We start from the raw sequence: 48,462 nt of genomic DNA, 5'->3' as shown, positions 1-48,462 counted from the left end.
CCCAGGAACGATCATCGCGGACCCGACCTCACCCCCGCAGCGAATTGCGCAGCAGAGTCGAAGATGTCTGGTTCTTTGGCAGCTTCTACGGCCACTCTCCTCTCGAGTGGCCCATACGCGTCCCTGGAGGCGCCGGACCCTGGCAGAGCCATGTCCAGGGGAACCTGCGCGACGAGCCTGGTCCGACGCACCAGCCGAAACGCGAAGCGGGACACCTCAACTGATCCAGGGAGCCGGACGCTCGTATGACACCGCCCGCCCGGCCGACACCGTGCCACCGAGTGTCAGGACGCGTCAGACCGCACCGTCATGACCTCCCTCGTCGCATGCGGTTCTGTATCAGGAGAGCCGTCCCGGCCACCGGGCAAACCTTCGCTGGTGACGAAGTAGAAGACAGGGAGCATTACGAACACCGCGATCGCCAGCAACGGTGCGACGAACACCCCAAGGAGGCCGGCGACGGTGTAGGCGACGGCTCCAGCCCAGGAACGAAGCTGTCCGTGCCGCACGTACGTGTCCTCCACGTCAGGGTCGAGCAACTCGGGTCGGCGGGCGATCTGTTGGTAGAAGACCACCCAGCTCAGGCACATCGCTGCGGCGAGGCCGGCGTAGAGAGCGACGGCCACCCGCGCGTCGGAGCCCGTGGGGTCGGCCTGCAGTGCGTCCGCGACCACCGCGGTGGGGAAGGAAAGCGCCGCCGTGGTGAGCAGTAGAAACAGGTTGGCGGCATGTAGTCCGCGGTCCATGGCCCTGATACGCGCGAAGGCCTGGTGGTGGTTGAGCCAGATCACGGAAACATAGCCGAAGGACGCCAGGTAGCCGAGGTAGGCAGGCCACTGAGCCAGCAAAGCCTGGCCAAGGCCGCCCGGCTTGTGCGGCGGACCAGCGAGATTGAGGGCCAAAAGCGTGACGGCAATGGCGAACACACCATCACTGAAGGCCTCAGCCCGTGTGGTCTCAGAACGAGAGAACTTGTGAGAGTGGCTCCGGGACAAGCTGGCTCCTTAAGTACTTGGCTCATGTCGGATTCGGGCGGTTTTCATCGTCGGCGGCCCCGAGGGCTCGAACCGTCCGGCAGAGCTTGAGCCAACCACATCCGAGCGAGGCCCTCTGGCGGGCATTGCACCGAAGAGGCCCCCCACCCTCGGAGCGGCGCGCGGTTCACCGCCCGCCAGGTTACAGATTTCAAGGCCCGGCAACTGAGATCGCTGCCCGCGACCCGTGCGGTCCGGGAGGCACGACGACCGGGCCGCACGGACGCGGTGCGGGGAGTGTTCCGCGTAGCTGTCCCTACCGCCTGTCAGCTCGTCGCGCGTACCGCTTCGCGGATCAGATCCGCGACCTCCTTGGGACGGGAGACGGCGACGGCGTGCGACGCGCCCTCGATCTCGACGACGGTCGCCCCTGCGCGCTTCGCGGTGAAGCGCTCCACCTCGGGGTTGATGGCCTGGTCCGTGCCGGCCACCAGTGCCCAGGACGGCTTGGCCTTCCATGCGGCGGCGGTGGCTGTCTCTCCGAAGGCCGCGGCGGCGAGCGGCCGCTGAGCCGCCGCGAGGACCTTCGTGACCTCCGCCGGCACATCGGCGGCGAAGACCGACGGAAAGACCTCCTCGGCGATGGTGACCTTGACAGCAGGGGCACCGTCCGCGACCGGATAGGTCCACTGCTTGAGGTTGCTCACCAGCGGCGAGGCGGGGAAGCGGCCCTGAAGTTCACCGAGACTCTCGCCCTCCTCGAGGACATAGGTGGCCACGTAGACCAGCCCGACGACGTTGTCGGCGGTGCCGGCCACGGTGATGAGCGCACCGCCGTAGGAGTGGCCGACCAGTACGACGGGACCATCGATCTGGGAGGCAACGGAGGCAACGTAAGCGGCGTCGGCCGCAAGGCCACGCAACGGGTTCGGCGGGGCCATCACGGCAATGCCGTGATGGCCCCGCAATTCCACGATGACCCCGGACCAGCTGGCCGCGTCGGCGAACGCGCCGTGGACCAGGACGACCGTGGGCACGGAGGTGGTCATGTGCGCGTTGTCTCCTCGGACTCAGACGGCGTACAGGGCGGTGTGCAGGGTGCGGACGGTCAGGGCGATGGCGGCCTCGGCCGCGTGGGTCCCGCGCAGAGCGTTGAGCATGACAAAGTCGTGGATGATGCCCTGGAACCGCACGGCCGTGACCGGCACGCCTGCCTCACGCAGCTTGTTGGCGTACGCCTCGCCCTCGTCGCGCAGCACGTCGGCCTCGCCGGTGATGACCAGCGCCGGGGGCAGGTCCTTCAGCTGCTCCACAGTGGCCCGCAGCGGGGACGCGGTGATCTGGGCGCGCTCGTTCTCATCGGTCGTGTACTGGTCCCAGAACCACTGCATGCCGTCCCGGCGCAGGAAGTAGCCGGTGGCGAACTGGTGGTACGAGCCGGTGTCGAAGTTCGCGTCGGTCACCGGGTAGAACAGCACCTGTTGCACCAGCGCGATGCCGCCGCGCTCCTTGGCCATCAAGGTCAGCGCCGCGGTCATGTTGCCGCCGACGGAGTCCCCGGCCACCGCCAGCCGCGCACCGTCGAGTCCCTTGGACGCGCCCCGCTCCACGACCCACCGCGCGACCGTGAAGCTCTGCTCGATGGCGACGGGGTAGCGGACCTCGGGCGAGAGGTCGTACTCGGGGAAGACCACGGCGGCGTTCGCGCCGACGGCGAGTTCGCGCACCAGACGGTCGTGGGTGTGGGCGTTGCCGAACACCCACCCGGCACCGTGGATGTAGAGGATCACCGGAAGGGTGCCCTCGGCGCCGGCGGGCTTGACGATACGAGTCCGGACACTGCCCGTAGGACCGCCCTCGACGGTGATCCACTCCTCGTCGATCGCCGGCTTCTCGACGTCGCCCGACTGCACCTCGTCGACGGCCTTGCGCCCTTCCGACGGGGCCAGATCGAACAGGTACGGCGGGTTGGCGGTCGCCTCCGCGAACGCGGCTGCCGCGGGCTCCAGCACGGGCTGAACCGGCGCAACGGCATCGGACATGCGAATCTCCTGGAATTGTGTTGGGGACGCCGGTTCTTCCGGCCCGCGGGCCGGGAAGCATGTGCCGAATGCTCCGGTGCCGCCGACTGCCACGCTAAAGCCGGCTGACAGGCACTCGTTGCCCGCGAGCGCACCACCGATGTCCCCACAGTGCACGGAAGTCGTCCGGCCCCGGTCCCTGATCGACGGCACGGGAATCCTGTGCACTGTGCGGAACCATCCAGTGCGCTGAGGGAACAAGCAACGGCGTCCGCCGCGCCTAGCGTGATGGGCGAACACACATGCGTTCCCGCATCCTCCGTCCGCCGACATCCCATACAGCGGACATCTGGAAGCCGTTCCTCGCCGAAGGGGTTGTACTCACGTGTCAACGATGCCGGTCGGCGGACTGGTTCCCCAACCCACCGACGAAGCTGCGGACCTCGTCGTCCGCAACGCGAAGGTCCATACGGGAGACCCGAACCGCCCGCACGCCGAGGCACTCGCCATCAGGAGCGGTGTCATCACCGTCGTCGGCGACGACATGGACGTGGCCCCGCACGTCGGTGCCGTCACCAAGGTGGTGGACGCCCTCGGCCGGCGGGTGGTCCCGGGCCTCAACGACTCCCATTTGCATGTCATTCGCGGCGGCCTCAACTACGTGCTGGAACTGCGCTGGGACGGGGTGCCCACGCTGCGTCAGGGCCTGACGATGCTGCGTGAGCAGGCCGCGCGCACGCCCAAGGGACAGTGGGTGCGGGTGGTGGGAGGCTGGTCGGCCGAGCAGTTCGCCGAGCGGCGGCTGCCGACCGTGGCGGAGCTGAACGCCGCGGCCCCGGACACCCCCGTATTCGTGCTGCACCTGTACCAGTCGGCCGTCCTCAACCGAGCGGCGCTCAAGGCCGCCGGATTCGACAGGAACACCCCCGACCCCAGGGGCGGTCAGATCGTACGCGGCCGGGACGGGGAGCCGACGGGCATGCTGCTGGCCGCACCCAGCGCCCTCATCCTCTACTCGACCCTGGCCAAGGCGCCGGTGCTCCAGGGCGAGGACCAGAAGACCTCGACCCGTCATTTCCTGCGTGAACTGAACAGGTTCGGACTGACTTCTGCCATCGACGCCGCCGGCGGATTCCAGAACTTCCCCGACAACTACAGCACCGTCACCGAACTGGCGAAGACCGGCCAGTTGTCGCTGCGGATCGCCTACCACCTCTTCCCGCAGACGGCCGGCCAGGAGATAGCCGACCTCACCCGCTGGATCGAAATGGCCCGGCCCGAGGACGGGGATGCATGGCTGCGCCTCAATGGCGCGGGAGAGAATCTCACCTGGGCGGCGGCGGATTTCGAGAACTTTGCCCAGCCACGTCCAGAACTCGCCCCCGATTACGAAGCGGAGTTCGAGAAGGCGGTACGTCTCCTCATGGAGAACGGCTGGGGATTCCGGCTGCACGCCACGTATGACGGGACCATCCGCCGGGATCTCGCGGTCTTCGAGAAGCTGGCCGCGGAGGGGCTCTTCCCGGCCGGGAATCGCTGGCTGTTCGATCACGCGGAGACCGTTTCCCCGGACAGCCTCGACCGCGTCGCCGCCCTCGGCGGAGCCATGTCCGTGCAGAACCGCCTGTCCTTCCAGAGCGACGCGTTCCTGAGCCGCTACGGTCCCGGAGCCGCCGCGGACGCTCCGCCGATCCGGGCCATGCTGGACCGCGGGCTGACCGTGGCCGCCGGCACTGACGCCACCCGGGTCTCCACGTATAACCCCTGGGTCGCCCTGCACTGGCTGGTCAGCGGCCGCAGCGTCGGTGACCTGGTGCTCCGCCCGCGGACCAACCGTGTCGACCGGCAGACCGCGCTGACGATGTTCACCCGTGCCGGCGCCGCGCTGACCGGCGAGGAGGACGTCAAGGGCGTTCTGCGCCCGGGGTACTACGGCGACCTGGCTGTCCTGTCCGAGGACTACTTCACGGTGCCTGAGCCGGAAATCCCCCACATCGAGTCGCTGCTCACCGTCACAGGCGGCCGGATCGTCTACGCGGCCGCCGAGTACGAGGGCCTCGACGAGGAACTGCCGCCCATCAGCCCCGCCTGGAGCCCGGTGGCGCACTTCGGCGGCTACCAGGCGTCCCGGCAGGGCCTTTCGGGCGTCCGCCAGGCGGAGTCGCTCGGCGAGGCCGTCGCCGAGTCCGAGCAGCACCGCGCGTGGCGCGTCGCCCGCGGTCTCGTCCCGGCCACCGCAACGCCCTTCGATCCCTGCTTCGCCCTCTAGAACTCCTGGGCGGGGCCGGGCTATGAGCCGGCCCCGCCCGGGCCCCTTCCAGTCCCGTCACAAGACGGTTTCACTCCGGCGCCGACGCCCCATCCGCGCTGCTTCCCATGGAAAGGCACCCTCATGGTCGACATCACCCAGGTCACCGCAGCTCCCAGCCCCGACCTGATCACACCCGACAACTGCGCTGTGCTGTTCGTGGACCACCAGCCGCAGATGTTCTTCGGCACCGGCAGCGGCGACCGGACCGCGATCATCAACGCCACGGTGGGCCTGGCCAAGGCAGCCAAGGTGTTCGATGTCCCCGTCGTCCTGAGCACCGTGGCCGCCGAGTCCTTCTCCGGCCCGATCATGCCGCAGCTGCCGGCCGTCTTCCCCGACTACAAGATCATCGACCGCACCTCGATGAATGCCTGGGAGGACCCCGCGTTCGTCGAGGCGGTCAAGGCGACGGGCCGCAAGAAGCTCGTCATCGCCGGTCTGTGGACCGAGGTCTGCGTCGTGCTGCCCACGCTCTCCGCCCTCGCGCAGGGTTACGAGATATACGTGGTCATCGACGCCTCCGGCGGCGTCAGCCCGCACGCCCACGACCACGCAGTGCAGCGCATGGTCCAGGCCGGCGCGGTCCCGGTCACCTGGATGCAGGTGCTTCTGGAGCTCCAGCGCGACTGGGCCCGCACGGAGACATACGCGGCCGTGACGGACGTGGTGAAGGAGCACGGCGGCGCGTACGGCCTCGGCATCCTCTACGCGCAGGCCGTCATCGGCGCGCACGCGGCGGGCTGATGACGCGCCGGTCGAACAGCGCCAAGGACGGATGTCAGGAATAGGCGGGAAACGATGAACGCTGGATTGCTGGTGCTCCGGGTGGCGGTGGGGCTCCTCATCGCCGGCCATGGAGTGCAGAAGGTGAGCTTCCGGCTGGGAGGCAACGGATTGGCAGGCGGAACCGAGGAGTTCCGCCACGACGGCTTCCGCGGCGGCCGGCTGACCGCGATCGTCGCGGGAGGCAGTCAGATCGGCGCCGGCCTGTTCCTGGCCGCCGGTCTGCTCACGCCGCTGGCGGCGATGGCCGCGATGGGGGTGATGACAGTCGCGGGCACCGTCAAGTGGCCCAAAGGACTGTGGGTAAAGAACGACGGCTACGAGTACCCGTTGGTCCTGGTCATCGTCTCCGCCGCGCTGGCTCTGACCGGACCCGGCCAGTGGTCCGTCGACCACGCCCTCGGCGCCAGCCCCTGGCCGCTGTGGCTGGTCGTCGCGGCGATCCTGGCCGGCCCGGTGAGCGGACTGCTCGCCCGCGTCGTGCTGCGCCGCTCGCCCGCCGCGCCGGAAGCGGCCATACCGAAGGGAACGCCCCATGCGCCAGTTGCTGAGTGACGCCGGCCGCACGCTCGTGCCGCCCCGAGGGGAACGCCACGGCCCGCTGCCTCCCCTGCTGCTGACGCTGACGGTGGTCACGGGCCTGATCGACGCCGTGAGCTTTCTCGGCCTCGGGCACGTCCTCGTCGCCAACATGACCGGCAATGTGATCTTCCTGGCGTTCGCACTGGCGGGCGCCGCGGGCCTCTCCGCGTCCGCCTCCGTCGTCGCGCTGGCCGCGTTCCTCCTGGGCGCCCTCGCCGGGGGCAGGCTCGGCAGCCGGTTCGCGGCGCACCGGGGACGCCTGCTGACGGCGGCCACCGGCGTGCAGGCGGTCCTGGTCGCCGTCACCGTGGCGGTCGCCGCGGCCGGCGGCGGCCGGGTCACCACTGGTGTCCAGTACACGCTGATCGTGCTGCTGGGGCTCGGTATGGGCCTGCAGAACGCGGTCGCCCGGCGCCTCGGTGTGCCAGACCTCACCACGACCGTGCTGACGCTGACTCTGACGGGGCTGGCCGCGGACTCCGCCCCGGCCGGCGGTGCGGCGCCGCGACCCGGCCGCCGGATCCTGTCCGTGCTGGCCATGGTCCTCGGAGCCTTCGTCGGAGCTGTCCTCCTCCTGCACGGTCATCTCGTGCTCATCCTGGGCCTGGCCCTGCTGCTGACCGTGCTCACCTCCGTGATCACGCACCGCCTGTCGGCCGCCGACGCCGCCTGGATCCGGCCGCCGTCCTGAGGGAACGGGACCGACCGGCCGCGGGATGCCGCATGAAGTGCCGGAGGCCTCCTCGTCCAGGGGGCCTCCGGCACGACGACGATGTCACGCGAGGAGTGGCAAGAAGATCCGATGAGCGCCGCACCACCACCGTCACCACCAGTACCCGCAGAATCAGAGTCCCCATGGGCGCCGCTCGCGGCGCGCGTTTTCCGGGCGCTGTGGATCGCCCAGCTGGTCTCCAACATCGGCAGCTGGATGCAGACGGTCGGCGCCCAGTGGCTTCTGGTCGGAGACAGTGCCGCCCTGGTGACGCTCGTTCAGGCCGCCTCCAGTCTTCCCGTCGTGCTGCTGGCCCTGCCCTCCGGGGTCGTCGCCGACCGCTTCGACAGGCGTTCGGTGCTGCTGGCCGCGCAGTTCGTGATGCTCGCGGTGTCCGGTGCGCTGGCCGTGCTGGCGTTCACGGACGCGCTCACGCCGGAAGTGCTGCTCGTCCTCACCTTCCTTCTGGGGTGCGGCACTGCGCTGATGGGCCCGGCCTGGCAGGCAATCCAGCCGGAGTTGGTGGAGCGCCGCCTACTCGGTCAGGCGGCGGCGCTGGGCGCGGTGAACATGAACTCGGCTCGAGCCGTCGGCCCGGCACTCGGCGGGGCGGTGGTCGCGGCGGCGGGCGCAGGATGGGTCTTCGCCTTCAACGCGGCCTCCTACCTGGGCATCGCGGCTGTCCTCATGATGTGGCGGCGCCCGGAGACGGCCTCCCCCGCCGCGGAGCGCGAACCGCTGCTGGCCGCCCTGTCCGCCGGCCGCCGCTATGTGTGGAACGCCCCCGGTGTGCGCCGTGTCCTTCTGCGTACGCTCCTGTTCATCCCCGGCGGCGCCGCCCTGTGGGCACTGCTGCCACTGAGCGCGAGCCGCTCCCTCGGCCTAGGCTCGGGTGGATACGGACTCCTGCTGGCGGCAGTCGGCACGGGGGCGGTGACGGGAGCCTTCGCACGGCCCCGCATCCACCGCGTGCTGGGGGCCAACGGCACCCTCGTCGCCGGCGCGCTGGGGTTCGCCGGTGTACTGGCAGTGCTGGGCACGGTCCGAACACCGTGGCTGGTGACGGTCGCCCTGCTACCCGCGGGTCTCGCCTGGATCGGTGTACTGTCCACGCTCAACGCAGCCGTGCAGACGCGGCTTCCGGGCTGGGTCAGGGCTCGGCGGACTCGACGGCCGTTATCGCGGTCGTCGCCGCCCGTTGTGCCTGGGGCACGGCGTTCAGGCATCGCAGTTCGTCGAAGGCGGCCCGGCTGCCGAGCAGTACGGTACGGAGCGCGGCCCTGGCCTCGGCGGCGGTGGCCAGATGGGCTCGCGCCCGGTGGTGGGCGCGCCGGGCGTAGACCAGGTCGGCCACCCACACGACCAGCTCGGCCGCCCCCAGGAGGGACACCGCCCACAGCAGCAGGATCTCGACCAGGCACGCGGTGATGACGGCCGCCACCAGGGGCGCGCAGATGCCCGCGGGCAGACCCGCGACGGTCTCCACGTCGGTCGTGAGCCGGGCGAGCAACGTCCCGTCGCGTTGTCCGCGCAGCTCACGGGGGGGTGTGAGGCGGGCAGCGCCACGGGCCAGCTGGGCGCGCAGCCTCACGGAGGCGGTCAGCACCGTCCGGTGGCTGACCAGGCGTTCGAGGTAGCGCAGTCCGGTGCGGGCCAGGGCCAGGGTCCGTACGGCGCTGGAGGGGTACATCCAGGACCAGACGGTGTTGGCCTGGAGGGTGACCACGGCGCAGGTTGTCAGGAACCACCCGGACACGCCGAGGAGTGCAGCACCGCCGAGTTCGCCCGCGGTGGCCAGCAGCATGCCATGCAGCAGGGCGCGGCGCCCAGCTGCCGCGCGAAGCAGGCGCCAGGCGCCGGTACGGTTCATCGGGCTCTCCCGTGGTCCAGCGTGATGACCTGGTCCGCCAGCGGCAGCAGTGCAGGACTGTGGGTGGCGAGCAGGACCGTACGGTCGTGGGCGAGCATCCGTAGCGCTGACAAGACCCGCTGCTCCGCTTCCGGGTCGAGGTGGGCGGTGGGTTCGTCCAGACACAGCAGGGGTGCATCCCGCAGCAACGCCCGGACGAGAGCCAGTTGCTGGGACTGGCCGGAGGACAGACCGATGCCGCGTTCGCCGAGTGGGGTGTCCAGTCTCTGAGGCAGCGCGGTCAGGAGGTCTTCGAAGCCGAGGGCGGCGACGACACCGAGCAGGTCGTGGTCGCTCGCGGTGGGCCAGGCCAGGAGAAGGTTCTCGCGCAGGGTGCCGGGCAGCAGATGGTCCGGCTGGCCCACCCAGCAGACCCGGCTGGGATCCGCGCCGCGGGAACGGCCCGTCCGTCCAGCACATGGAGCGCGTGTCCGTCGTGCGGGACGGACAGACCCGCCGCGACGGCCAGCAGGCTGGACTTGCCCGCCCCGCTCGGCCCGGTGACGACGAGGCACCCGGCCGGTGCGAGCTGCACACTGACGCCGTCCAGGGCAGGTGCCTCCCGTCCCGGTGCCGGACCGTGACGGCTTCCAGGCGCGCCCCGGCAGGCGCCGCGCCACGCCGCCCCGACCGGTTCGGCGGGGGGTAGCGCGTTCTCGCCGGATGTGTCCAAGACCACGGCCAGCAGTTCAGCGGCGGCGGCCTGGGCGCGGGCGTGGTAGCTGGCGGCCGGGTCCCGGGCTGGGGCAAAGTAGGCGGGCACCAGGACGAGGACGAACAGCGCGGCGGACAGGCTCATGCGGTCCGGGACGACGGGCAGGTGCAGGTAGTCGAGCAGGACCAGGCCGCAGTAGTTCGCCACCACGGCGAGGGTGCCGGTGATGAGCAGTTCGACCCACGCGGTCGACAGGAACGCGATGCGCAGCACCTTCTCGGTCCGTCGGGCGACTTCCCCGTCGTCCCGCTCCAGGGCGCGGGCCGCCTCGTCATGCGCGCCGAGCCCGGCCAGGGTGGGCAGTCCGCGCAGATGGTCCAGCAGCCTGGCCTGATGGCCGCGGATCGCGGACAGCTGGGCGCGGACGGCGGTCTGTGTGCCCAGGCCGATGACCTTCAGGTTGGCCGGTAGCAGCGGGGTAGCGGCCAACACGAGCAGGGCGACGAACCAGCTGCGGCAGGTGATGGCGGCCAGCACGAGACCACTGCCGAGCAGCATGGTGGGCCGGGCGGGCAGGTAGCCGGTGAGCCAGTCGGTCAGCTGGTCGACCTCGCCGTCGACGGCCCGGGCGGCGCCGCGTCGCCCAGGGTGGTGGGGGCCGGGCCGCGGGCGGGCAGCGCCGTCTCGATGATCCGGCGGCGCAGGGCCTCGCGTACGGCACGGGCGCCGCGCGCGGCCGCCGCGTCGCCTGCGGCCAGCAGTCCGGCTCGCAGGGCCACTCCGGCCGCTGTCAGGAGGGCGGGAGGCACCACGGCCGCCGCGGGCAGGTCGCCGTGCAGTGCCGATAGGCCTCTTTGCGCGGCCTAGTGTGCTGCGCCGCAAATCACGCGGGTAAGTTGCTACCCTTTTCGCGTGTTGCATCCGGGGCCTCCTGCAGTGTCGATCACGTTGTCCGAGGACGAGCGTGCCGAGTTGGTGCGTCGCGCCGGGGCGCGGGACCGGAGAGCTGCCGAGCGGGCCCGGATCATTCTGGCGTGCGCCGACGGGATGTCGAATGCTGCCGTGGGGCGGCTCGTTGACGTTCAGGCCAAGACGGTGGGCAAGTGGCGCCGGAAGTTCGCGGCCGAGGGGTTGGCCGGGCTGCAGGACGCGGGCCGGATCGGCAGGCCGAAGGCGGAGCTGGTCCTGAGCGAGGACGAGCGGAACCAACTGGTGCGCTGGGCGAGGCGGGCGAAGACCGCGCAGTACCTCGCACTGCGAGCGAAGATCGTGCTGCGGTGCGCGGAGGGCGGGACGAACCGGCAGGCCGCCGCCGATCTCGGGGTCGACGAGTCGACCGTGGAGCGTTGGCGGGCCCGGTTCATCGCCAAGCGCCTGGACGGACTGCACGACGAGCCCAGGCCCGGCCGGCCCCCGTCGATCCTGCTCGACCAGGTCGAAGACGTCATCGTCGCGACGCTGGAGTTCAGCCCGGGCCAGGACACCCACTGGTCGCGGGCCTCGATGGCCGCGCGCACGGGACTGTCGAAATCGACCATCGGGCGGATCTGGAAGAGGTTCGACCTCAAGCCGCACCTGCAGGACTCCTTCAAGCTCTCCACCGACCCGCAGTTCGTCGACAAGGTCGTGGACGTGGTCGGGCTCTACCACAACCCGCCCGAACGGGCGGTGGTCCTCTGTGTCGATGAGAAGAGCCAGATCCAGGCGCTGGACCGCTCGCAGCCGGTGCTGCCGATGATGCCGGGCATGCCCGAACGCCGCACCCACGACTACCTGCGGCACGGCATCACCAGCCTGTTCGCCGCGTTCAACATCGCCGACGGCACCGTCATCGGCCAGCTCCACCGCCGCCACCGCGCCATCGAGTTCAAGAAGTTCCTGGTCACGATAGACAAGGCCGTACCGCGTGAACTCGATGTGCACCTGGTGTGCGACAACTACGCCACCCACAACACCGCCGAGATCAGAACCTGGTTGAGCCGGCATCCGCGCTTCCACGTCCACTTCACCCCGACCGGCTCCTCCTGGATCAACCAGGTCGAGCGCTGGTTCGGTCTGCTGACCGACAAGCTCATCCGCCGCGGCGTGCACACCTCCGTCAAAGCCCTCGAGGACGACATCAAGGCGTGGATCGACACCTGGAACGAGAACCCGCGACCCTTCACCTGGGTCAAAACCGCCGACGAGATCCTGAAATCTCTCGCCGACTACCTCACCAAAATCACCCCGCCAAACAGGTAGCAACTTACCCGCGTGATTTGCGGCGCAGCACACTAGCTAGACGTGGAAACGGGGGACGCGTTGTCCAGGAGCGCACGCGGAGGTGCCCATGAGCGCACCGTAGGCGTCGTCGGGCTTTGGTGTTCGCTCTCGGACCGACAGCCGTGCGCTCAGGGACACGGGGCAGCCGCTGCACAGCCCTAATCTCGGTGCTCGGCACGTCGTTGGAGGCCGTACGGAGGGAGAGGTGTGCGCGTGCACGAGCAGGTGGACGTGGTCGTCGTCGGCCTGGGACCCGGAGGTGAGTACGCCGCGGGCACGCTGGCCGAGGCCGGCTTGGACGTGGTCGGTGTCGAGGCGGAACTCGTAGGGGGTGAGTGCCCGTACTGGGGATGCGTGCCCAGCAAGATGATGATCCGGGCAGGGAACCTGCTCGCCGAAGTCCGCCGTGTCCCGGCTCTCGCCGGAGACACGGACGTCACCCCGGACTGGGGGCGTGTAGCCGGTCGCATCCGCGAAGAAGCCACTGACGATTGGAACGATCAGGTGGCGGCCGACCGCCTCGGGGCCAAGGGGGGCCGACTGGTCCGTGGAAGGGGGCGCCTCGCTGGGCCGCGGCGGGTCACCGTCGAAGGGCGCACGTGGGAGGCCCGTCGCGGTGTCGTGCTGGCCACGGGCAGCCGGCCCCGAATCCCGCCCGTACCCGGCCTGGCCGCGACGCCGTACTGGACCAATCGGGACGCCATGGCGACCAAGGACCTGCCGACGTCGATGCTCGTACTGGGCGGGGGTGCCATCGGCGTGGAGGTCGCGCAGGTCTTCGCCCGCTTCACCTGCCGAGTCACCCTGATCGAGGGGCAGGACCGGCTGCTCGCCCAGGAGGAACCGGAAGCCGGGGAACTTGCCGCGCAGGCCCTGCGGGCGGACGGCGTGACCGTACTCACCGGCGTTCGCGCCCGGCAGGTCAGCTATGACGGCGCCGAGTTCAGTGTCCTTGTGGAAGGGCGGGCGGACCCCTTGCGCGCCGAGCGGCTACTCGTCGCCACTGGGCGCCACGCCGAGTTCGCCGACCTGGGCGTCGAGACGGTGGGGCTCGATCCCGCGGCGGGGATTGTGCCCACGGACGGCCGGATGCGGGCGGCGGAGGGACTGTGGGCGGTCGGTGACATCACCGGCCACGGCGCCTTCACCCATGTGTCGATGTACCAGGCCCATATTGCCGTCCGTGACATCCTCGACCGGCCCGGCCTCGACGCCGACTACCGTGCGCTGCCCCGCGTCACCTTCACCGATCCTGAGGTTGCGGCCGTGGGACTCACCGAGCGACAGGCCCGCAACCGGGGCTTGCGGGTACGGACAGCGGTGGTGCCCAACGCCTCCTCGACCCGCGGCTGGATCCACGGGCCGGGCGGGGAGGGGTTCATCAAGCTGGTCGAGGACGCAGACCGGGGCGTCCTGGTCGGCGCGACCTCCGCAGGGCCGGCCGGGGGCGAGCTCCTGTACGGGCTGATCGTCGCCGTCCACGCGGAGGTGCCGGTCGAGCAGCTCCGGAACATGATCTACACCTATCCGACGTTCCACCGGGCCGTGGAGCAGGCCCTGGCGGCACTGCGCTGATCCGTTCGGCCCGGTCCTGACACGTGCTGCGTCGAAAGACAGGCAGGCCGGCGTGTCGCTCGCCGTGGATCCCGGCTTCGAGCACGGCCTCATGGCCGGCCAGGGGGAGATACGCCTGGCCGACAGCCTGTTGGATCCCGTGTAGTTGGGGTACGCCCAACCGGGTACCGACGCGCTGACACTGACGAACGAGTCGGACGACATCGCACGGACGGTCCTGCTCGGCGGAACCTCGTTCGAGGACGAAATCGCCCCCTGGTGGAATTTCATCGGGCGCAGCCACGAAGATATTGCCAAGGCCCGGGACGATTGGCAAAACTCCTCCGATCGCTTCGGCGCCGATGTAGCCCTCGAGACCGTCTTCCCACACCTGCCCTGCCCAATGGGAGTATCAAGCCGCGCGGGAATCCACCGGGTCACTGAGAGACTCTGTCGAGGATCTTGAGAATCCCCGGCGGATGGGCGTGATCAACCGGCATGCTCGACTCGGTTTCGAAGGTAAACGACCGACGTCGAGGTGTCTGGTGTCCGTCCGCCCCCGCTCCGGTGTGCAGATTCCCGCTCTGACCGCGCAGGTCGCCCGTGCGAGCAACCTCCGCGGAACGACAGCGATGTGGGTGCGCGACCGGCTGGACGGATCATGGCGGGACGAGGACTTCGAAGCCTGGTACCCGCGCGACGGACGCCCCGGGTTATCGCCCGCCCAGCTCGCCACCGTCTGTGTGCTGCAGTTCCTGCTGAACCTGTCAGGCCGTCAGGCGGCGGAAGCGGTGCGCTGCCGCATCGACTTCACATACGCCCTCGCGCTGGAGCTGGACGATCCCGGCTTTCACCACAGCGTGCTGGGCGACTTCCGCGACCGACTCGCGAAGGACGACCGCGCCGATCAGCTCCTCGACCTCGCCCTGGAGCGACTCAAGGCCGCCGGCCTGGTCAAAGCGAGGGGACGGCAGCGCACCGACTCCACCCACATCCTCGCCGCCGCACGCGAGCTGACTCGCCTGGAGCTGGTCCTCGATGCGGTCCGTGCCGCCGTGGAGGAACTCGCCCGCACCGCTCCAGAGCTCCTGGACGGGCTGGTCACCGCCGAGTGGGGCGAACGCTACGGTCGCCCGGTCCGTATGCGCAGCCAGCCCAGCCAGCCCAGCCAGCCCAGCCAGCCCAGCCACCCGGTCACCCGCCTCACCCAGGCCGGCACCGACGCGGCCGACCTGCTCACCCGGGTCCAGCAGCACCGGCCCGGCCGCGCTCTGGGGCCGCAGTTGGAGGCTCTGCGCCAGATCATGGTGCAGCAGTTCGTCGTCGATGCCCGCGGCCGACTGCGGCCATGCCGCGAGAAGGACGGACAGCCACCGGCCGGACTGCAGGTCTGCAGCCCCTACGACCTCCAGGCACGCTTCGTGCTGCGCGGTAACACCCGCTGGACCGGCTACCTCGCACAGGCGCCTACAACGTAAAAGGTAACTTCGAGTTCCAGATCGTCGTGGGCGTGACCGCCGAGCTGCGCACCCGCTCACGGCGGGTCGCAGACGGCCGACCTGCCCGGCGCTATGGTCGCAGGGCGGGTGGTGGCCTCGACGGTGTCCCACCGGCATCGGGCCGGGTGCGGTGAGTCCGCCACCGGCTGGGGGCACCGATGGACCGCCCACAGGTCACGGTCGAGTTCGCCTTCGACCGGCTGGGCGCGGTGGAGCTCGCCGCCGCCTACCAGATCCTGGTCCCCGTGCGGGGACGCGCTATTCGTCCAGGCCAACGAGGTGATGGCCATGATTCCTGCAGCGCTGTACGCCCGCGTGTCCTCGGCCCGGCAGAAACAGCACGAGACGATCGACAGCCAGGTCACCTGCCTGCGCGAGCACGCGCGCAAACAGGGGTGGGAGGTGCCCGAGGAGTGGGTGTTCACCGACGACGGATGGTCGGGCTCGACCCTGGTGCGTCCGGCCCTGGAGCGGCTGCGGGACCTGAGCGCCCAGCGGCTGGTTGACCGGGTGCTGTGCTACGCCCCGGACCGGCTGGCCCGCTCCTACGTTCACCAGGCGCTCCTGGTCGAGGAGTTCACCGCGAACGGCACCGAGGTGGTCTTCATCCGCAACCCCGAGGCCACCACCCCGGAGCAGGCCCTGCTGGTGCAGGTCCAGGGAGTGATCGCCGAGTACGAACGGGCCCAGATCGCCGAGCGCACCCGCCGCGGCAAGCTGCACCGGGCCCGCTCCGGGCAGGCCAGCGTGCTGGGCCGGGCCCCGTACGGCTACCGGTACCTGTCCAAGGCGGAGCACGGAGCGGCCGCCTACGCGGTCGACCAGGCCGAGGCCGGCGTGGTGGCGCGGATCTTCCACCGGTACGCGGCCGGGGGGATCTCCATGCGGGCCCTGGCCCGGGAGCTGTCGGCCGCGGGGATCCCCTCGCCGCAGGGCAGGCCCGAATGGGACGCGGGCACGCTGGGCCGGATGCTGCGCAACCCCGCCTACGCGGGCCGGGCCTGCTTCGGCAAGACGCAGACCGCCCCCGCTCCGCCGCGCCCCAACCGCACCTCGCGGCGGGCCGGACGCGCCGTGCCGGCGCAGGCCGGGGTGACCGCCCGGCCACGGCAGGAGTGGATCGAGATCCCGGTCCCCGCGCTGGTCAGCGAGGAGGTCTTCGCCCTGGTGGAGCGGCGGCTGGCGGAGAACGCGAAGTTCTCCCCACGCCACACCAAGGAGCCCGCGCTCCTGCAGGGACTGCTGGTGTGCGACCTGTGCGGGTACGCCTACACCCGGACCTCGCAGGGACCCGGCCCGAAGAAGTACCACTACTACCGCTGCTCGGGCACCAACGGCTGGGAACTGCCCCAAGGCCGACGCGTCTGCCCCAGCCGCCCGCTGCGCGCCGACGAGCTGGACCAACTGGTCTGGGAGCACGTGGTCGCCCTGCTCGCCGACCCGGCGCTGGTGCGCACGGAGCTGGAGCGCCGGCTGGAGCGGATGCGCGACGCCGACCCGGTCCGAGCCCACCAGGAGCGACTGCACCGACAGGTCGCCACCGTCGACGCGGCCATCAACCGCCTGATCGGTGCCTACCAGGAGGACCTGATCACACGGGACGAGCTGCGCGAGCGGATGCCCGCGCTGCGCGCGCAGCGACAGAACCTGCACGGCCAACTGGAGTCCCTGGCCGCCCAGCTCGTCGACCAGCAGGCCTACCTCAGGCTCGCCGACAACCTGGAGGGGTTCCTGGCCCGGCTGCGCGAGAACGCCCGGACCGCGTCGGTCCTCGAACGTCAGCGCGTCCTGCGCGCGGTGGTCAAGGAAGTCCGCATCGGCGCCGACAGGATCACCATCCGGCACTCGATCCCGTCCACCAGTTCCGACCCCACCCCGGGTTACCTATTGCGATGCGGTCGTCCACGTCACCGAAACCTGCGACGACCACAGCGCGAACGTGATCACCGGTGTGGCCACCCTGGTCTCCAGCGGCGACAGCCGGGCCCCGCCCGGCTCAAGCGGCGCCGACTGCTGCCCGCCGAGCACCTGGTCGACGGCGGCTACACCTCCGCCACCGGGTTCGACGCGGCCGCCCGCTCCCACAAGATCACTCTCATCGGGCCGTTGCCCGCCAACAACTCCCGGCAACGTGAGACGGGCGACGGCTTCGCCCGCGGGAACTTCATCATCGACTTCGACCGTCACGAGGTCACCTGCCCCAACGGCAAGGTCAGCGGCAACTGGAACGAGCTTCCGGCCATGGCCCCTTATACGGTGGTCCGGTTCGACAAGCGGCAGTGCGGTCCGTGTCCCGAGCGGTCCTCGTGCACCCGCGGTGCGGCCCGGACGGTGAACTTCCTGCCCCGGCACCTGCACGAGCTCCAGGCCCGCAACCGCACCGACCAGCAGGACCTGCGGTGGAAGCGGACGTATGCCTCCCGTTCCGGTGTCGAGGGCACGGTGAACGAACTCGTCAGCGGCCACCGAGCCCGCCGCTGCCGCTATCACGGCACGGCCAAGACGCATGTGCAGCACGTCTTGACCGCGATCGCCATCAACATCGAACGTCTCAGCGAACAAGAACCCGAGGACTCCACCTACCGCCCGCGACAGCCCACAGCCTTCCAGCAGTACCTCGACGCCTGCGGGCTACCCCGCCCCCTGTGGTGGCGCCAAGGCAAATGACCTTGGAACCTCAAGATCCCCGACAGAGTCTCTCAGTATCCCGGGTCTTTCCTTCTCTCGGTGCTCACCGCGCCACTGCACCGGCGACATCCCGTATGTTTCTCGGAATGTCCGGCTGAAGTGGGAGGGGTTGGTGAAGCCCCAGCGTGCGGCCACCGCCCCGATCGATCTGTGGGTCGCGCCGTCCTGGGAGAGTTCCTCGCGTGCCGCCTCGAGCCGCCGCGCCCGTACCCAGGTGTTGACGGTGGTGCCCTGCATCTGGAAGAGCCGGTGCAGGTAGCGCAGGGAGATGCCGTGCTGGTCGGCGATGCCCTGGGGGGTGAGTCCGGGGTCTTGCAGCCGGGCTTGGACGGATGCCGTGATCCGCTCCCACAGCGCCGGCGCGGGCCGCCTGCTGACCGCTTCCATGGCCAGGGTGGCCAGGATATCCACGGCGATTCGGGCGAGTTCGTCGCGTCGGGTCGCATGGGCACTGATGACCTCGTCGACAAGTCCGCACAGCAGCGGCAGCAACAGGGCCGCCGCGCCCTCACCGGCTTCGTCCACCACGGTGGCCGTCAGTGCGGACAGCTGCCCTTCCTCCAGCCGGAGCAGGGCCCGGGGCATCATGAGGATCCGGGCCCGCTGCCGCTGCGGCAGCACGATCCGGTACGGGCGCCTCGCGTCATGGAACGCCAAGCGGCCGGGCCGGAGTTCGACGGTGCGGCCGTCCTGGAACAGCAATGCGCTGCCGTCCAGTTGCAGACGCACGAGGATGTGGGTGCTGTGGTCGGCGGCCACCAACCGGGCGCTACGCAGAATCGTCCCCGGGCCGAACTCCTCGGTGGCGATCTGAAGAGCGCCCAGGCGCTCGGCGGTCAGCTCGCCCGTCCACGGGCGGCCGCGCTCCACGGCGACCTCAAGGCCCACGAAGACCTGTGACAGCGTACGCTCCCAGGCCGCGACGCGATCGTCGGGAGCCAGGCCCCGGGTGGAAAAGGACACCCCCTGGCCGGGAGTAGTCAGCAAACCGGTCAGCACGGCATTTCTCCCGCCGCGCGGACCGCACGCTCTCGGTCGAGCCAATCCGTGGGAGACAGGCCGTAGGACCTGCGGAAGGCCCTGCTGAACCGGGCGGGACTGGTGAAACCCCAGCGTCGCGCAACCTGGCCCAGGCTGACAGATTTCGGTGGCCGTACCGCGAGTTCCCTGCGGCACTCGTGCAGGCGCAGCTCGCGGACCCATTGGCCCACGCTGGTGCCCTCGGCCTTGAAGAGCCGGTGCAGATAACGGACGGAGATGCTGTGGGCATCGGCGATGGCCTGGGGGGTCAGGCCGGAGTCCGACAGGTGCCAGCGGATGAAGGTCTTGATCCGCAGCAGCAGGACCCGGTCGGCACCCGGCAGTACAGCAGGATCTTTTCCCAACTGGTCCGCCGCCGTGGCCGCCATCAGGTCGATGACGCCCTCGGCGAGTCGCTCCGCCACCGGCGTCGCGTATGCCTCTGAGGTCTCCGCCAGCCGTTCCAGCAACGGGGTGAGCAGGGCGGGCAGACCGCCGCTCGGGCGCACGGCCCGCGCGGTGAGCTGCCGCAGATCGGCCTCCGACCGCCCGAGCAGGGCCCGCGGCACCGCGAAGATCTTCAACTGGAAGCGCTCGGGAAAGGTGGTGCGGAAGGGCCGGATGGTCTCGAAGAACCCGATATCACCGGCTCGCAGCACCGTGGTCCGACCGTCCTGTTCGACTCTGGCCCGGCCGGTGCTCTGGAGCGCCACGAAGACGTCCCGACCGTCGCCGCGGGCTATGAAGCGCGGCGACCGGTGGGCCCGGCCCGGGTCGCATTCCACCGTGGTGATCTGCAGGCCCCCCAGGTGGTCGGTGCGCATGGCGGCGTCATAGGTGCGGCCGTCGGTGGCGATTTCCATCCCCACGAGGGTCGCGAGCACGGCGTCGTGCCAGAAATCCAGGCTCTCGCACGGTGGAACCGAGCGGGTGCTCAGCACCTGGGTTCGTAGCTTCGTTTCCTTGCTCATGGGGTCCCTCTCCTGGTGTTTTTATCCGCATGCTCAGAGCGCTCAGACGGACGCCGTCGACATCGATGCCGGAATACGGCCGTACGCGTCCGCGCGGGCGCCCCTGAGGCCGAATCGGCCAACCACCACGCTGAATCGGCTGATACCGCGTCACGAGCGGGCTCGGCCTCCGTATCGGGACGGTCGCGGCCTCGGGAACAGCCCGCCCAATCAAATAGATGACGTGTCACCCACATTACATCGACACTTGATGTGTCAACTAGACGCATCACGCCCCACGCTCCCCAATCCCACTGATGCAGAAGGCGGTTGACCGCCCGCACCACGTCAAGGGACCCGACCATTCGAGCCGCAACCACGCCGAGCGACTCAGGCGTCGGGGTGTACTTCGTTCTGGCCCTGGGGCTGTTCGAACATCTGGGAGCCGGGCCGGTCTGGCAGAAGCTGGTGGCAGGGCGCTGTCACGTTGTTGAGTGTGTGAGTGCCTGATGGTGTGTCGGGTGTGCTGGGGCCGGGTTCCGGCTTCGTGCTCAGGCCGTGGCAGGCAGGCCGGCGACGCCGGTGACCTGGTCCCAGATGGTGAAGCGGACGGTCATCTCGGCGCGGTAGTGGGTGGCGGTCATCAGGTGGCGGCGGGGCCGGAAGTGCGGTGGGATGCCGCTGAACGCGGCCAGGAACCGCTGGGCCCCGCCGACGGAGCGGAAGCCCTTCATCGCACGTTCGCGCTGCCGGGTGGGCTGGTGGCTGTTCTCGGCCCGGTTGTTCAGGCCTTGGTGGGAGCGGTGCTCGACGGAGGGCATGACCTCGCGGTGGGCCGCGCCGCAGGAGTGGAGCCTGTCGGTGACGATCACTCGTGGCACCGAACACGTCGTTTTCAGCAGCCTGCGGAAGAAGCGCCGGGCCGCAACGGTGTCCCGGCGGGACTGTACGAGGATGTCCAGCACCATCCCGTCCTGGTCGACGGCCCGCCACAGGTACTTCAACTCGCCATTGATTTTGATGAAGACCTCGTCCAGGTGCCATGTGTCGCCGGGCCGGGGCTGCCGGCGGTGCAGCGCGCCGGCATAGGCCTGCCCGAACTTGGCGCACCAGCGGCGGACCGTCTCATACGAGACGACGACACCGCGCTCGAGCATGAGCTCCCCGGCTTCGCGGAACGACAGCGGGAAGCGGTGGTACAGCCACACGCAGTGGGCGATGATCTCGACCGGGTACCGGTGCCCCTTGTACGACGGCGGCGCGCTGTCCACGAACGACCCCTCCCGACATGACCAACCAGAAGTTCATTCCACCCGGTTGGTCAACATGACAGTGCCATCTGGTGTCCTTTCGGGCTCAGGAGAACGGGTCGCCTGAGGACTGTCCCGCTTCACGCTTGCGGCGGAAGTAGTCGTTGATGCCGGTGCGGTACCGGTCAGCATCCGAGCGTGCCCAGTTGCGCATGAGCTCACAGCCGAATACCAGCGAGGTGATCGGCTGCGCCCAGGCCTGAAGCATGCGGTCGATGGCTGTCTGGTGGGTGACCCTTCCGACCGAGCAACGTGAGCTCGGTCAGCACGGCGGCGCCAAGCGTGTAGTACAGGGTGCCCGGCGCCTGGGGGGGGCGCCGTCGTCGTTCATCAGGAGCAGCATCAGGTCCTCGACGATCAGCAGATCGCCCCGGACCGACATCAGCTTCTCGTCCATGAGCTCTTCTTCCTCGCTGTGCCCCCATCGGTCAGCCGAGGAAGGACCGCAGCGCGGCGTTGACGTCGTCGGCGTGCGTCCAGAGCAGCCCGTGCGGCGCGCCCTCGATCTCGAGGTAGTCGGCGTCCGGGAGAAGCTTGCGGAAGCGGCGGGCCGTGACCTCGATCGGCGGGATGTTGTCCGCCGTACCGTGCAGGATCAAGGCCGGCTTGCCGCTGGCCCGGACCGCCTCGACGTCGGCGCGGAAGTCCTCGATCCACGAGGAGACGACGGCGTAGGCCGCCACCGGAGCGCTGGAGATGGCGACGTTCCAACTGCCGGCGACCGCCTCCTGGCTGATCCGGCTGACGAGGTTCTCCTCGAGGTTGTAGAAGTCGGAGAAGAACTGTGTGAACCAGGCGTAGCGGTCCTCCCTCGCCGCTGCCTCGATCCCGTCGAAGACCACTTGCGGCATCCCCTCGGGGTTGTCGTCCCCGGCGAGGAGGAACGGTTCCAGCGAGGCGAGAAACGCGAGCTTCGCGACCCGCTGGTGGCCGTACCGCGAGACGTAGCGGGCGAGCTCCCCGGTGCCCATCGAGAAACCGACCAGGACGACCTCACGGAGGTCGAGGGTTTCGAGCACGGTGTTGAGGTCGGCGGCGAACGTGTCGTAGTCGTAGCCGGACCCGATCTTGGACGACTGGCCGAAGCCGCGACGGTCGTAGGTGATGACGCGGTACCCGGCGGCGAGCAGACTGCGCGCCTGGCGCTCCCAGCTGTGACCGTTCAGGGGATACCCGTGGATGAGGACCACGGGCTGTCCCGCGCCCTGATCCTCGTAGTAGAGCTCGATGGGGGTGCTGTTCTCGTTGCCGACGGTGATGAATCCCATAACGTGGTTCCTTTCCTCGTTGTTCGGTTCTGCTGTGCCGGTCAACAGCCGATGTCGGCCATACCGATGCGGCTGCCCAGGGCGGCTGCCAAGGGCCCGTCGGTGTCGAAGGTGCTCACAAGAGCGCCGTGATGGACGTGCCTGGTGTCTTTCGCCGCGGACAAGAGCGCCTCCTCGAACGAGCGCGCGTCCTGGAAACGGTCCTCCCGCTCCTTGGCGAGAGCCTTCGCGAGTACGGCATCAAGTGCCGGAAGGGCGGTGCCGGCCTGCGCGGGCTGCTCGTGGACGTGTCGGTAGGCAACGGAGAGGGAGTTGTCTCCGACGAACGGTGGCCGCCCGGTTAGGAGTTCGTAGAGCACGCAGCCTGCGGAGTAGAGGTCGCTGCGGGCGTCCACGGTTTCACCGCACGCCTGCTCGGGAGAGAGGTACGAAGGAGTTCCGAGGACCACCTGGGCCTGGGTCAGGGCCGGATCGCCAGTGGCACGCGAAATTCCGAAGTCCACGACCTTGACTGCGCCCTCGGGCGTGATCATCACGTTGGCCGGCTTGATGTCGCGATGGACGATGCCTGCTCGATGGCTGAAATCGAGCGCCGAGAGGATCCCGACCTGATACTGAATCGTTTCGTTGAGCGTGAGCCCGCGCATCCTGAGGAGATCCCGCAAGGACCGTCCCTCGACGTACTCCATGACGATGAAGGGAACCCGGACCTTGCCCGCCGAGCCACCTCCGACTTCCTCGTGCCCAATGTCGTAGATGGAGACGATGGCGGGATGGCTGAGACCAGCCACCGTCACCGCTTCGCGCTGGAAGCGGGACCGGACCACGGGATCTCGCACGAGGTCCTTGCGGAGCATCTTGATGGCGACCGAACGGCCCGAGGGGATGTCGCGACCGCGGTGGACGTGGGCCGTAGCACCCCGACCGATGACGTCACCCACTTCGTACCGACCGTTAATGACTCGATCCGCATTCATCAGCCCTTCTCCGCCGTCCGGGAGAGATCGTGATGGTGATCGTGTCGCCGAGACCGGCTGAGCCCCTTCGGTGCATGTCAGGCTCATCGACGCGGCTCCCAGCGGAAGAACCGGACAGCCAGTGCGACGGCGACGAGAACCCAGGCCATGGTGATCGGCAGGAGGGACAGGGAATCGGCGAGGGGGACGCCGCCGTTCCAGGCGTTGACGATCAGTTCGGTGGCCGCGCCTCCGGGAAGCAGCCGCTTGAACAGGGCGAGGTCCTCGGTGCCGGTGATTCCCACCCAGCTGGCCACCGCGATCACAGACAGGCTCACCGGCAGGGTGGTCACCTGGGCATGCTCTGGGGAGTTCGTGAGTCCTGCCGTGGCCAGAGCCAGGGCGACCAGCATGGCCGTCGTTGCCAGGATCGCGACCGCGAGGAGCGGGATCTGAGCCGGTCCGGTGGCGACCACACCCAGCACGATCAGGATCGCGACCGCTTGGATGAGCGCGATAACGGTGACCGGCAGGACCAGCCCGGCGAGGATGTCCGCGTCGCCCGCGGCGGTGGCGCGCAGCCGCTTGAGGAAGAGGTTCTGGCGGCGCGAGGCCAGCGTGGTCACCGCCGTGGTGTACAGCCCTAAGGCCAGCACGCTGAACATCACGATCGCCGCGATGTAGCCGAGGCCGCCGAGATCGGAGAACACCTCGTGCTGGTAGACGAAGTAGCCGCTGACGACGACCGGGATGACAAGACCGGTGACCAGGACCAGCCGGTTCCGGAAGATCTGGATCATCTCACTGCGAGCGATCTCCAACATGCTGGTGGTTCCTTTCGTGGCAAAGTGCCGTGTGGTTTCAGTCGCGGCTGATGGCGCGGAAGACGTCGTCGAGGCGGGTCGGGCCGGCCTGCAGGTCTCGCAGCTCCACCCCGGTGTCATGCGCCCAACCCAGCAACCGGTAGAGGTCGTCCTGCAGGTTGAAGGTCTCGATGTGGAAGGCCCCATTGAGCGCACCCACGATCGGCGGCTCGGGAGCGCCGGGGGGAAGCGCGAAACTGATCACCGACGGCAGGGCCTGCGTCAGCTCCGCGACCGTGCCTTCCCGACGGAGCGTGCCCTCGTGCATGAGGCCGATGCGGTCGGCGCGCTGCTGGGCCTCCTCCAAGTAGTGGGTGGTGAGCACGATCGTGGCCCCCTCTTCGCGCAGCCTGTCGACAGCGGCCCAGAGGGCGTCGCGGGACTGGATGTCCAGCCCGGTGGTGGGCTCGTCAAGGATGACCAGCTCGGGCCCGCCGTACACGGCGGTGGCGAAGTCCAGTCGGCGCTTCTCGCCACCGGACAGCTGGGAGACCCTGGTGCTCGCCTTGCGGGTGAGGCCGGCGATGCCGAGCACCCGGTCCACGTCGTCGTGTCTCCCGCTCAGCGCGCCGATCAGGCCGACCGACTCCCGCACCGTCAGATCCGGGGAGAAGCCACTCTCCTGCAGCATGATGCCCATCCGCGGCCGCACCGCGCGCCGATCCTGCGGGCTCTCACCGAAGATCCGCACCGTGCCGGAGGCGACCCGGCGGTGACCCTCGACCACCTCCAGGGTGGACGTCTTACCGGCTCCGTTCGTGCCCAGCAACGCGTAGAACTCGCCGCGCTTCACGTGGAAGGACAGGTCACGGACGGCGGTGAAGTCACCGTAGGTCACGTTCAGACGTTCGACGTCGATGACGGGAGTGGCGGGCATGGTGTTTCCTTTCGTGTCCACGAGCCGGTGGCGTCACGGGTCAGGCCCGTTCCCGGGCCGAGGAGGTCCGGCTGACCCGGTCAATGCCGGTTCGTGCCGTGTCATCAGACTCGCGCCGGGCGCGGTGCCTTCGCCTCGGTGGAAGCCCCGATGTCTTTCGCCGGTCATCACGCCCACATTCCGAGCCCCGGCTGTCGGGCTGTGGTTCGCATAGGTAAGAATTACCTAGTCCGGTGCGAACTCGAGGGGAGCCGAAACTGATGGACCTCTTGGGCCGGCGTGCGGAGCGCGAGGCGGTCGAACAACTGCTCACGCAGGCACGGGCCGGGCGCAGCGGGACGCTTGTGGTGCGCGGGGAAGCCGGCATCGGGAAGACCGCCTTGCTCGAGTACGCCCGCGAGACCGCGGCCCCCTCGGGCTTCCGGGTGGAGAGCTCGGTCGGAGCGGAGTCCGAGACGCAGTTCGTGTTCGCTGGCCTGCACCAGCTGTGCGCGCCGCTGCTGGGCCGCGCGGACGCGCTGCCCGACCCACAGCAGGCCGCCCTGGGCGTGGCGTTCGGACTGCGAGCCGGTCTCGCGCCGGACCTCTTCCTGGTCGGGCTGGCCGTCCTCAACCTGCTGGCCGAGGCCGCCGAGGAGGCACCGCTGCTGTGTCTCGTCGACGATGCGCAGTGGCTGGACGAGGCGTCCGCTCAGGTCTTGGCGTTCGTGGCACGGCGGATGTCGGCCGAGCGGGTGGCGCTGGTGTTCGCGCTGCGCGACTCCGGCGCAGGCGACGATCATCCGTTCCCCGGGTTGCCCGCCCTGCGCCTGGAGGGGCTCGGTGAGACCGACGCGCAGGCGCTGCTGGCCGCCGCGGTCCGCACACCGCTCGATGACGGGGTGCGCGACCGGATCGTCGCCGAGGCGCGCGGTAACCCGTTGGCGCTGCTGGAGCTGCCCCGAGGCGCACCCCCGGCACAGTTCGCCGGAGGGTTCGAGCGGCCAGACGTGCTGAGTGTTCCTCGCCGCATCGAGGACGGCTTCCAACGCCGTTCGGCCAGGCTGCCGGCCGAGACCCAACTGCTGCTGTTGGTCGCGGCGGCCGACCCGACCGGCGATACGGCGCTGCTGTGGCGCGCGGCCACCCACCTGGGCATCTCCCCCCAGGCGGCCCTACCTGCGGAGGCCGGCGGGTTGCTGGAGATAGGCGCTCGGGTGCGGTTCCGTCATCCTCTGGTCCGCTCTGCGGTCTACCAGGCGGCCACAGCGCCGGATCAGCGTCGAGCCCACCGCGCGCTGGCCGACGCTACCGACCCACAGGTCGACCCTGACCGGCGCGCTTGGCACCGCGGGCAGGGCGTGCTGGGCATCGACGAGGAGGCCGCCGCCGAGTTGGAGCGCTCGGCCGACCGGGCGCGCTCCCGCGGTGGGCTCGCTGCCGCAGCCGCGTTCCTGCAGCAAGCCGCAGAGCTGACCCCCGAGCCCGCCGCCCGTACGAGACGGGCGCTGGAAGCTGCGCACGCCAAGCACGAGGCCGGCGCGCCCGAGAGCGCCCTGAGGCTACTGACGGTCGCGGCCGCCGGGCCGCTGGACGCGTTGCAAGCAGCACGCCTGAAGTTGCTGCGCGCCCAGGTCGCCTTCCACACCACGCGCGGAAGCGGGGTGCCGGAAATGCTGCTGGACGCCGCCAGGACCCTCACCCCGCTCGATGCGGCCCTGGCCCGTGAGACCTACCTGCACGCGCTCGACGCGGCGCTCGTGACCGGTGACTCCGACCGCGGCGTCCTGGACGTCGCCGAGGCCGCTCGGGCCGCACCTGCACCGCCCAGGTCGCCGCAGCCGCAGGACCAGTTGCTTGATGGCCTCACGAAGACCTTGACGAGTGGATATGCGGCGGGAGCGCTCGTGCTGCGGCACGCCCTGGAGGCGTTTCGCGACAATCTACTCACGGACGCCGAGCCAGACCGCCAGAGCGACCGCTGGCTGCGGCTGGCCTGTCGCAACGCGCTGGCAATCCTCGATGACGAGCTGCTCTACTTGCTGGCCTGCCGTAACGTCCAGCTGGCTCGTGAGGCCGGTGCGCTGGCGACGCTCCCCGACTCGCTGCGCTTCCTGTCCATCACTTCGGTCCTGATGGGCGAACTCGCCCGAGCCGGCGAGCTCGCCACCGAGGCGACGGCCATCACGCAGGCCACCGGCGGCGTACAGCTACGGCACGCTCACATCATCCTGAGTGCCTGGCGTGGCGACCAGACGGAGACCACGGCGCTCAACGCCATCACCGCCCAAGACGTCGCCTTCTCCGACGAGAGTACGGAGGCCTCCATGGCTCAGTACGCGATGGCGGTGCTCCACAACGGGCTGGGCAACTATCCGGCGGCGCAGGACGCTGCGGCACGGGCGTTCGAGTCCCCCGAGCTGTCGCTCAGCAACCTGGTCCACTTCGAGCTCATCGAGTCAGCTGCCCGCGCCGGTCAACTGGAACGCGCGGTCGAGACGATGAAGCAGTTCTGCTCCCGGGCCCGTGCCAGCGGGACGCCGTGGGCGCTGGGAATGGCGGCGCGTTCACAGGCGCTCACGAGCACCGGATCGGCAGCCGAGGATCAGTACCGCGAGGCGATCGCGCAGCTCAAGCACACCCGGATGGGCGGTTACCTCGCTCGTACCCATCTCGTCTACGGCGAGTGGCTGCGCCGCGAACGTCGTCGCCAGGACGCACGCGAACACCTCCGCACCGCCCACCAGCTGCTGTCGGACATGGGGGCGGAGGCGTTCGCCGAGCGGGCCGCCCGCGAGTTGCGCGCCACCGGTGAGCATCCCCGCAAACGGACCGCCCAGCCGACCGACTCCCTCACCGCCCACGAGCTGCACATCGCACGGCTGGTGGCCACCGGGGCGACCTCCCGGGAGGTCGCTGCGCAACTGTTCCTCAGCCCACGCACGGTTGAAGCCCACCTCCGCAGCATCTTCCGCAAGCTGGGCATCACCTCCCGCCGGCAGCTCAGAGAACTGCCGCTTCCCTGACCAGACAGGCAGACCACGGTCAGAAGCTCCGGATGACAATCGTCAAGTAAGGGGTGGCGAGGGGGCCCGACCAGGCCCCGGTCCGGTCGTGTTCCGACGTGCGATCCGGACGCCGGACCCAGGTGGGCCCGGTCAAGTCCCGCTGCGGGTTGGGTTGCGCACCGGCACGGTCCAGCCGCGGCACGCACCCGGGCGAGACGCTGTCCGACCGTCTCGCGTCGGCGCGCCGGCCCACCAGATCCGCCGCTTGGCTGCCCGGTCCGGGTCCAGGGCAGGCTGTCCACCCGAACCAGGCTGGGACCAGGTTGGGTAGACCAGGCTAGGCAACTCTCCCTGACGCGAACGAGCGTCTGCTGCGCGAGTCTGGGGACACCGCAACGCTCCGAAGCGAAAGGAACGTCGTGTTCGCCAGTCCCGTCATCGAAGTTGATGAACTCAACTTTGACGACCTCTGGCCCGACGAGTATCTGACCTTCCACGTGGCGAGCGGGAAGCGCTACCGATCTGATTCGTCTGGCCACCGGGCAACCCACGGTCGACCCGAGATGACGATCTGTCACAGCACCGAAACGGGAGGCTCAACAAACAATGTCCATCGACGTGAACGTGACCAGGAATCCGGACCGGCGGCGCTACGAAGCGTCCGTCGGCGAGACGACGGTCGCCGGATTCATCGACTACCAGGAGACCAGCGAGCTGATCGTCCTGACTCACACCGAGGTCGACCCGACCTTCGAGGGTCGAGGAGTCGGCGGTGCCCTGGCCCGCGCCGCGCTCGACGATATCCGCGAACGAGGACTGAAAGCGCTGGTGATCTGCCCCTTCATCATCAGTTGGCTGCGCAATCACCCCGAGTACCGCGACCTGCTCTACAACGCGGCCCCGTCCAGGGTCAGCGACTAGGTGGCTGACATGACCGACCTGACCCTCGACCCTGTGACCGTGCCGCCGCGATTCCACGGCGACATGGAGTTGTTCGGGCGGGGCGCGGAGACCGCGGCACTCGACGGTGTGCTGGCCCGCGCAGCGGACGGTGCGGGCTCCGGGCTCGTGCTGTGGGGCGAGCCGGGCATCGGCAAGACCGCTCTGCTCGAGTACGCCGTCGACACCGCACCCGACGTCACGGTGTTGCGCTGCCGGGGCACCCGGATGGAGGCGGGCATCGCGTTCGCCGCCCTGCACGAGCTGCTGTGGCCGGTGATGGACCGGTTGGACACGCTCGCCGCCCCGCAGGCCGCGGCGCTGCGCGGCGCGCTGGGGCTGAGCCGGGACGAGACCAACCCGTTCCTCGTCGGCGCGGCCGTGCTGTCGCTGGTATGCGGCATGGCCCGGGAACGTCCGGTGCTCGTCGTGGTGGACGACGCCCAGTGGGTGAACGAGGCGACGGCGCACTGCCTGGGCTTCCTCGCGCGCCGGATCGGCGCCGATCCGGTCGCGGTGCTCCTCACCGGACACGAGGATCCGCATGTCGGGCCGTGGGAGGGGTTGCCGGCGCTGGAGGTCGTGGGCCTGGCCGAGGACGACGCCCGCAGGCTCGTCGCCGCCGCCGTGCCTGGAGCGACCGAGGACCTGGTCGACCGCACGGTCCGGGCGGCCGGCGGCAACCCGCTGGCGCTGCACGAGCTGCCCACGATCGACAACGAGCCCGACGCCGACCCGGTGCCCGGACGGCCCGGCGACCTGATGACGGTCGGGCCGCGGCTGCGGCGGGCGTTCGTCGCCCGGGCCGCGGCCATGTCGCCACCGGCCCGCGCGCTGCTGCTGCTGGCCGCCGCCGAGGAGCGGGGCGACCGGCACGTGGTGCACCGTGCAGGGGCCGGCTGGGGGGTCGACATGTCGACCTGGGACGAGCTTCTGCGCTCCGGACTGGTCCGCGCTCCGGGGCCCCGGCTGGAGTTCCGACACCCGTTGATCCCGGCGGCCGTCTACGACGGCACGCCCTTCGCGGAGCGGCAGGCCGCCCACCGGGCGCTGGCCGCCGCCCTGCCGACCGACGCCACCGCGGAACGGGCCTGGCACCTGGCCGCCGCGGCCGATACGGCCGACGAGGACGTCGCCGCGCTGCTGGAGCAGGCAGCGGAGCAGTCGCTGCGGCGCAGCGCCGGGCCGACGGCGGTCCGCACGCTGCGGCGGGCCGCCGAGCTGTCCCCGGACGAGGGCGACGCGGCGCGCCGGCTCGCGGCCGCCGCCCGTGCCGCGTGGGCCGCGGGGGACTCCGAGGCGGCCCGTCAGTTGCTCGACGACGCCGAGAACCTGGTCGGCGAGCGCCACGTCGCCCGCCTGAGCGGCGGGCTGCGCGGGTTCCTCGAGTTCGCCTACGGCGTGCCGGAGCGTGCCCATCACTACCTGACCTCCGACATGGCCGTCGTCGAGGATCCCCGCGGGGTCATGGAAATGGGCTCGGTGGCGGTCCGCTCCGCGTGGTCGGCCGGGCGGGACGACCTCCAGCAGCAGGCGCTGGAGCGGCTGCCGGCCGTGAATACCAGCGGCGATCCCACCCTGTCCGAGCTGGTGCCCCTGCTGCGTTCCTGGTGGTCCTGCCACGACGCGACCGCCCCGGCCGCCCCGGTCGCCCCGGAGACGGTCGGCAATCTCGCGGACCGGTTGGGGACGCGGGCGTGGGGCCTGCTGCCACCGATCCCGCTACTGCAGTCCTGGGGTGTCGATGGCCCGCTGCACGACGTGCTGCGCGTGCAGACCGTGGCGCTGCGGCGGCGCCAGGAGATCACCGCGCTGGCGGCGGTGCTCGCCCAGACCGCGGTCCTCGACGTCACCGCGGGCAGGTGGGACGCCGCCGGGAACGCTGCCGTCGAGGCACTGGAGCTGGCCGAGGAGGTCGAAACAGAGAATGTGGCCACGCAGTGCCGGCTCATCCAGGCGTCCCTGGCCGCCCCCCGCGGCGACGAGCACACCGTCGACGACCTCACCACCCGGGTACTCGCGGCCTCGGTCCCGCGCGGGGTGCGGGCGCTGAGTGCGAACGCGTACTGGCACCGGGGCCGGGCGGCTCTGTTCGCCGGCCGCCCGCAGGAGGCGCTGGACCACCTCGTGTGCCTGTCCGAGCCTGGTCACGACGCCGCCCACCGCACGTGCGCGCTCCTCGCCGCCGCGGACACCGTCGAGGCGGCGGTGCAGGTCGGCCGGCTCGACGTGGTCGAACCGCAGATCACCATGATCGACAGCTGGGTGCGGCGTACCGGCGCGGCCTGGGCCCGCACGGCCGCGCACCGGCTCCGCGCACTGGTCCGGAACGGGCCGGAGGCGGAGGAGTCCTACCGGGCTGCCCTCGAGGTGCCGGGGGCGCCGGACAATCCGTTCGAGTACGCCCGCACCCGGCTGCTCTACGGGGAGTGGTTGCGGCGGGCGCGCCGGCGGGCCGAGGCCGGGCGCCATCTCGCGGGTGCCGCCCAGGTCTTCGAGCGTCTCAGCGCGGAACCGCTGCGGGTTCGGGCGCTCCGCGAGCTGGCCCTGAGCAAAGGCTCGCGGATCCATGGGCCGGCCGGACCGAGGGACGCAGTCGGGCTCACCGCGCAGGAGTTGCGGGTCGCGCAGCTGGCCGCCGACCGGCTCACCAACCGGGAGATCGCAGCACAGCTGCTGATCAGCCCCCGCACGGTCGGCCACCACCTGGGCAACGTCTATCCCAAGCTGGGCATCACCTCCCGCGCCGAGCTCGCCCGCATCGACTTCGCGGGCGACCTCCGGATCAGCTCGGTCGATCGGTGACCCGGGCGGTGACCGATTGGATGCCCGATCCGCCCGGATCGGGGAGTTCGTAGCGTTCCCGGCGACCCGGTACCCACCAGGCGGTGCTGCACCGCCCGGACGACGAGAGTGTGGCCCGCTGTGACCGACCCCGACCCCGACCCCGACCCCGACCCCGACTCCGGCCCCGGCCCCGACCCCGACCCCGACTCCGGCCCCGGCCCCGACCCCGACCCCGACTCCGAGCCCCGCCGTGCGCGGGCGACCGGCACCGTGACCGTGACCGCAGGCTCGGTGAACAGCGCAGCCCGGGCGAGCGATGCGACGGTGAGCCTCGCGCGGCTCGTCGAACCGGGCCACGAGCACGACTTCGAGACCTGGGCGCGCGACCTCATCGACGCCGCGGCGAGCGCACCGGGGAACCTCGGCGGCGGACCGTTCCGGCCCACCACCCCGGACGGACGGTGCATCGTGGTGCACCGGTTCCGTGACCGCGAGTCGGCCTGGGCATGGTCGGAACCGCCGCGGCGGGCAACGTTCCTCGCCGGCTGCAAGGGGCACCACCACGCCGAGAACGCCCGCCGTGAGCTGAGCAGGACGGAGGGGTGGTCCACCGACGGCGGGGTCCCGGCGCAGCCACCCCCGCGGCGGCGGATGGCCGTCGCCGTCGCGCTCGACGCCCACCCGATCTCGTTGCTCACCAACGGGAGCATCGGGTCCGCCAGCGCCGACGTGCCGCTGGCGGTGCGGGCCGGGATCCGCCGATGACCGCCACACCCGGGCAGTCGGTCCGGGCGGACTACGGACACGCGGTGGAGTTCGGTGTCCGGCTGCCCGTCGGACCCGCCCCGGGACCGACGGTCCGGCTCGCCCGCACGGCCGAGGAGCTGGGGCTCGACCTCGTCGTCGTGCCCGACCGTCCGGACCGCCCCGACGCGGAGGCGTGGACGCTGCTGTCTTGGATCGCCGCCGTCACCGACACGGTCCGGATCGGCACCGACGGGCACGACGGCACCGCGCGGAACCCGGCGATGCTCGCCCGGGCGGCCGCAGGCCTCGACCACCTCAGCGCGGGCCGGGTCGAGCTCGGGATCACGATGGGTGGACCCGGGCACGACGGCGAGGAGACGATCGACGTCGTCGCCGAGCTGTGGAACGTCCTCGACCGTGGACTCGCCCGCGTCGACGGTCCGCGGCGCCGGCTCGCCGGCGCGCAGAAGGCGGCGCCCGCGCACGACGTGCCGATCACGGTGCGCGGACCGGACCCGCGCGACCCGGACCTGGCGCGGGTGGCCGGCACTCACGCCGACGGCTGGTCGGTGCCCCTGACCGGCACCGACGACCTCACCGCGGGCCGGCTCCTCGTCGACGCGGCCGCCCGGGACGCCGGGCGCGACCCGCGCGAGATCCGCCGGTGGGTGACCGTTCCCGGCGCGAGTGGTGACGGCTGGGCGGCCACGCTGCTGGATCTCGTCGTCGAGCAGGGGGTGGGGACGATCGTGCTCGACCTCGGCACCGACGATCCGGCGACCCTGACCCGGTTCGCCCGCGAGATCGTTCCGGCGGTGCGGGCGGGTGCCGATGCGGCGCTCCCGCACGGCGCGGCCGGGGTGCGCGTGCGTCGCTCGGCGGCGCTCGCCCGGCGCCGCCCCGGCATCGACTACGACGGCGTCCCGGCCGGGCTGGCCGAGGTCGTCGAACCGGGGGACCTCGCCTACGCGCGTCTGCGCGGGGGATACCTGCGCGGCGGTTCACCGGGCATCGTCCTGCGGGCGGCGACCGTCGGACAGGTCGTCGACGCCCTGGCGTTCGCCCGCCGGCACCCCGACCTGCCGCTGTCCCGGCGCAGCGCGGGGCACGGGCTGTCCGGGCGCTCCACCAACGACGGCGGCATCGTCGTCGACGTGTCGCCGATGAACACCATCGAGGTGCTCGACGAGACGTCGCGCCGGGTCCGGATCGGACCGGGAGCCCGCTGGACCGACGTCGCGAACGCCCTCGCCCCGTACGGCTGGGCGATCAGCTCGGGAGACTACGGCGGCGTCGGCGTCGGAGGGCTGGCCACCGCCGGTGGCGTCGGCTACCTGGCCCGCGGGCACGGGCTGACGATCGACCGGCTGCGTGCGGTGGAGCTGGTGCTCGCCGACGGCTCGGTCGTGCGGGCGAGCGACGCGGAGAACCCGGACCTGTTCTGGGCGGTCCGCGGTGCCGGGGCCAACTTCGGGATCGTGACCGCGTTCGAGTTCTCCGCCGACGAGGTCGGCCCGGTGGCGTTGGCCGCGCTCACCCAGATCGTCCGGGACACCACGCGCTACCTGGTCGAGTGGGGCCGGGTGGTCGAGGAGTCCCCGCGCGACCTCACCAGCTTCCTCATCGTGCCACCGCCGCGCGGCAGGCGGCCCGCGGTGGCGCTCACCCGCACCGTCGTCGACTCGCCGGACCCGGACACCGTGCTGTCCAGGCTGCAGCCGCTGGCCGGGCTCGCCCCGACGTACGAGCAACAGGTGGCCATCACCTCCTACGCCGACATCATGGCGAACGCGCGTGACGACGCACCGGTCTCGCGCGGCGAGCCGGTCTCCCGCAGTGGGCTCGTCCACCACCTCACGCCGGAGTTCGCGGCGGCCGCGAGTCGGGTGCTCCGCAGTGGTGCCGTGCACTGGTTCCAGCTGCGCTCGGTGGGCGGTGCGGTCGCCGACGTCGATCCGGACGCGACGGCCTACCCGCACCGGGCGCCGAACTTCTCGCTCGTCGTCATGGGCGACGATCCCGAGGCCGTCGACGCGCAGTGGGCATTGCTCGCGCCGTTCCTCGACGGGCTCTACCTCAGCTTCGAGACGAGCCTGCGGCCCGAGCGGATCGAGCAGGCCTGGCCGCCGCGGACGCTCGCCCGGCTGCGGGCACTCAAGGCGACCTACGACCCGGACGGCGTCTTCGACGACAACTTCTCGCTGTCCCCACCCAGCCGCCCGGACAACTTCTCCGACACCCAGGAAGCGAGTCCCCGATGACCGACTACGGCCACGAGCTGACCTTCGGCTGCTTCATCACGCCGGTCGCACAGCCCCCGATGCGTCCCGTCGAACTCTCGCTCGTCGCCGAACGGGCCGGGCTGGATCTCGTCACCTACCAGGACCATCCGTACCAGGCGGCGTTCACCGACACGTGGACGCTCATGTCGTTCGTCGCCGCCCGCACCGAGCGGATCCGGATCTGCGGCAACGTGCTCAACCTGCCGTTGCGCCCGCCCGCGGTGCTGGCCCGCGCCGCCGCGAGCCTGGACCTGCTCAGCGACGGTCGGGTCGAGATGGGCCTCGGCGCCGGCGCGTTCTGGGACGCCATCGCCGCCATGGGCGGGACCCGGCTCGAACCCGGCCAGGCCGTCCGCGCGACCGAGGAGGCCATCGCGATCATGCGGGGGATCTGGGCGGCCGACGAGCCCGGCCGGCTGCGCGTCGACGGCGAGTTCCACCATGTCGACGGTGCGAAACGCGGCCCCGCCCCGGCCCACCCGATCCCGATCCGGATCGGGGCGCTCAAGCCCCGGATGCTGCGGCTGACCGGACGACTCGCCGACGGGTGGCTGCCATCGCTGGTGTACCTGCCGGACGGGCCGGCGTCGCTGGCGGCGATGAACGCGCACATCGACGAGGGCGCCACCGAGGCTGGCCGCGACCCGGCCGTGGTGACCCGCTACCTCAACATCGTCGGGCGGTTCTCCAGCAACGGTGACGGGCTCTTCGACGGGCCGCCGGAGCAGTGGGCCGAGCAGATCACCGACATCGCCCTGACCCACGGGACGTCCGGTTTCGTCCTCGCCTCCGACGATCCGGGCGCACTCGAGCTGTTCGGCCGGGAGGTCGCTCCACGCGCCCGCGAGCTCGTCGCCGCCGAGCGGAGGGGCTGAACCGGGATGACCGGTGACCGAGCGCGATCCTCGCCAGGAAATCGCGATCCTCGAAGGCGCTGACCACGAGCCACCGCCCGTGCTGCCGTTCCTCGCCCCCAGTGACGAGACCGCCGCCTGCGTTCGCCCCGACCTCGCGTCGACCGGCTGGCATCCCTGGTACCCCGGGTAGGCCGGCGCCCAGCGCACCCGGGACAGCACCTCGACCGGACAGCAACAGCCCGATCGGCCACACCGCGGACCCGATCTGCTGAGCGACGCCCGGTGACCACCCCGCCGGCCGCTCCCCGACCCGCAGCCAGGCGTGCAGCACGTTCGCCGCCACGGACATCACTGTTGCCGACGACGCGAAGCCGGTGGACGCGCGAATGCTGCTGGCACGGGCCTACTGCCACTCCGCCCAGCTCGGTCGGGCCGAGCACGAGGTGCACAATTCTCCGTTTCGACAAGATCAGGGAGTACGTGACCGAACGGATGGCGATCTTCATCGAGAAGCGACACAAACGCGGGCGCCGCTGGGGTCTGAATGTGATCGCCTACCGATCGCCCAACCGGCTCGGGCTGATCTCCCTGACTGGAACCGTGGTGGCACCCAGGGCGGGCAAGCCCTGGCGGGATAAACCGCATGCCGCTGGTGAACGGCGTCGGTGAGCTGGGTGCGGGAGAACCACACGCCCGGCCGCCGACCCGATCCCAGACGGAGGGGACAGTACTTCGACACTCTGCATCCTGGTCTTCACTCGTGCTGCGGTCACGCATGTGGCCAGCCCGTGGCGCGCGGGGCGGCGGATCAGCCGGCCGAGCGGGCCGGTGTGACGGCGATCTGCTGGGCGAGCTCCGGGGTTCGTGCGGGCCCGGTGCGGCGGGTGCGGAGCCACACGAGCAGCGCGGTGGCGACGATGACGGAGCTCGGGATGAGCACGGCCGCGGTCTCGACACCTGCCGAGCGGTCCGTCGCGACGGTGGCGATGTCGACGCGGAAGGCGGCGTCGAAGACGAAGGAAAGCGTGTTGTAGGCCGCGTGCAGCACGACCGCGATCTCGATCCCGCCCGTGCGCCAGGTGATCAGCGCGAGGCCGACGGCGAAGATCAGATATCAGAGATTGAGCCAGGGGTCGGTGGACAGGTGGATCACGGCGAAGATCCCGCTCGACACCAGCACCCCGACCGCGAGTCCTGCTCGCGCTCCGCGGGTCCAGCCTCCCGCGACGCGCAGGACGAGTCCGCGCAGACCGTACTCCTCGCCGGCGGCCTGGAGCGGCGTGAGCAGGATCGTGGCGACCAGCATCCAGAGCACGTCCGAGTGGGTCCAGACGGTCTGTGGCAGCGGACTCCAGTAGTGGAAGACGAGGACGATGACCCAGGCGGGGCCGATGAACAGCAGCGCCCGCCCGAAGACATCGAACCGGAACCGCGAGACCACCGAGTGGAGCGAAGGTCCTCGTACTCCGTAGAGTCACCGCTGGATAGCCATGCTCCACGGGATGAGCAGTGCGACGGAAACCATGCCTGCGGCGTGAATCAGCGGCGTGTAGGCCAAACTCCCCTCGGTGCCGATTCCGGAGTCAACCAGGGCTGCGATGGCAGTGAGGACGACGGTGGACACCGTGAGGCCGCCGATCAACAACGCGATCGCGAGCGGGCCACGACCGATGCGGCGGGTGTCGCCGGCCAGTACCCGGTGGTACTCGACGCCGGGAGGGACGGTGCTAGGGCCTGTGTGGTGTTGTGATCAGTCTCGCCGATCCGGGTCCGCCTGGAGGGCGGATCCGGCAGGAAGACGGTCGTGACGCGCAGGCAGCTTACCGACGAGCAATGGAAGTTGATCGAGCCGTACCTGCCGATAGGCGAGTACGGCCCGTACCCCGAGCGGCTGCGGGAGCAGTTCGAGGGGGTGATCTGGCGGTTCGGGACCGGCGCGCAGTGGCGTGAGATGCCGGCCGGGTTCGGGCCCTGGCCGACCGTCTACGGACGCTTCCGGGTCTGGCGGAACGCCGGTGTCTTCACCGCCCTGCCGGAGGGCCTGATCGCCGGGGCCGCCCGCCGGGGCAGGACGGACCTGTCCCTGCTCGGCGTGGACTCCACGACCGTCCGCGCGCACCACGACGCCGCCGGGATGCTCGTCGGCGAGGACGTCATGGAGGCTCTGGAAGAAGCCGCCGCCGCGCGGGAACGGGCCCGGCAAAGGGGGGCGGCGAGGCGGAACACCACGGGCAGCGCGGCGGAGACGAGCCGGAGCGGGAAGAACGCCGGCGCGTCCGCCGGCGACACCGGCTCCGCCTGAAGGAAGCCCTGCTCGGCCGCTCCCGCGGCGGGCTGACCAGCAAGGTCCACCTCGCCGCCGGCCCAAAGCGCCGGCCGCCGGTGTTCGTCCTGACCGCCGGGCAGGCCGCGGACAGCCCGCAGTTCATCCCCGTGCTGAACAAGATGCGCGTCCGCCTGCCGGTCGGCCGGCCGGCCCCGCACCCGGCCCGGCGCGGTCGCCGCGGACAAGGCCTACTCGTCCCGCGCCAACCGCGCCCACCTGCGCAGACGCCACATCAAGGCGGTCATCTTGGAGAAGAAGGACCAGGCCGCCCACCGCAAGAAGAGAGGCAGCCGGGGCGGGCGGCCCGTCGGCCACGACACCGGCCTCTACAAAAAACGCAACACCGTCGAGCGCCTGATCAACCGGCCGAAGGACTGGCGCGGCATCGCCACCCGCTTCGACAAGACACCCGAGAGCTACCTCGCCGGCCTCGAACTCCGCGCCTCGATGATCTGGCTCGAGGACCTCCTGCGAGCAGCCGATTGATCACGACATCACACAGGGCCTAGTGCGGTCGTTCATGAGTAGTGGGGCCCTTCGAAGTCGTAGGGACGGAGCAGGGAGCGGACGTCCACCTCTGGTGGATCTCGGAGCCGGAGTACGCCGTGATGGGAAGCGGTCGACGAGAGGGCTTCACCCGCTGCGGGAACTGGTTCGGGTCGCCGGGGCGCGGCGTCGACCAGGGCAGGGACCTGGTCTCCCAAGAGCGGCCGGACAGGGGCCGGCCGTGGATCAGGACGACGGGATTGCCGGTGCCCTGGTCGGTGTAGTGCAGCTCGACGGGGCTGCCGTTCTCGGTACCGATGCTGAGCTCGGGCATGGTGTGTTCTCTCTCAGACCAGAGGGGTGTTCAGCTCGCGGCCGGCGGCAGCTCGTCGAGCAGATGCGCGATCAGCCGGGCGGGGGCGTCCTCCTGCAGCAGGTGACCGGCGTCGTCAATCCAGTGCAGGGTCGAGTGCGGGATGCGGTCGTGGAGCCAGGTGCCGTACTCGGGCGGCAGGATCCGGTCGTGCCGCCCCCACAGCAGCCGCACCGGGACGGTGATCGTGCCGAGGAGATCCTCGTATGGGCGGGTGTCGGCCTCGGCGAGCTGGCGGTACTGCCGGTAGTAGGCCGCCTGCCCCTCCGGCCCGCGCCAAGGCGCGAGGTAGGCCTCGAGCACGTCCGGGCGGAGGCCACGGTGGCTGGCGTTGCGCAGGTGGGACGCGACGAGCGCCTCGTGCGCGTAGCCGGGCAGCGCGGCGAAGACCTCGGGGTTCTCGCGTATCAGCCGGAACAGGCCGCGTTCCCAGCTCCCGCCGCTGACAGCGTCGAAGATCGTAAGATCCCGGTAGCGGGCCGACTCGAGCAGGTAGGCGCGCAGCACGACCGCACCGCCGATGTCGCCCGCGACCACGCTCGGCTCGTCGAGACCCCAGTGGTCGAGGAGCCGGGCGAACCGGTGGGCCTGTGTCGTGAGCGTCAGGTCCTGGCCCTCGTGCTTGTCCGACTGCCCGTAGCCGAGGTGGTCGAACACGTACACCGTGCGCGTCCGGGCGAGTGCCGGGGCGACGTCGCGCCAGAGGAACGACGAATAGGGCGTCCCGTGGACCAGGACGACCGGGCTTCCGCCCGTGCCCAGTCGTGCCCACCGCACGACGCCGTCACCGGTCTCGTAGGCCTCTGGTAGTTCCCAGCGCACGGTGTGGTTGTGGTGCACGGTGATCCTCCTGTAAGTCGGTCTCAGGCGATGAACGGCGGCGGGTTCTCCCCGCGCAGCCGGTAGCCCGACTGCGGTCGCGGCCGCTCCAGGCGGATGGCCTCGACGACGGTGTAGGCGTGGTACTTGGTCTGGCTGATCACCCCGGCGAGCCGGTCGGACCAGAGCCGGCCGTCGCTCGTTCGCTTCTCCAGGACGTGCTTGACCGTGTAGTTGACCATCGAGTTGATCGCGTTCTCGGTGCCGACCCAGACCCGGCCGGGGCCGGTCGCGGTCAGGATCTCGTCGAGCCGGTCCGAACGGCTTAACCGCTCCACCGCGGCCATGGCGCCCTCGTGGATGTCGGCGAAGTACTCGACACAGGTCTTCACCTGCTCGTAGGTGCCGTAGTGCATGTGGTGGCCGCCGACGAAGTAGTCGAAGTCGTACTCGAGGATCTGAGCGTGGGCCTCGTACCAGGCCCAGATGTTCTGCGAGGCGTCGCAGTGCATGAACGTGGCGCTGCCCGGGCTGACGATGTCGATGACGGTGAGCACACGCTGAGCGGGGGCGTGGATGAAGATGTTGCCCGGGCAGTGATTCTCGCCCCTGTACGCCAGCTCCAGGGTCACGCCGCCGACCGTGAGCGTGTAGGTGTCGCGGAAGGTCATCGTGGGCAGCGGGCGGTTCGGGTCGGGGAACCGTTCGAGGAGCTCCTTGGTGATCTCGTGCGCGATGATCTCCACGTCCGGCCCGTAGACCGGGGTCGCTCCGATGTGGTCGGTGTGCCAGTGGCTGTAGATCACGTGGGTCACCGGCTTGTCGGTGACGCTCTCGATCGCCGCGACCATGTTCTCGCCGATCGTCGGCGGCGCGTCGATCGCGATCACGCCGTCCGCGGTGACCACGAAGGCCGCGTCGTAGCCCGCGCTGGTGACCCAGTAGAAGCCGTCCCGGAGCTCCTCGATGTGGTAGCGGTAGGTCCGGAAGCGCTCGGTGTCGAGGTAGGGCGGGTAGTACTCCGGTGGGTCGAGCGGGTCGTCGCGGTTGACCGGGAAGCCGTAGTTGTCGATCCCGAAGAAGCCGGGTTCGTCGGTGGCCACGATCGGCCGTTGGGTCTTGTCGCACATGGGTTGCGAGGTCCTTTCCGAGGGGGTCAGCAGGGGAACCGGAGCACGGCCTTGACCACGCGCCCGGCTGCGGCGTCGTCGAACGCCTGGTTGATGTCGTCGGAGTCGTAGGAGGTGACGAGCCGGTCGACGGGGAAGCGTCCGGCCCGCCAGAGGTCGGCCAGTGTGGTGAGCAACAGCGGCGAGACGGCGTCGCCCTGGGCGATCCCGTGCACCGAACGCCCGAGCGCGAGCTGCGGCGAGGTGACCCCGCCGCCGGCGCCCTGCTCGAACGTCACGATCCCCACCCGCCCCGGGGGGCGAGCGAGTCGACGGCCGCGGTCAGGTTCTTCGCCCGGCCGCTGGTCTCCAGCACGATGTCCAGGCCACGGGGCGTGACGCCCCGCAGCGCCGTGGACAGGTCGGCGGTGTCCCGGACGTCGATCACGTGCGTCGCTCCGAGGTCACGGGCGAGGTCGAGGCGGGCCGCGTCTACGTCGACGGCCACCACGGCTCGGGCCCCGACCACGTTCCCCGCCATGACCGCGGCGAGCCCCACCGCGCCGACCCCGATGACACCGATCGACACACCGGGCGAGGCCGAGAAGGCCTGGAGCACGGTGCCCGCGCCGGTCTGCAGCCCGCACCCGAGCGGGGCGGTGAGCTCGAGCGGGATGTCGGGCGGGATCTTCACGGTGTTCCGCTGGTGGGTCAGTGCGTGGGTGGCGAACGACGACTGGCCGAAGAAGTGGCCGTGCAGCTCGGCTCCCGTGCGGTGCAGCCCCTGGGTGCCGTCCAGTCGGGCGGCGGCGAAGTTCGCCTCCCAGGCCAGGTCGCAGTAGGCGGGGTGGGCGGAGACGCATGACGGGCACCGGCCGCAGGAGTGGTAGCTCAGGACCACGTGGTCGCCCGGTTCGAGGCCGGTGACCGCCGAGCCGACGCGTTCCACGACCCCCGCGCCCTCGTGACCGAGGACGACCGGCAACGGACCGGCATCTGCTGCCGGCGGACGTGGGCGTCGGTGGCGCAGATGCCGGTCGCGACCATGCGGACCAGCACCTCGTCGGGCCGCGGGTCGTCGATCTCGATGTCCTGCCAGACGAACGGGCCGTCCTTCTCCTCGAGGACTGCGGCGCGGGCCGAGTGGCTCACACGGGTCACGGGTGACTCCTGGGGTTTCTGACGATCGGAGCTCAGCAGCCGCGACGACGTCCGGGCGGCCCATGCCGAAGTCTTGCCGCGTCCCGGCCTCACCGGATCGGTCGGTAGATCGGTCGGCCCGGTACGGGCGGAATGACCGACAACCTCACCGGTGTTGTCATTGAGATCGTTTCATCCTGAAGTTGCTGGTCACGGGGCTGGTGTGACCGGTAGCGGGCGTTCTCGTACTGGTCGGTGGCGTGATCGGTAGCAGGTGATCATCTGTCACCGGGAGACTTCGGCGCGGGTGAGGACGAGCAGGGCCCGCAGCAGTGCGGTGGCGTGCCGAGCGGCCAGACGGAGCCTGGTGAGGATCCGCCAGTTCTTCAGGTCGGCAAAACCGTGTTCATTTGCGGCGCGTTCGCGGGCGACGAGCCTGTTCGCCTCTTTCTGCGCGGCGGTCAGGCGCCGGCCGCGAGCGGCGCGGTAGCCAGTGATGATCACCGGGTTGTCCGGGTCGTCCAGGCCGAGGGAGCCGAGGTCGGCGATGGCGCCGAGGCCGGCTTCGCGCAGGCGGGTGGTGATGTGGTCGTGCCGGGCAGCGGTGACGTCGTGGGTGCGGCCGCGGCGGGCGGCCGAGACCCAGCTCAGGTTGCCCTTCTCGTCGGTGAGGGCAAGGACGTGCAGACCGTGCATCTTGCGTTTGCCGGAGCAGTCGGGGCGGTCGTCGGCGCCGGTGCGGCGCCGGGTGGGTATCAGCGTGCCGTCGATCAGCACGACAGCCCCGCCCCGTTTGACGATCTTCTTCAGGGCGCGGTCCAGCCGTTCGGCGCGGGCGGCCAGCAGGTGGATCACCTCCAGCAGCCAGCGGCGCACGGTCGAGGCGGAGACCTGTTAGGTGCCGGCCATGCCCGCGAGTCGCTGGTCATGACGGAGCACGGCGAGGACGGTCAGGGCGATGCGCCCCGGCGGGAGCTTGCGCCACCGCGAACCGATCTTCTTCAGGTGGGCGCGGACCAGGCCCGCGACCATGTCCAGGGCCGCGCTCGACAGCGGCAGGCGGCACTGGTGGACAAGCGGGTCCGGGCCCTCGGCGGCAGTGGGGTTCATCGGCATGAACACCCCAACTCCCGCCGGGGGTCTGCCCGTTACGCATGAAATCGGTCACTGCTTTGGGCCGTCAAGGGCGGTGAACCGGCCGCCGGGAGTGCGGTGCAGCCATCCCCGTTCAGCCAGCCGTTTCAGCTTCGCGCGGACCGCCTCGACCTGCGCGGGCAGCGGGCCCCTGCCGAGCGCCTCGCTCACCTGCCCGGCCTGGGCCGGGCTCGGCGGCATCGGCCACCACCCGCATGATCGCCTGGTAGTCGTCGGGCAGCACATCCACGTCCATGCCCTCCTCGCGGCCCAAGATCAGCCGCATCCCGCCCGCCCCGGGCGTGGCAGTGACCCGCTCCGGCTCCGCGTCCATGACGGGATCGTCGGCCTCACCTGCGCGTTCGGCCTCGATGAACTGGCCGATCACGACCTCCGCGGCCCCCAGCCGCGCCACCTCGGCCTCGGTCTCCGCGAGCTCCCTGCGCAGCTGCTCGACCCGGTCGGCCAGCACGATGCGCCGCTGAATCACCCACGTCAATATCTCGGCCATCCGTCGATCCCTCCCGCCCACGAACTCCCTTGGCCCTGTGGACAGTAGGAGGCACAAACGCCCATGGCCGCAGTTCCGGCGAATCGCCCCGCGGCAGATGATCACCTGCTACCGATCACGCCACCGACCAGCGCAAGCACCCCCATCACCGCCCACACCAGCCCCGTGACCAGCAACTTCAGGATGAAACGATCTCACTGAACGGGAAGAGTTGCGCCGGGTGGTGTGGTCCGACGGCTCGGCGGGCAGCTACGCCGGAGGCCCGGCCGCGAAGCACACCCTCCTGGCGTTGGAGACAGCGGCATGATCGGCAAATTCCGGGACCGGGCCCGCCTGAGGGGCTTGGTGAGCCCGGGTCCCGGCCGGCCGGGACCCGACGGGCTGCTCGCCTTCTTCGCCTATTCCGCGTCAGGAGGGTTGGTGCGGGCGCCCTCCTGTTCGGCGGCGGCCTGCGCCTCCTCGTGGGTCCGCGAGGGCCTGGGGGCGCCCAGGGTGCAGACCAGCCCGCTGTCGTCGACCCCCACCATCACGGTGTCCCCGGCGTTCAGCGTCCCGTCGAGCAGCATGTTGGAGATCTTGTTGTCCAGTTGCGACTGGATGGTGCGGCGCAGCGGGCGCGCCCCGAACTCGGGCTGGTAGCCGTGGTCGATAAGCCATTCCTTGGCGCTCTGCTCCACCTCCATGGTGATGTTCTGGGCGCGCAGCAGGCGGCGGCTGTTGTCCAGCAGCAGGTCCACGATGCGCAGCAGTTCGTCCCGGCCGAGGCCGTGGAAGACGATGATGTCGTCGATCCGGTTGAGGAATTCGGGCCGCAGATGGCCGCGCAGGTCCGCGAGGAGGTCGTCACGGATCGCGTCGATGTCGCCGTGGTGGGCCAGGATGCGCTGCGAACCGATGTTGCTGGTCATGATGACCACGGTGTTGCGGAAGTTGACGGTGCGGCCCTGAGCGTCCGTCAAACGGCCATCTTCGAGAACCTGGAGCAGCAGGTTGAACACATCCGGGTGGGCCTTCTCGATCTCGTCGAACAGGACGACGGAGTACGGCCTGCGCCGCACGGCCTCGGTGAGCTGCCCGGCCTCCTCGTAGCCGACGTATCCGGGCGGCGCCCCGACGAGGCGGGAGACGGTGTGCTTCTCCTGGAACTCGCTCATGTCGAAGCGCACCATGCGGTCCGGGTCGCCGAAGAGCTCCGCTGCCAGGGTCTTGGCCAGCTCGGTCTTGCCCACTCCGGTGGGGCCGAGGAACAGGAAGCTGCCGGTCGGCCGGTTGGGGTCGCTCAGCCCGGCCCGGCCGCGGCGCACTGCCTGCGCCACCGCGGTGACGGCCTCGTCCTGGCCGATCACCTTGGCGTGGAGGCGTTCCTCCAGCTTCATCAGGCGCTCCCGCTCGCTCTGCGTGAGCTGGCTGACGGGGATGCCGGTGCGCCGGGACAGCACATCGGCGATGTCGTTCACCGTCACCTCCACTACGCCCTCGCGCTTCTCGGTGACCGCCGCCTTCTCCAGGTCCAGTTCCTTGATGCGCTCCTTGAGCTCCGCGGCCCGCTCGTAGTTCTCGTCGGACACCGCCTCGTCGACCTCGCGCCGCAGCTGGTCGCGGCGATCCTCGATCTCCAGCGCCTCCCCGCTGTGGCCCAGGCTGCGCAGCCGCACCCGGGCGCCCGCCTGGTCGAGGAGGTCGATGGCCTTGTCAGGCAGGAACCGCTCCGTCAGGTAGCGGGCGGACAGGTCGGCGGCGGCGCGCAGCGCGTCGTCGGAGAAGCGGACCTGGTGGTGCGCCTCGTAGGAGTCGCGCAGGCCCTCCAGAATCTGCACCGTCTCCTCGACGGTGGGCTCGGGGATCATGACAGGCTGGAAGCGGCGCTCCAACGCGGCGTCCTTCTCCACATACCGGCGGTATTCGTCCATGGTCGTGGCGCCGACGACATGCAGCTCGCCGCGGGCGAGCGCGGGCTTGAGGATGTTCCCGGCGTCCATGGAGCCCTCTCCGCCGGAGCCCGCGCCGACGACGGTGTGCAGCTCGTCGACGAACAGGATGGTGTTCTCGTCGGCTGTGACCTCGTCGATGACCTTCTTCAGCCGCTCCTCGAAGTCCCCCCGGTACCGTGTCCCGGCCACCAGGCCCGCCAGGTCGAGGCCGACGACCCTGCGGTCCTTCAGGCTGCGCGGCACCTGGCCGGCCACGATCCGCTGGGCCAGGCCCTCCACGATCGCGGTCTTGCCCACGCCGGGCTCGCCGATGAGGACGGGGTTGTTCTTGGTCCGCCGGGACAGGACCTCGACGGTCTCCTCGATTTCCTCGGCGCGGCCGACCACCGGGTCAAGCCGTCCGTCCCGGGCCTCCGCGGTCAGGTCCCGGCCGTACTCGTCCAGCGTGGGCGTCGTACTCGGGGGCCCGGCCGCCGCCCGGGTCACCGTCTCCGGTGCGGCGCCCTCGCCGCGCAGCGCCTGGCCCGCGCCGCTCTCCTGGGCGGCGAGGAGGGCGGCGAGGATGTGCTCGGGGCCGATGTACGAGGCGCCCGCGGCTCGGGAGCGCGCATGGGCGTCCAGCAGGGCGCGCTTGGCCGCGGGTGTCAGGGACGGCTCGGCGGCCCCGCTGCCCTTGGCGAGGGCGGGCAGCAGCTCGGAGGCGAGGCGGTCCGGATCGACCCCGGCCTGCTCCAGCACGCCACGCGACGGCCCTACCTGGGTGGCGGCCCACAGCAGATGGTCCGTGTCCAGCTCGCTGCTGCCGTCCTTGACTGCCTGCTCCGAGGCTGTGGAGAGCAGTTCCTGGGCGGACGCGCTCAGAAGCTTGCCGATGGGCACCCGCTGGACGGCCGGAGGCGAGGTCAGCGGGCTCATTCCGAAGAAGCGGTTGAGAAGGTCGGCGAAGGGATCCTGCGATCCGAACAACGGCGTCGACATGGTGATCACCTTGAATGCGGAACGGGTTTAAGACCGGCGCACGGCCGGGCTGCCACTCCTCAAGTCTGGTCCCGGGCCGGGGCATCGGCGAGTCGGCGGGAGCGCCACTGGCGAACCTTTGCGGTTACGCTTTGCCGGCTGCCGGGGCGGCGGTGGCAGACGGCCCGCCGCGCCTCGGCAGCCGGATGCCGTCAGCCCGGCCGGGTGCGCCCGGCCGCGGGCCCCCTCAGGCGCGCAGGTCGACGACGACCTTCACGTCGTCCGGGGTCTTGTGCAGGGCGTCGGTGTATTCGTCCATCGGGACCCGGCGGGTGATCAGCCGCTCCAGCCAGCTCCGGTCGGCCTTGGCCAGCGCGTCCGCGGCCTGCTGGTATTTCCGCCGCCCGGCGTTGACAGATCCGAACACCACCAGATTCTCCAGCACCATCTCCTTGTTGAGCTCATCCAGGCCGACCGGGATCTTCCGCGAACCGGACGAGATACCGGCGAGGCAGATGACGGAGTTGGGCCCCACCACGCTGGTGAGCGAGAAGACCAGAGGGCCAGCCCCGGTGCACTCGATGACGACGTCGGGCTCCAATTCGATGTCCTGGACGTCCCCCGCGTGGAATGTGGCGCTCAGATCGTCCACCAGGTCCGGTTTCGGCCCCTTGCCGTGCAGGTCCAGGACGTGCGCCTCGAGCCCGCGCTGGATACCCAGCAGCGCCGCGAGCAGGCCGATCGGTCCCGCGCCGGTCACCAGCGCCACCTCGGGCTTCCACGAGGCCCGGTTGAAGATGCGGTCGGTCTGCTCCCACGCCTTGGCCAACACCGAGGGGGGCTCCAGCAGCACCTCGCAGTCCCCGAGCCCGGGGTCGAGCCGGATCGCGTAGTCCGGTTCGATCCTCCACCGCTCGGCACCGTAGCCGTTCCTGCCCTTGATCCCGCGCTCCGTGTACTGCCCGTTGCGGCAGAAGTCCCACTCGCCGTGGGAGCACGGCTCGCACGGCACCGGATCGGGGCGCCGTACGATGCCCGCGACCGGGTCCCCGGCGCTGAAGCCGGAGCCGTCCGGAGCCTCAAGCACCACCTCGAGCGACTCATGGCCGACCACCAACCGATCCTGGCCGGGCGGCGGCTCGCCGTAGCCGCCCTTCACGATGTCGATGTTGGTCCCGCAGACGCCCGGTAGGTGGCCCTCGACGACCAGCGCGCCTTCCTCCGGCGCCGGCTCGGGCACCTCCCGGACCTCCACCCGCTCGGGTTCGCCGGGCACCACGGTGATCGCTTTCATTTCCGCCGCCTTCCCTGTGAGCTGTCCGGGCCCGCACCGGATGCCGGATACCGCGGAAGGACGCGAGGAAAACCGGCGAACGCGGGATGACCGCCGTCCCGCCTCCGGCGGTCGCCGGATTCAGCCGCCGCCACCAGTACATTTGCCCTATTCATCGCCCGATGTCGCCCGCGGGGGTGCCATGTGGCAGGAGCTGCTGACGGTCCAGATCCCGGTCGTGGACAAGGTGCTGCGGACGGTATTGGTCTACGTGGTGATCGTGGCCCTTTTCCGGTTCACCGGGAAGCGGGGCCTGGCGAATCTCAACACCTTCGACTTCGTCGTCATCTTCCTGCTGTCGAACGTCGTCCAGAGCGCCATCATCGGCAACGGCACAAGCCTGCTCGCGGAGTGATCGGCGCCGTCACCCTGGTCGCCGTCAACGCCGCGCTGAACCGGTGGCTGGTGCTAGACCCGCACGCCGCCCGCGTGCTGGAGGGCACCTCGACCACCGTCATCAAGGACGGCAAGGTCGTGGAGCGATCCTTCGGGGGGGCGTCGATTAATTAATGAGGCGTGTCGCGTCATCCTGGCGTTGATGTTGCGTGCA

The 48,462-nt window shown here is 70.4% G+C and carries 49 protein-coding genes and 2 pseudogenes; 21 read left to right on the top strand and 30 right to left on the bottom strand.

The features are described from left to right. Positions 1 to 284 precede the first annotated feature (284 nt). The 3 genes from ACFP2V_RS10805 to ACFP2V_RS10795 form a co-directional block, all read right to left on the bottom strand. Positions 285 to 995 (bottom strand): TMEM175 family protein, encoded by a 711-nt coding sequence (locus tag ACFP2V_RS10805; protein ID WP_381209125.1) that lies wholly within the window; start codon positions 993 to 995, stop codon positions 285 to 287. Positions 996 to 1,300: 305 nt separating this feature from the next. Beyond that, positions 1,301 to 2,023 carry an alpha/beta fold hydrolase gene (locus ACFP2V_RS10800; protein WP_381209123.1) on the bottom strand — a complete coding sequence of 241 codons (723 nt, stop codon included), beginning with the start codon at positions 2,021 to 2,023 and terminating at the stop codon, positions 1,301 to 1,303. Positions 2,024 to 2,044: 21 nt separating this feature from the next. Next, positions 2,045 to 3,016 carry an alpha/beta hydrolase gene (locus ACFP2V_RS10795; protein WP_381209120.1) on the bottom strand — a complete coding sequence of 324 codons (972 nt, stop codon included), beginning with the start codon at positions 3,014 to 3,016 and terminating at the stop codon, positions 2,045 to 2,047. A 373-nt stretch (positions 3,017 to 3,389) separates the two neighbouring features. Between ACFP2V_RS10795 and ACFP2V_RS10790 the strand changes: the two genes are divergently transcribed. The 5 genes and pseudogenes from ACFP2V_RS10790 to ACFP2V_RS10770 all read left to right on the top strand — a co-directional run. Then, complete coding sequence (locus tag ACFP2V_RS10790; RefSeq protein WP_381209130.1) at positions 3,390 to 5,264, top strand: amidohydrolase; 1,875 nt, start codon at positions 3,390 to 3,392, stop codon at positions 5,262 to 5,264. Between the two features lie 123 nt (positions 5,265 to 5,387). Beyond that, positions 5,388 to 6,050 carry a hydrolase gene (locus tag ACFP2V_RS10785; RefSeq protein WP_381209117.1) on the top strand — a complete coding sequence of 221 codons (663 nt, stop codon included), beginning with the start codon at positions 5,388 to 5,390 and terminating at the stop codon, positions 6,048 to 6,050. Positions 6,051 to 6,104: 54 nt separating this feature from the next. After that, entirely contained in the window at positions 6,105 to 6,644 is a 540-nt protein-coding gene (locus ACFP2V_RS10780) for a DoxX family protein (RefSeq protein ID WP_381209114.1), read from the top strand. Further along, positions 6,625 to 7,362, top strand: a complete 738-nt coding sequence (locus ACFP2V_RS10775) for a DUF1275 family protein (RefSeq protein ID WP_381209111.1) — start codon at positions 6,625 to 6,627, stop codon at positions 7,360 to 7,362. Before ACFP2V_RS10780 ends, ACFP2V_RS10775 begins: the two co-directional genes overlap by 20 nt. Positions 7,363 to 7,443: 81 nt before the next feature. After that, a pseudogene (locus tag ACFP2V_RS10770) lies at positions 7,444 to 8,484 on the top strand (MFS transporter); the annotation flags it as partial. 49 nt (positions 8,485 to 8,533) lie between these two features. Here ACFP2V_RS10770 and ACFP2V_RS10765 read toward each other — a convergent pair. Genes ACFP2V_RS10765 through ACFP2V_RS10750 form a run of 4 tightly spaced genes read right to left on the bottom strand, consistent with a single transcriptional unit; the run spans position 8,534 to position 10,726 of the window. Next, a complete protein-coding gene (locus ACFP2V_RS10765) occupies positions 8,534 to 9,253 on the bottom strand; it encodes an ABC transporter domain-containing protein (protein WP_381209109.1) in 720 nt (239 codons plus the stop codon). After that, the gene (locus tag ACFP2V_RS10760) at positions 9,250 to 9,624 is read right to left on the bottom strand and encodes an AAA family ATPase (RefSeq protein WP_381209127.1); all 375 of its coding nucleotides are present in this window, start codon (positions 9,622 to 9,624) and stop codon (positions 9,250 to 9,252) included. The genes ACFP2V_RS10765 and ACFP2V_RS10760 overlap by 4 nt, the downstream gene beginning before the upstream one ends. After that, entirely contained in the window at positions 9,534 to 10,505 is a 972-nt protein-coding gene (locus tag ACFP2V_RS10755; RefSeq protein ID WP_381209106.1) for an ATP-binding cassette domain-containing protein, read from the bottom strand. Before ACFP2V_RS10755 ends, ACFP2V_RS10760 begins: the two co-directional genes overlap by 91 nt. A gap of 38 nt (positions 10,506 to 10,543) precedes the next feature. Continuing rightward, complete coding sequence (locus ACFP2V_RS10750; protein WP_381209103.1) at positions 10,544 to 10,726, bottom strand: hypothetical protein; 183 nt, start codon at positions 10,724 to 10,726, stop codon at positions 10,544 to 10,546. A 157-nt stretch (positions 10,727 to 10,883) separates the two neighbouring features. Between ACFP2V_RS10750 and ACFP2V_RS10745 the strand changes: the two genes are divergently transcribed. The 4 genes from ACFP2V_RS10745 (at position 10,884) to ACFP2V_RS10730 (ending at position 15,241) form a co-directional block, all read left to right on the top strand. Beyond that, the gene (locus ACFP2V_RS10745) at positions 10,884 to 12,188 is read left to right on the top strand and encodes an IS630 family transposase (RefSeq protein WP_381209101.1); all 1,305 of its coding nucleotides are present in this window, start codon (positions 10,884 to 10,886) and stop codon (positions 12,186 to 12,188) included. Positions 12,189 to 12,422: 234 nt separating this feature from the next. Then, positions 12,423 to 13,784 (top strand): dihydrolipoyl dehydrogenase family protein, encoded by a 1,362-nt coding sequence (locus tag ACFP2V_RS10740; protein ID WP_381209098.1) that lies wholly within the window; start codon positions 12,423 to 12,425, stop codon positions 13,782 to 13,784. Positions 13,785 to 13,929: 145 nt separating this feature from the next. Next, positions 13,930 to 14,229: a pirin-like C-terminal cupin domain-containing protein gene (locus ACFP2V_RS10735; RefSeq protein WP_381209095.1), complete on the top strand. Its 300-nt coding sequence runs from the start codon at positions 13,930 to 13,932 to the stop codon at positions 14,227 to 14,229. Between the two features lie 79 nt (positions 14,230 to 14,308). After that, the gene (locus tag ACFP2V_RS10730; RefSeq protein ID WP_381209092.1) at positions 14,309 to 15,241 is read left to right on the top strand and encodes a transposase; all 933 of its coding nucleotides are present in this window, start codon (positions 14,309 to 14,311) and stop codon (positions 15,239 to 15,241) included. A 56-nt stretch (positions 15,242 to 15,297) separates the two neighbouring features. On the opposite strand, the gene ACFP2V_RS10725 is transcribed toward ACFP2V_RS10730, so the two are convergent. Beyond that, complete coding sequence (locus ACFP2V_RS10725) at positions 15,298 to 15,552, bottom strand: hypothetical protein (RefSeq protein WP_381209089.1); 255 nt, start codon at positions 15,550 to 15,552, stop codon at positions 15,298 to 15,300. Between ACFP2V_RS10725 and ACFP2V_RS10720 the strand changes: the two genes are divergently transcribed. Then, positions 15,551 to 17,929, top strand: a complete 2,379-nt coding sequence (locus ACFP2V_RS10720) for a recombinase family protein (RefSeq protein ID WP_381209086.1) — start codon at positions 15,551 to 15,553, stop codon at positions 17,927 to 17,929. The genes ACFP2V_RS10725 and ACFP2V_RS10720 overlap by 2 nt on opposite strands. Here the strand turns inward: ACFP2V_RS10720 and ACFP2V_RS10715 are convergent. The 9 genes from ACFP2V_RS10715 to ACFP2V_RS10675 all read right to left on the bottom strand — a co-directional run bounded on the left by ACFP2V_RS10715 (position 17,894) and on the right by ACFP2V_RS10675 (position 25,194). Continuing rightward, the gene (locus ACFP2V_RS10715) at positions 17,894 to 18,949 is read right to left on the bottom strand and encodes a helix-turn-helix domain-containing protein (protein ID WP_381209083.1); all 1,056 of its coding nucleotides are present in this window, start codon (positions 18,947 to 18,949) and stop codon (positions 17,894 to 17,896) included. The two genes, ACFP2V_RS10720 and ACFP2V_RS10715, sit on opposite strands and share 36 nt — an antisense overlap. Next, positions 18,943 to 19,941 (bottom strand): helix-turn-helix domain-containing protein, encoded by a 999-nt coding sequence (locus ACFP2V_RS10710; protein WP_381209080.1) that lies wholly within the window; start codon positions 19,939 to 19,941, stop codon positions 18,943 to 18,945. Before ACFP2V_RS10710 ends, ACFP2V_RS10715 begins: the two co-directional genes overlap by 7 nt. Before the next feature lie 530 nt (positions 19,942 to 20,471). After that, positions 20,472 to 21,191 (bottom strand): IS6 family transposase, encoded by a 720-nt coding sequence (locus tag ACFP2V_RS10705; RefSeq protein WP_381209077.1) that lies wholly within the window; start codon positions 21,189 to 21,191, stop codon positions 20,472 to 20,474. A gap of 85 nt (positions 21,192 to 21,276) precedes the next feature. Continuing rightward, the gene (locus ACFP2V_RS10700; protein WP_381209074.1) at positions 21,277 to 21,438 is read right to left on the bottom strand and encodes a hypothetical protein; all 162 of its coding nucleotides are present in this window, start codon (positions 21,436 to 21,438) and stop codon (positions 21,277 to 21,279) included. Between the two features lie 54 nt (positions 21,439 to 21,492). Further along, complete coding sequence (locus ACFP2V_RS10695) at positions 21,493 to 21,627, bottom strand: hypothetical protein (protein WP_381209071.1); 135 nt, start codon at positions 21,625 to 21,627, stop codon at positions 21,493 to 21,495. Between the two features lie 31 nt (positions 21,628 to 21,658). Continuing rightward, a complete protein-coding gene (locus ACFP2V_RS10690) occupies positions 21,659 to 22,498 on the bottom strand; it encodes an alpha/beta fold hydrolase (protein WP_381209068.1) in 840 nt (279 codons plus the stop codon). Between the two features lie 41 nt (positions 22,499 to 22,539). Beyond that, positions 22,540 to 23,475, bottom strand: a complete 936-nt coding sequence (locus ACFP2V_RS10685) for a protein kinase domain-containing protein (RefSeq protein WP_381209066.1) — start codon at positions 23,473 to 23,475, stop codon at positions 22,540 to 22,542. Between the two features lie 83 nt (positions 23,476 to 23,558). Further along, positions 23,559 to 24,278: an ABC transporter permease gene (locus ACFP2V_RS10680; RefSeq protein WP_381209063.1), complete on the bottom strand. Its 720-nt coding sequence runs from the start codon at positions 24,276 to 24,278 to the stop codon at positions 23,559 to 23,561. A 37-nt stretch (positions 24,279 to 24,315) separates the two neighbouring features. After that, entirely contained in the window at positions 24,316 to 25,194 is an 879-nt protein-coding gene (locus ACFP2V_RS10675; RefSeq protein WP_381209060.1) for an ABC transporter ATP-binding protein, read from the bottom strand. 260 nt (positions 25,195 to 25,454) lie between these two features. On the opposite strand from ACFP2V_RS10675, the gene ACFP2V_RS10670 reads away from it, so the two are divergent. The 8 genes from ACFP2V_RS10670 (at position 25,455) to ACFP2V_RS10635 (ending at position 36,462) form a co-directional block, all read left to right on the top strand. Continuing rightward, positions 25,455 to 28,199: an ATP-binding protein gene (locus ACFP2V_RS10670; protein WP_381209057.1), complete on the top strand. Its 2,745-nt coding sequence runs from the start codon at positions 25,455 to 25,457 to the stop codon at positions 28,197 to 28,199. Between the two features lie 588 nt (positions 28,200 to 28,787). After that, positions 28,788 to 29,102 (top strand): GNAT family N-acetyltransferase, encoded by a 315-nt coding sequence (locus ACFP2V_RS10665; RefSeq protein ID WP_381209054.1) that lies wholly within the window; start codon positions 28,788 to 28,790, stop codon positions 29,100 to 29,102. Positions 29,103 to 29,111: 9 nt separating this feature from the next. After that, a complete protein-coding gene (locus ACFP2V_RS10660; RefSeq protein WP_381209051.1) occupies positions 29,112 to 31,925 on the top strand; it encodes a helix-turn-helix transcriptional regulator in 2,814 nt (937 codons plus the stop codon). 120 nt (positions 31,926 to 32,045) lie between these two features. Further along, positions 32,046 to 32,672 (top strand): antibiotic biosynthesis monooxygenase, encoded by a 627-nt coding sequence (locus tag ACFP2V_RS10655; RefSeq protein WP_381209048.1) that lies wholly within the window; start codon positions 32,046 to 32,048, stop codon positions 32,670 to 32,672. Then, positions 32,669 to 34,915, top strand: a complete 2,247-nt coding sequence (locus tag ACFP2V_RS10650; protein ID WP_381209046.1) for an LLM class flavin-dependent oxidoreductase — start codon at positions 32,669 to 32,671, stop codon at positions 34,913 to 34,915. The genes ACFP2V_RS10655 and ACFP2V_RS10650 overlap by 4 nt, the downstream gene beginning before the upstream one ends. Next, complete coding sequence (locus ACFP2V_RS10645) at positions 34,912 to 35,811, top strand: LLM class flavin-dependent oxidoreductase (RefSeq protein ID WP_381209043.1); 900 nt, start codon at positions 34,912 to 34,914, stop codon at positions 35,809 to 35,811. Before ACFP2V_RS10650 ends, ACFP2V_RS10645 begins: the two co-directional genes overlap by 4 nt. A 13-nt stretch (positions 35,812 to 35,824) precedes the next feature. Beyond that, positions 35,825 to 35,983 carry a hypothetical protein gene (locus ACFP2V_RS10640; protein WP_381209040.1) on the top strand — a complete coding sequence of 53 codons (159 nt, stop codon included), beginning with the start codon at positions 35,825 to 35,827 and terminating at the stop codon, positions 35,981 to 35,983. A gap of 290 nt (positions 35,984 to 36,273) precedes the next feature. After that, entirely contained in the window at positions 36,274 to 36,462 is a 189-nt protein-coding gene (locus tag ACFP2V_RS10635; protein ID WP_381209037.1) for a hypothetical protein, read from the top strand. Between the two features lie 139 nt (positions 36,463 to 36,601). On the opposite strand, the gene ACFP2V_RS10630 is transcribed toward ACFP2V_RS10635, so the two are convergent. The 3 genes from ACFP2V_RS10630 to ACFP2V_RS10620 form a co-directional block, all read right to left on the bottom strand. Then, positions 36,602 to 36,841 (bottom strand): hypothetical protein, encoded by a 240-nt coding sequence (locus tag ACFP2V_RS10630; protein WP_381209034.1) that lies wholly within the window; start codon positions 36,839 to 36,841, stop codon positions 36,602 to 36,604. A 66-nt stretch (positions 36,842 to 36,907) separates the two neighbouring features. Then, entirely contained in the window at positions 36,908 to 37,234 is a 327-nt protein-coding gene (locus tag ACFP2V_RS10625; RefSeq protein WP_381209032.1) for a CPBP family glutamic-type intramembrane protease, read from the bottom strand. A gap of 33 nt (positions 37,235 to 37,267) precedes the next feature. Next, entirely contained in the window at positions 37,268 to 37,435 is a 168-nt protein-coding gene (locus ACFP2V_RS10620; protein ID WP_381209029.1) for a hypothetical protein, read from the bottom strand. A 162-nt stretch (positions 37,436 to 37,597) separates the two neighbouring features. On the opposite strand from ACFP2V_RS10620, the pseudogene ACFP2V_RS10615 reads away from it, so the two are divergent. After that, positions 37,598 to 38,605 (top strand): annotated as a pseudogene (locus tag ACFP2V_RS10615) (IS5 family transposase). 19 nt (positions 38,606 to 38,624) lie between these two features. Here ACFP2V_RS10615 and ACFP2V_RS10610 read toward each other — a convergent pair. The 10 genes from ACFP2V_RS10610 to ACFP2V_RS10565 all read right to left on the bottom strand — a co-directional run bounded on the left by ACFP2V_RS10610 (position 38,625) and on the right by ACFP2V_RS10565 (position 47,873). Beyond that, positions 38,625 to 38,939, bottom strand: a complete 315-nt coding sequence (locus tag ACFP2V_RS10610) for a hypothetical protein (protein ID WP_381209026.1) — start codon at positions 38,937 to 38,939, stop codon at positions 38,625 to 38,627. A gap of 30 nt (positions 38,940 to 38,969) precedes the next feature. After that, a complete protein-coding gene (locus ACFP2V_RS10605; protein WP_381209023.1) occupies positions 38,970 to 39,818 on the bottom strand; it encodes an alpha/beta fold hydrolase in 849 nt (282 codons plus the stop codon). A gap of 23 nt (positions 39,819 to 39,841) precedes the next feature. Beyond that, positions 39,842 to 40,927 carry an MBL fold metallo-hydrolase gene (locus ACFP2V_RS10600; RefSeq protein WP_381209021.1) on the bottom strand — a complete coding sequence of 362 codons (1,086 nt, stop codon included), beginning with the start codon at positions 40,925 to 40,927 and terminating at the stop codon, positions 39,842 to 39,844. A 26-nt stretch (positions 40,928 to 40,953) separates the two neighbouring features. Further along, positions 40,954 to 41,205: a hypothetical protein gene (locus ACFP2V_RS10595; RefSeq protein ID WP_381209019.1), complete on the bottom strand. Its 252-nt coding sequence runs from the start codon at positions 41,203 to 41,205 to the stop codon at positions 40,954 to 40,956. Further along, positions 41,202 to 42,131: a zinc-binding dehydrogenase gene (locus ACFP2V_RS10590; RefSeq protein ID WP_381209016.1), complete on the bottom strand. Its 930-nt coding sequence runs from the start codon at positions 42,129 to 42,131 to the stop codon at positions 41,202 to 41,204. Before ACFP2V_RS10590 ends, ACFP2V_RS10595 begins: the two co-directional genes overlap by 4 nt. Positions 42,132 to 42,331: 200 nt before the next feature. Next, entirely contained in the window at positions 42,332 to 42,922 is a 591-nt protein-coding gene (locus tag ACFP2V_RS10585) for a transposase family protein (RefSeq protein WP_381209013.1), read from the bottom strand. A gap of 18 nt (positions 42,923 to 42,940) precedes the next feature. Next, positions 42,941 to 43,156, bottom strand: coding sequence for a hypothetical protein (locus ACFP2V_RS10580; RefSeq protein ID WP_381209010.1), 216 nt, complete (start codon positions 43,154 to 43,156; stop codon positions 42,941 to 42,943). 118 nt (positions 43,157 to 43,274) lie between these two features. Beyond that, positions 43,275 to 43,691, bottom strand: a complete 417-nt coding sequence (locus ACFP2V_RS10575) for a hypothetical protein (RefSeq protein ID WP_381209007.1) — start codon at positions 43,689 to 43,691, stop codon at positions 43,275 to 43,277. 398 nt (positions 43,692 to 44,089) lie between these two features. Continuing rightward, positions 44,090 to 46,600: an ATP-dependent Clp protease ATP-binding subunit gene (locus tag ACFP2V_RS10570; protein ID WP_381209003.1), complete on the bottom strand. Its 2,511-nt coding sequence runs from the start codon at positions 46,598 to 46,600 to the stop codon at positions 44,090 to 44,092. Between the two features lie 226 nt (positions 46,601 to 46,826). After that, complete coding sequence (locus tag ACFP2V_RS10565; RefSeq protein WP_381209000.1) at positions 46,827 to 47,873, bottom strand: glucose 1-dehydrogenase; 1,047 nt, start codon at positions 47,871 to 47,873, stop codon at positions 46,827 to 46,829. A gap of 181 nt (positions 47,874 to 48,054) precedes the next feature. Here ACFP2V_RS10565 and ACFP2V_RS10560 point away from each other — a divergent pair, with 181 nt between their 5' ends. Together ACFP2V_RS10560 and ACFP2V_RS10555 are read left to right on the top strand one after the other, a co-directional pair. After that, a complete protein-coding gene (locus ACFP2V_RS10560; RefSeq protein ID WP_381208997.1) occupies positions 48,055 to 48,267 on the top strand; it encodes a DUF421 domain-containing protein in 213 nt (70 codons plus the stop codon). Then, the gene (locus tag ACFP2V_RS10555; protein WP_381208994.1) at positions 48,264 to 48,422 is read left to right on the top strand and encodes a DUF421 domain-containing protein; all 159 of its coding nucleotides are present in this window, start codon (positions 48,264 to 48,266) and stop codon (positions 48,420 to 48,422) included. The genes ACFP2V_RS10560 and ACFP2V_RS10555 overlap by 4 nt, the downstream gene beginning before the upstream one ends. Positions 48,423 to 48,462 lie beyond the last annotated feature (40 nt).

Source organism: Streptomyces incanus (assembly GCF_042656345.1).
Classification (GTDB): domain Bacteria; phylum Actinomycetota; class Actinomycetes; order Streptomycetales; family Streptomycetaceae; genus Streptomyces; species Streptomyces incanus.
Note: the sequence above shows the minus strand (reverse complement) of the source record. Positions and strands in the feature narration are given on the sequence as shown.

Coding starts and splice junctions, on each gene's coding strand:
- ACFP2V_RS10800 (WP_381209123.1), bottom strand. CDS start 2,023: ATGACCACCTCCGTGCCCACGGTCGTCCTGGTCCACGGCGCGTTCGCC.
- ACFP2V_RS10795 (WP_381209120.1), bottom strand. CDS start 3,016: ATGTCCGATGCCGTTGCGCCGGTTCAGCCCGTGCTGGAGCCCGCGGCA.
- ACFP2V_RS10790 (WP_381209130.1), top strand. CDS start 3,390: ATGCCGGTCGGCGGACTGGTTCCCCAACCCACCGACGAAGCTGCGGAC.
- ACFP2V_RS10785 (WP_381209117.1), top strand. CDS start 5,388: ATGGTCGACATCACCCAGGTCACCGCAGCTCCCAGCCCCGACCTGATC.
- ACFP2V_RS10780 (WP_381209114.1), top strand. CDS start 6,105: ATGAACGCTGGATTGCTGGTGCTCCGGGTGGCGGTGGGGCTCCTCATC.
- ACFP2V_RS10775 (WP_381209111.1), top strand. CDS start 6,625: ATGCGCCAGTTGCTGAGTGACGCCGGCCGCACGCTCGTGCCGCCCCGA.
- ACFP2V_RS10765 (WP_381209109.1), bottom strand. CDS start 9,253: ATGAACCGTACCGGCGCCTGGCGCCTGCTTCGCGCGGCAGCTGGGCGC.
- ACFP2V_RS10755 (WP_381209106.1), bottom strand. CDS start 10,505: ATGCTGCTCGGCAGTGGTCTCGTGCTGGCCGCCATCACCTGCCGCAGC.
- ACFP2V_RS10720 (WP_381209086.1), top strand. CDS start 15,551: ATGATTCCTGCAGCGCTGTACGCCCGCGTGTCCTCGGCCCGGCAGAAA.
- ACFP2V_RS10725 (WP_381209089.1), bottom strand. CDS start 15,552: ATGGCCATCACCTCGTTGGCCTGGACGAATAGCGCGTCCCCGCACGGG.
- ACFP2V_RS10710 (WP_381209080.1), bottom strand. CDS start 19,941: ATGAGCAAGGAAACGAAGCTACGAACCCAGGTGCTGAGCACCCGCTCG.
- ACFP2V_RS10700 (WP_381209074.1), bottom strand. CDS start 21,438: ATGCTTCAGGCCTGGGCGCAGCCGATCACCTCGCTGGTATTCGGCTGT.
- ACFP2V_RS10695 (WP_381209071.1), bottom strand. CDS start 21,627: ATGGACGAGAAGCTGATGTCGGTCCGGGGCGATCTGCTGATCGTCGAG.
- ACFP2V_RS10690 (WP_381209068.1), bottom strand. CDS start 22,498: ATGGGATTCATCACCGTCGGCAACGAGAACAGCACCCCCATCGAGCTC.
- ACFP2V_RS10685 (WP_381209066.1), bottom strand. CDS start 23,475: ATGAATGCGGATCGAGTCATTAACGGTCGGTACGAAGTGGGTGACGTC.
- ACFP2V_RS10680 (WP_381209063.1), bottom strand. CDS start 24,278: ATGTTGGAGATCGCTCGCAGTGAGATGATCCAGATCTTCCGGAACCGG.
- ACFP2V_RS10675 (WP_381209060.1), bottom strand. CDS start 25,194: ATGCCCGCCACTCCCGTCATCGACGTCGAACGTCTGAACGTGACCTAC.
- ACFP2V_RS10670 (WP_381209057.1), top strand. CDS start 25,455: ATGGACCTCTTGGGCCGGCGTGCGGAGCGCGAGGCGGTCGAACAACTG.
- ACFP2V_RS10665 (WP_381209054.1), top strand. CDS start 28,788: ATGTCCATCGACGTGAACGTGACCAGGAATCCGGACCGGCGGCGCTAC.
- ACFP2V_RS10660 (WP_381209051.1), top strand. CDS start 29,112: ATGACCGACCTGACCCTCGACCCTGTGACCGTGCCGCCGCGATTCCAC.
- ACFP2V_RS10650 (WP_381209046.1), top strand. CDS start 32,669: ATGACCGCCACACCCGGGCAGTCGGTCCGGGCGGACTACGGACACGCG.
- ACFP2V_RS10645 (WP_381209043.1), top strand. CDS start 34,912: ATGACCGACTACGGCCACGAGCTGACCTTCGGCTGCTTCATCACGCCG.
- ACFP2V_RS10610 (WP_381209026.1), bottom strand. CDS start 38,939: ATGCCCGAGCTCAGCATCGGTACCGAGAACGGCAGCCCCGTCGAGCTG.
- ACFP2V_RS10600 (WP_381209021.1), bottom strand. CDS start 40,927: ATGTGCGACAAGACCCAACGGCCGATCGTGGCCACCGACGAACCCGGC.
- ACFP2V_RS10590 (WP_381209016.1), bottom strand. CDS start 42,131: ATGGGCCGCCCGGACGTCGTCGCGGCTGCTGAGCTCCGATCGTCAGAA.
- ACFP2V_RS10580 (WP_381209010.1), bottom strand. CDS start 43,156: ATGAACCCCACTGCCGCCGAGGGCCCGGACCCGCTTGTCCACCAGTGC.
- ACFP2V_RS10575 (WP_381209007.1), bottom strand. CDS start 43,691: ATGGCCGAGATATTGACGTGGGTGATTCAGCGGCGCATCGTGCTGGCC.
- ACFP2V_RS10570 (WP_381209003.1), bottom strand. CDS start 46,600: ATGTCGACGCCGTTGTTCGGATCGCAGGATCCCTTCGCCGACCTTCTC.
- ACFP2V_RS10565 (WP_381209000.1), bottom strand. CDS start 47,873: ATGAAAGCGATCACCGTGGTGCCCGGCGAACCCGAGCGGGTGGAGGTC.
- ACFP2V_RS10560 (WP_381208997.1), top strand. CDS start 48,055: ATGTGGCAGGAGCTGCTGACGGTCCAGATCCCGGTCGTGGACAAGGTG.